Below are 55,961 nucleotides of genomic sequence, written 5' to 3' on the forward strand. Positions count from 1 at the left end.
CGTAATGCGGTGGAAAATAACTGGCTGAGCGAGACAGAAGCCCGTGCACTTGATAAAGAACTGACAGCCTGTAAAAACGTCAGGGGTGGAGACTGCGCGCCGGTGATAAAGAAATACATCGATATCAGTAATGAAAACAGTAAAAGAATGGCGGGTCGCTGTACGGGCGGGGGATGGACGTGTGTCCCGCGCGAAGAGGAAATCCAGGCAAGTACCAATGTTGCCAGAGATGCCGATCCATCACAGTTCCGCATGAGTGAAAAGTTGAAGAACCCCGAGGCCATTGCGCTGGTTAATTATCTGAATGGCGCGGACCTCAAGTTTCTGAAGGAAAACATTACCGACTCAGACCGCGTGATGTCGGTTGTCATCGATCCGTTCACGTGGCCTGCCATTTTGATGGGCGGTAAATCCATTCTCACCAATGCAGTGACCAAAGGGCGAGAACAGTTAGTCTCCGTGGGCGTTTCCGCCGGTGTTGGCGCCGGTATCCAATACGTGACGGATGGCAAGGTGACACTGGCGGACGTGATTGGCTCTGGGATAGTCGGGGCCATCACCCCCGGTAAAGGGTACAGCCCTACGGTCACGTGGAATGCAACAGGTAGTTATTATCAGGCTGAAATGAAGGGCGATGATCCGTTCATGGCGGCCTTGGTAGGTAAAGCGGGCGCAACCGTAGGGTTCGGCATTGGTAACATGGTCAAATTACCCTTGGAGAAGGGCCTTAACCCTTTGTCCAAGCAGTACGAGTGGGTACCGGCCGGAATATGGACTATTACAAAGCCCGCCCCGCCAAGCTCCATTCCTTCCATCGCGGGTAATTTGGGTGACTCCACGGCCTCCGGGCTTTTCAACAAAAGCGTTGAGTACTATATGAAGAAAAGAGACCTCAATGAGAAGAAATGAACCCTGGTGGGTCGCCATTTATCTGCCGTGTGCCTTTGCGTTGGCGCTGCTGTTCATGAGTGTGTTCTTCCAGGTGGCGGGGTACTGGTTGAGTGGTGGCGAGGATGTCATCGGACTGGTGAAGGAAAACAGCCTGCTGTACCTGAAAGTGGCCGGGGTTGGATTCATCGCGGGGTGGGTGCTTTGGTTCTTTAATGTGCGCTGATTATCCACGGGCAGCGGAGCGTATCAGGCGGACACTGCGTTAAACTCCGGCCCGTTGTTCGGCTAGGCGCCTTTACCTTTTCAAGGACGATGAATGAAACCCGTAAAACTTTCCCTGCAGGCCTTCCTGATGTCCTGCCTGGTGGCCGGCTGGGGCCTGGTGTATGTCGACCGCATCCAGTGGGGCATCCGCGTCGCGGCGTTGATGTATATCGGCATCGTGCTGCTGGGCCTGTGCGGGCTGATCTCGACGCCGCTCGGTTTGTATGTCCTGTTGGGCTTCATCATCAGCGTCAAGCTTGCCTCGGCGGTCACCGCTGCGGTGCTGGCGCGCCGCTACACCGGCCCGCTGAATGTGCCGCGCAAACGTGTCCACGTGCTCTATGTGGGCGTGCTGGTGGTGGTCACGCTGGTCTTGCTCTCGGTGCTGCGTGCACCGCTGCTGGGCTTCAACACCTACTTCGTACCGACAGCCTCGATGGCGCCCGCCGTGTCGATCGGCGACTACATCGTGTCCGACCTGCGCGCGGGACCACCCAAGGTCGGTGACATCGTGGTGTACCGCTGGAATGGCACCGAAGCGATCAAACGCGTGGCGGGCGTCGCCGGGGACACCTTGGAAATCGTCAACGGCGAGCTGATCCACAACGGCGAAAACCTCGGGCTGTTCCATGCCCAGGCCGACCGTGTGAAAGGCCCGGAATCGCTGACGCTCGCGCCGGTCAAGGTTGCGCCGGGGCACGTCTACCTGCTGGGCGATAACCGCCACAACAGCAATGACAGCCGCTTCATGGGCCAGGTCGCGGTTGAGGACGTGGTGGGCAAGGTGACCGGTATCTGGTCCTCCAAAGACCGGACGCGGATCGGCACGACATTCCCTTGATACCTTCTTGAAGCTGGAGCAACACCCTATGAATGTCCCGAACACCACCGGACGGGCGACCATCCTGGCCAGCATCGGCCGCCGCCTGGCCGCTCGTATCATTGATTGCGCCATCGCAGTGCTGATCTTTTTCATCGTCAAATCCGGCGCCGACGCGGTGTCTGCCTATGTGCCTGCGATGACGTCCCAGCGTGGCATTCTCTCGGGCTTTTTTGCCGGCTTCGCCTACGTCCTGTTGGCCGATGCATTGCCCAATGGCCAGAGTCTCGGCAAGCGCCTGTTGAGCATTGCCACCGTCGACCGCAAGACCCGCAAGGGCTGTACCCTTTCGCAGTCGCTCACCCGCAATGCCGGGGTGCTGGTGGTGATCGATTGGGTGTGGATCTTCATGGAGTCACGCACGCGCCTGGGGGATATGTTCGCCAAGACCATCGTGGTCCAGACCGGCAACCTGACCACGGTGCGCAGCCTGGCGGACATTTATGACAACGGCACTTCCCGTGGCTGATGGCTATTTAACGGACAAGGACACGTCAGATGATTTACCGAGCTTTTATCCTCCTGTGCCTGGCAGCCCTCGCCGGATGCCAGGGCCTTCCCTATCGCGGCGCCGAAGATCAGGCGCGGATCACGGCTGACCTGAAGCTTGCGGCGACGCCCGCCGAGTTCACCAGGTTGCGTTGGGCGTACACGAACTATGGCGTGATGAAGGGCGAGCAGACCGAGGATGCAATCGCCGTGGTGCAGCCGGGCCTGATCACGTTGGTGGGCTATGCGGGTGGGCACTATGTGCGTCAGGCCAGCTTTCGCGTGGCCACGGTGGACTGTGCGTACATTTTCGATGGCGAGACCAGTGATCGGCCGATCTGGCTGCTGCAGCAAGACCGTATCGTGTTCCTTACCGTCAGCGACTTCCGTGGCAATGGCGACGTGCTCAAGCGCACGCAATTGGTCAAGGCATTGGCCGCCAGCGGCTTCACGCTGCACACCGATGCCCAGGGTCCGGCCTACCGCCCCACCGGCAAGTCGGAACGCCTGTTGGTGCTCAACCCCATCGTCGGCAAGCACATGGAAGACATCGCCGAGAACCAGGCGCACAACGTGTGCCGCCCTCAACCCCTTAAGGATAAATGACTGATGAGCGACTCAGCGTCGGTGGCCGGCAGCGATAACCTGGCCAGCCCGGTCAAGCGGCTGCTGGGCTACCTCATCGATATGGGCGTGGCGTTTGGCTTGCTGTTGTTGAAGACGCCGCTCGGCTATGCCGCCCTGTATGCCCACACGGCGACGAGCCTGATGTTTTTTCAATACGCCAGCTCCGCGCTGACCTTATTGGCGATTGGGTACCTTCTCTTTTGCGATGCATTGCCCCAGGGCCAGAGCCTGGGCAAGCGCGTGTGCCGTACGGCGGTCGTGGGTTATCCGTACCCCACGAACTGCACCGTCGTGCAGTCGTTCCTGCGCAACCTACCGAAGCTGTTGCTCAGTGTGCTGGACGGTATGTTCGTATTGATGGGACTGCGTCGGCGCCTGGGCGACATGTTGGCCAAGACGGTGGTTATCAATACCTGACGCGGGCGCTCAAGGTGGGAGCGCGGCAGCTCCCATCCTGATCCCAGGCGTGTTACAGCAACTTGCGCTGCACCGCCTCGTCGAGCGTGCTGCGCGTCAATGCGTCGACCACTTCGCGTGTATCGCTCTGGAACGGCAGTCCCACGATCAGCACCAGATGCACCCAGGTGCGCACCGATTCACTCTTCTTGACCCGACCCAGTTCCTTGCCATCCTTGTCCTTGAACACCGTTTCAAGGGTGAAGATGTTCTTCGCGGTGGTCGGGATGACACAGAACGTGAAGCCGGTAATGAACGCCGACACCGGGCTGTATTCTTCATTGTTGTGCAGCGTGGCATCCACATAGATGTCCGAGTCGGCCTTGTCAGTGCTCACCCGCGCGAAGCGGTTGGACTGGCGAAACGTATCCGCCACAGTCTTTTCCCACAGCGCCGCCGGTGCACCCGCCGCCGCATTGCCCGGGCCGCCGTTGACGTGGTTCTGCGCGGTGGTGCGCACGTACACCGTAGGTTTTTGCTCCGGCGCATTGGCGGTCGGCGGCCAGGTCTGCACGGCTGGCAGTTCGTGTTGCGAGTACGACACGCAGCCCGTCAACAGGACGGCAGCGAGTACCAGGCAGTGTTTGATCAATCCTTTCATGCAGTGCTCCTTGAAGTTATGGCTTGGCCAGTTTGGCGGTGGCCGTGTCGAGCAGTTGCGCGACCAGTTTGCTCAGTTGCTGGGCGCCCATGGACGGTGCCCAATACTCGCCGCTGTAGAGGCCGACGTTGTGCTCGAACTTGATCGACTCCTTGGCCGCAGCCAATTCCTTGCCGTTGCGGTCGACGATCACCAGGTCGCCGGCGACGTCGAAGCTGTCGACATAGATCGGGCCGTTGACCCAGATCCAGATCGTCAGCGTCAGCAGCGCGCCGGGCACGTAGGCCGGGTGCGGGCTGCGATGGCCCTTGAGGGAGGTCATGTTGAACTTGAGCACGACGTCGTTTTCTTCCAGGCGCACGGGGTACTCGGTGACTTGCTTGAAGTAACCCGCCGTACGCACGTACTGGTTGAGCTGGGCCGTCAGGGAGCGGCTGATCGCCGTCTTGTTGGCCTCGTTGACGTCGGCGTCAGTTACCGCCACATCGGCGATTTGCGCGCTGCGCGGGCTGCTGGCCGCTGCCGGGTGGAGCGGGGCGCCGATAGGGCCGGTGACGGTGTAGGAGACGCAGCCGGTCATCGACAGCGTCGCGATCACGGCCGCGGCCCGGAGGAGAAGTTTAAGCACGCAATATCCCTATAAGTGAACGAACCAAGTCAGTGTCTCGACCCATCCGGGGATAACTTGAGCCTCCATTTTTTATTTCGCCAAAAGGCCTTCGGGCGGCTTTGCGAGCGGCGGGGCACAGGAGTAAAGTCGCGCCCGTTACCTGACATTCCCCTCGCATTCGTTGCATGGAAACCCGCTCAATGGACCTGAAACCTCTCGCCCTGTGCAGCACGCTGTTGCTGCTGTCTGCCTGCAACCACCAACCCTGGGTGCCCTACGTTGCACCGCCCGCCGGTACCGACACGGCCAAGTTGCGTGTGATCACCAATGGCGAAGTGCGGGGCGGCGCGTACACCGGCTGCGTCGGCAATGAGCAAGGCTTGGCCAAGGCCGGGCGTTTTTATGACGTGGTCAAGCCGAGCATCAATTACCCGCAATCACCCTTGGTGCCGCCAAAGTTGGGCATGGCCCCGCGCGTGCTGCCGAAGATGGCCGAATACCTCGGTGTGACCAGCATGGCCGAAGGGATGTACACCGAGATCGTGGCCGAATACCAGGTGCCGGCGGGTAAGCCGTTTCTGATGGTGCGCGAGGAGTTGGCGGTGGGCAGCTACGGCAGCACCTACAGCAAGTGCCCGGCGCTTTCGCGGGTGTACACCTTTGAAAAGGGCCGCCAGTACGAGGCTTACGTCGGCATGGTGTATGGCTCGGATACCGAGGGCAAGATGGGCGTCCGTTGTCCCTTCTTTGTCTACGAGTTGCTGGCGCCGAACCAGGGCATCCCGATGGCGATGGAGTCGACAGTGGCAGCCGATCGCCCGTGCCGTTGAGGTGCGGGTCGATTGAGTAGACACGGTTTAACCCGAACCACCTGAAGCTTGCGTCTGACCTTGTGAACGGATCATTCATTCACGAGGTTCAGACCCATGTCCTACTCCCCGCTCTTCCTGCGTCCTGCTGCCCAGGGCTTTGCCGTGACCTTGTTGGTGGCGCTGGCTGGCTGCGGGCTGTCTGCCTCGCATGATGTGGCCAAGCCGGCCAACCCTGCGCCGGTCGCCGAGTTGAAAAGTGCCGCCGTGCAAGGCGCTGTGAGCCAGCGCATGCCGTTACCCGCCCCCATGACCACGCGCCTGGTGATGCAGGATTCGGCAGCGATGGTCTACCGCAGTGAGCCCCGCGAGCAATACCAGAACCTTCCGGATAACCCGGTGCACCGCGTGGCCGAAACGCCGGTGTCCACCTTCAGCGTCGATGTCGACACGGGCAGCTATGCCAACGTAAGGCGTTTCCTCAACCAAGGCAGCCTGCCGCCCGAAGGCGCCGTGCGACTGGAGGAAATGGTCAACTACTTCCCCTACAACTACGCGTTGCCCACCGATGGCTCGCCCTTTGGTGTCACCACTGAAGTCGCCACCACGCCGTGGAACCCGCACACCCAATTGCTGCGCATCGGCATCAAGGCCTCCGACCGCGCCGTGGCGGACCTGGCCCCGGCCAACCTGGTGTTCCTGGTGGATGTGTCCGGCTCCATGGACCGCCGCGAGGGTCTGCCCCTGGTCAAAAGCACCCTGAAGTTGCTGGTGGATCAGTTGCGCGACCAGGACCGGGTGTCGCTGGTGGTCTATGCCGGTGAGTCCCGCGTAGTGCTCAAGCCCACCTCCGGGCGAGACAAGGCCAGGATCCGCAACGCCATCGACCAACTCACTGCCGGCGGTGCCACGGCGGGCGCGTCCGGCATCGAACTGGCTTACCAGATGGCCCGCGAAGGGTTTATCGACAAGGGCATCAATCGCATCCTGTTGGCCACCGACGGTGATTTCAACGTCGGCGTCAGCGACTTCGACAGCCTCAAGCAAATGGCCGCAGACCAGCGCAAAAGTGGCGTATCCCTCACCACCCTCGGCTTTGGCGTGGATAACTACAACGAACACCTGATGGAACAATTGGCCGATGCCGGCGACGGCAACTACGCCTACATCGACACCCTGCGCGAAGCGCGCAAGGTGCTGGTCGAGCAACTCAGCTCGACCCTGGCGGTGGTAGCGCGGGATGTGAAGCTGCAGGTCGAATTCAACCCGGCGCGCGTCAGCGAGTATCGCCTGCTGGGCTATGAAAACCGTGCGCTCAAGCGTGAGGATTTCAACAACGACAAAGTTGACGCCGGCGAAATCGGTGCAGGGCATACCGTCACCGCGCTGTATGAAATTGTGCCGAAGGGCGAGAAAGGCTGGTTGGAGCCGCTGCGCTACGCGTCAGCGCCTGAGGTGGCGCACAACACCGGCGAGCTGGCGCTGCTGCGGGTGCGCTACAAGCCGGCGGCAGGCGGGGACAGCCGGCTGATCGAACGCCCGATCGTCAACGCGTCCACTGCGGCCAGCGACGACCTGCGCTTCTCGGCGGCCGTGGCGGCCTTCGCCCAACAGCTCAAGGGCGATGGCCGCTACACTGGCAGCATGAGTTTGCAGGACACCGCTGCACTGGCCCGCTCGGCGCGTGGGGATGACCCGTTCGGGTTGCGCAACGAGTTTGTACAACTGGTGGAATTGGCCCAGAGCCTCAAAGCCCCGGCCAAACAGTGAATAAAGGGAGTTAGCCATCGATATGCCCGCTCCAAACGACCTGCCCAGCGACGAATCGCTGCTGGCCCGCTACCGAACCGGCGATGGTGCCGCGTTCGAAGCCCTGTACGCGCGGCACCGCCAGGGCCTGTATCGGTTTTTGGTGTCCCTGAGCAACAAGGCCGAACTGGCCGAGGAAATCTACCAGGAGACCTGGCTCAGCCTGATCCGCAGCAACACGCAGCCACAGGGGAGGGCGAGTTTTCGTACGTGGCTGTTCCAGATTGCCCGCAATCGCCTGATCGATTACTGGCGCAAGCACGGGATTCACAACCCCCTGCACGACAGCTACGACGAGCAACTGCACGCCCAGCCCGACGACAGCGCCGGGCCCGAGCAGCAACTGAGCCTGAGCCGCGACCAGGCGCGCCTCGACGCCGCGCTGCAGGCGTTGCCCGAAGACCAGCGCGAAGTCTTCCTGCTGCGCCTGCACGGCGACCTTGAGGTGCCGCAAATCGCCGCCCTCACCGGCGCCCCGCTGGAAACCGTAAAAAGCCGCCTGCGTTACGCCCAGCAGAAACTGCGCCGCCTGCTGGCCGAGGAGATACCCGCATGACCGACTCACGACAAATGCCTGACGACGAGCTGATCCAGCATTTTCGTCAACACAGCACGGGCGAACCGCCTGCGTCCCTCGACGCCTTCATCCTCGCCACCGCCCGCCGCGAAGCCCCGGCGCCGCAGCCAAACCTTTGGCAACGCTGGCTGCAAGCCTGCCAACGCCCGCGCTGGCAGATGGCATTCGCTACCGTCGCAGGCCTCGCGCTGATGATCGGCGTGGTGATGCGCTCGCCGGTGCCGCAGCCCGAGATATCCACCGCGACCTTCTCCGGTCTTCAACAGGACACTGCACGCCCGGCGCCACAAGCGTTCTCGGCGCCTGCGCCTGCCCCCATGGCCCGCCTGGCCGTCGCCCCACCGCCCCAAGCTGAAATCGCCGGCTCATTGGCAGATGCCCCCGCCGCCAAACAACTGAGCAAGCGTGCGCCGGTGGCGTTGCCATCGTTGGAACAAGGCTTACGCGAAATCCTGCGGTTGCGCGCGGCGGGAGAAAGCAGGGCGGCGGATGAGCAGTTGCTGGCGCTGCATGAGCGTTTCCCCGAGGAAGACCTGCCGGCGCGGTTGGAGGCGTTGCAGAAGCACTGAATCAACACCCACAAAAAAGCCCCAGCGCTTTCGGCGCTGGGGCTTTTTCATGTATATGGTGCCCCGGCGTCGTTTGAACTGGACAGTAAGAGGCCCGTATTCATTGGGTCTGCTTGGTGGTGCTTCGGTTAGGCATACACGTGGGCATACACGGCGCTTCCTTCTGGCCACTTTTTCGTAGCATCCCCGTGGGGCAAAGCAACACCAAATCGTTGATGCATTGATAGTCTGTATACGCGCTCAGCCGGCTAGGACTTTTCTCTTAAGCTAATCAGGCTCAACACCCAAACCCGAACGCATGATACAAGGATATCCCGATGACCCTAGCTGACTTGCAACGGCTATCAGTATCTCAAAGCGAACTGGTTCTTCCTTATCCTCACGCGATTACAGCTTTGCAACTCCTGGAGGCAACCGGCGCCATCCTGATGGGGTGGGAGGGATGGTTACTCTACCCAGACGGCAGGTTGGGACATTCAGACATGCACCAAGGCACCACTGACACGTCAGCGCTTTCTTCATCAGAGGCGTATAGCTGGGCAAAAGCCTCCATGACCCTGTCGCAAAATGAACACGAACTCCAAAACGAAACTACCGATATCAAGCTGCTTTTTTGCATCGTTGTGAATGCTTGAAAATGCCCCGCTGAACGATTCAGCCAATCTGTTGCGCCGACCGGTTGAATCCGGCCGGAGGCCAACAATGTGGTGTAGGGCCAATTTGGAAAGGCAGTATGAGAGCACATATCCAGCCCCCACCAAAACTGGTGTAACCGGTGTTACGAGTGTAACGCCCTTCACCAAACGCCCGGCTTCATTGGCCTTCAGGCCTGTTACACAGTTGAGCGACATAGCGTACCCCCGATGTAACGCTGCCCCTGCGTGTAACGCTAAAGTCAGCATCCGGGTGTTGTGGGCAGGCGCGTTGCGCTCAAGCCTACCAAGCGAAATTCGCGGGCTCCGCCTTTCGATGAGAGGAAATCACGCTGGGGACCCTGAGAGCTTCAGCTTCACACGGGGCATGAAACCCGCGGGATCAAGTTAGTGGGAGGCGTTGGAAGTTACTGAAATTTCAATCGTTGAAATTGAAAGGATTTTGAAGAAAAGAGGGCATTCTTACGGTACTGGTAACGGTTCTCTCAGATCGCTCAAACGGTAGGGCAAATGCACAGGAGAACTGGAGTTCACCAGGTTCATCTGGTCACTAAGCTGGGTGACTTTCCGCTAACACGATCTTGCGGGGACCCCACCCCGTACATGCTTCTTCTGCTCAGGGGGCCCTGGCTCCCGCAGGAATCTCTTCGCTGGTGGAATTCATTTCCAATGGGGGGCGGGGTAGACACGTAAGCACCAAGTGTAACAAGTGTTATATGAATTATTAAGCTCTTGAATTTATTGATTTTTATTTGTGTGCACCCCGCATAGTTATTCATATGCGTTTGGTGTCACAACCAAAAATGGTGTTACAGCGACGTTTTCAAATTTGAGCAGACCGTAGACCGGAATGATTATTTTCATCGTCGTAACAGACAGAAATCCAGCAATGACGGACGGTAGTCATACGTGAGCAAGCCGGTCGGTGTGTTTTATAGATTAAGACGAATGTAGGGAAAGGAGCGCTGCACCAGCCCTAAGGGGCCTCAGGCTTGGGGATCGACACACCGATTCAACACGATACGACACTTCTTTGGTACGCGCCGATATTGCGACCTACATATCAAAGCTCTGTGAAGCTGATAGGATGGCAAAAAATAATCACTGGGCATGACTACCCGAAGTGCGCGAGATCAGTCCAAGGAGCGGTGTTTTCAATGAAGGACTTACGCGAGTTACTGCTGAAGCCTAAGCAGGATGTGGCAGATCGGAAAAAAGCTTTGAAAAAGAGGCCCAATGCATTCGCATTTGATGCCGGGCAGCTTCCATTTGAGCGTCTCGGAGATGCTCAGTTCGAGCTTCTTTTGTCTGATATTTACAATGCGTTAGCAGGCTCCGATTCCCATAGCTGGTATGACAGCGCAAGACGGATGAATGACGGAGCGGATGGTGGGCGCGATGTCATATTAACGCATCAGGGAGTGTCGGTTGGCATCATCCAATGTAAAAGGTTGAAGTCCAATATAGGACTACCCCAGTTCATTCCGGAAATTTGCAAGTTTTTTCTAAACTCAGTTCTGGAACCAAAACTAATTTCAGCTGACGGAAAAGAGTTTTTTTATATATTGGCTGTTGCAGAAAGCACAACTGCTGCCCTCATGACGTTCCTGGATGGCACTGGAGTAGAAAGATTTGACGCGTTAAGGTCTACTTTTGAGGAAGAAGCCTTAAAGGTAAAAAATAAATATGTAAAGCTCAAGGAAAGTGATGAGCTTAAAGGAATTAGCTCGGGCGCTCAGCTGTGTGATTTGTTTTGGGCTAGGATGACTGCAACCAAAACAATACTCCATCGAAAAGAGGATTTGTCAAGGCTAGTTGCTGACAAAGATAAGATAAAGTCGACATATTTTAAGCTGGATACAGTTGGTGGTGCCACAACGCATGAAATTGAGATACTTCTTAATAACGTTTTGGGTACTAGGGGGTTAAGTCGGGGAGCGGGAGATGTAGAACTAGCTTCAAAAATTAGAACAGCATATATAGACTGTAATTTGAATCATAATGGTCGATTCAATGTGGCTGTTGTACAAGGTTCCGGCAACAGCGTAGAGGTTACTATTCGAGGTTTGCTTGAAGAGCCAGACTCTAAATTGAAGCATCACTTTGGTTCGCGTGTTTCCATCATTATTTGTGGGTCGTCGGCTCTCACAGCGGATAAATGGTCGTTTTGCAATAAATTGGTGGAGGATTACACTTCGCCAATTGTGCTGATGGTGGGGTGCGGATATGTAGACGGCTTGACGCTCCTTAAATGGAAAAATGAGGATCAAGAAAGCAAAGTTTGGATAGATCCCGAGTGGGAACCCGCTTCCGGCTGTAACTATCGCGCAGGCTGGTGCTGGGTTAAATTAAGTGATGAAGAAAAAAAGTGTTATATTTTAGTTGAAAACAACCCACTAGATGCAGAGCTTGATCATGGCAATGTTTCGCTGAGGTTGGCATTTGAAGATGTCGTTGTTTGGCCGATACTCGGTGATGATTTTGTAGCGCCTATATCTGAGTCAAAGTCCCAGTTGAGAAGAGTTTATCTTGGGCAAAGGGAGGATGCGTTATTACGCCCGAATGTTTTACTGGTGTCTCATAATACGAATGCGGCTGAGGCATCTTTTGAAAGTTCATTGTCTGATTATCATGCGTTGCGGCAGAATTCTAAGGTTGCATTGGTCGTTTCAAATAGCGGTCAAGTTAGAGATTATGGTGTTTGGAAGAATGTTACGGGTTTTTTCCCAACAGCTGAACTATCAAACATAACGACCAAAGCGCCAACGAACAGTCCTTGCGGAAATTTGATGCGCAGGATCTCGCCAGGTGCGTTGTTAGCTGAATTAGCCTGGGACAGCACCGGGCACACTATAGTTGTTTGTCGCGCCTTTCCCTATAGATTTAAGGATCATGGCATCTACTCTGATTTGAGCGCTGAAGAAGTAGAGCTTTCGCAGATCATAAGTAAATACCCTGCTACTGTAGACATGACGGTTCCCGTCCATTCTGAGCTGGAAATATTACAAGAGCTAGTAGAGTCGGGAGCTTTCCAAGCTAGCGGGGTTTTTACTTACTCTACTATTCATGGTGTAAAACCCGGAGCAGCTTTCCTACCCAACCATATATATGATCATGGCGAGTGTGTTATGGGTACGGTGCACGCACTTTGTTATCTCAAATCTCAATCTAACACCCATTGGCGGTACGAGAGGTACTGTAGTGGCCAACTAACGTACGTCTCGGACTCAGGATATACTGCTAATATTCTCGGCTGGAGTAACTATACTTACAGTGTTCGGTCGATGGAAGCTGATATAGTAGACTGGGCAAAGCAACCCGGCGAGCATCCCGAGCTGATTGTTTTTTGGAAAGGGAAAGGTCGTATACCTGATGTTGGAATAAAGCCCTCAGAGCGCGGGCGCTTCAATATAACGTATGCCGCAGATGAAGAGAATAATATTACATACCCTACGCTTGCCAGAAAAGCATTCGTCTTTGGAATAGATGAGGTTGAATCGTATTATTCCGAGTTGGATTCGAGCAAGTCGCCTTCTTCATTGATGGAAGATATAGTTGCGCGAAAGGAGAAGTTGGATGTTTGATCAGCTATTGGTGGATATAGATATTCGCGCCGTGGACGCTGGTTTCACTGCGAAAAATTTGCAAATGGCTGAATTTGATGAGCTGGAAGTCACCAGCTTTTATTGGGAGTCTAATTTTGCCTCTATTTTGCTCATCAATCTGATGGGTTTAGAATATGATGAGTCAATCAAAAAAATTATAATTTCTGAAGCTTTGCTTGATAAGTTTCTCGTTGGGAGAGAACGGTCGGGAGTAGTTATTGATGGTTATTTGGTTCTTGCAGTTGATTCAGAGATGCATGATTTAAAAAAATTTATCGCAGATACGGAAAAAAATACAAGATTCGTCAGAAAACATGTCGTTGTAAAATACCCTGATCAATGGCAAAGGGTAGAGAGAGTTACATCTCTGGGAATAGCAACAGTAGCAAGTGTTGCACAATTTGCGATTAACCCGATACTCGATCCCAAAGCCAAAAAGCTAATGGATGAAATTGAATTGAATGGAAGCTTGGCTACGGCTGAAGCTCATTCTAAGGAGTGGGATCTAAATGAATAGCAATTTGTCGATTCGTTTGCTCTCCATCACTGTCAGTAATTTTCGAGGAATCCCTGATACGATTACGATTCCTCTAGACACCCCCCTGATCGTTATTCACGCAGCAAATGGAACTGGGAAAAGTTCGATTTGCTACGCTATAGAATGGCTTCTTACTGGGGTTGTGAATGATGTTAGTACACACGAGCTTCCATGCCAGTGGGGAAAAGGTCGAATGGAGGTCTCAGCAGAGTGCTTAATTGGACAAGCTCGATACGAATTGCGAAGGTATGGGCGGACTTTGACTTTAAAGGTTGGTGATGAGGTTAATAAAATTACCGATGCCGACCTGTTAGAAATGCTTACGCCAGATTCTGTGGGAGGGAAAAACCAGAAGGTTTCGAAAAATGTAAAACGTAATTGGTTAAGGAGTAGTCGTTGGCTGTATTCAAATGCGTTAGCACTATTGGTTGATAATAGCCGAGCATCTGATAGGGAGCAAATATTTGCTGATATACTTGGTTTTGGGCATTTAACACACGCATTGCAAAAAATTACCGATTATCGTAATGCCCTACCAAGTATAAAGGGCGTAGAAGCAAAACTTTCTAATATTCGACAAGAAATAGCAGGGCTGACTGCAAAAGTCAATGAAACGCTTCTAACCAATCATGAGTTTGAAGCGATGATTCACAGCAGCCTTGAGCGTCTTGGTTTGCCGCCCGCTTCTGGATCCGCTGAAATAAAGGATAGATTGAAAGAAACTAAGAAACTCGTTGAGCAAGGTAGGATTCAGTTAGAAGCCAAAATAATATCTTTAAATAAAATTTATGCTGAGTGGGATAGCTATCACCAACATCAAAAGCATTTGGAAGTGTCGCGTAGTCAATTAGAAACTTTGCATGAGCGGAAAGCTGGCCTAGAAAAAACCGTCTCAACTAATGACCTCGAGATGTCAAATATTTTACCTGATTTTGATGCGGCAGCTAGAACCGTAAGGTGGGCAGATGAACAGCTTGCAAAGTTAGAGCCTTCTTCGGCATTGATTGGTGAAGGTGTAGCCAAAAAATATTTCGAGGCTAACCCAACGTCTGTGTTTGATGTTAAAAGTGTGTTTGCAGAGCTGAGTTGGTCCGATGGTCAGCGAGATGCTTGGAGGCAATCGCTCAATTACTTATTAAATAATGTTGCGGACATTAATGCGTTACTTGTTCAAAAGAATGAACTTGTTGCGAGGTCGCAGGAAATCAAGCCAGTTGAAGGTTTGAGTTTTCTTGAGGCGCAAGCTAGCCAGGCTAGTAAAAAAAGAGAAATATTAGAGTCTGATTTTAAGAAATTATCTTCTGCCGCGGAGCAATTGATATCATTAGGGCGTTCTTTAGTTCACTCTCACAATGATACTTTGTGTCCTTTGTGTAGTCATGATTGGATAACGCACCAAGAACTTATTGCGGCAGTAACTATTCAAAATGATTCAATTTCGCCACTAGTTGCTCATCTTCATCATCAGCTTATAGCTGAAAGAGCAAGTGAGGAGATTGCTCTTAAAGAGTTTAGGGCTGGAAAAGTTAAAGCTGAAATTTACCAAATGCATCTGCAGCGTCTTAATAGTGTTGAACAGCAATTGAGACAGCATGAAAAACTTTCTAATTATTTAGAAATAATGAAGTTGCCTGATCTTTCAGGTGTTACTGTCCAAAGCATCGAACTCTGGTCTGATCGCTTACGTGTTGCTACCTCGTTGAGCAAGTGTCTCGAAACCTTGGCGTATGTTGAAATTACATTCTCGCCCGAGGGTGAGTTATCGCTCCTTGGACGCTTTATGAGTTGTATTGATAGGGTGAAGCGCTATAGAGCCCATTATTTTGGCCAAGAGGGTGTGCTGACTAAAACTCGTAATGACTTGCAGAACGGGCGCGAGTTATTGACGGTTCAGCTAAATCAGGTAAATGTTGAAATTAGTAACTGGACAAAAAACCTTCAGTCTTCTGTGCAAAGTAGCAGTGTGTTAACTTCTGCTTGGAGTTCTCTGGCTCCGGGGCAGGCCGTTACACTGGATAATTATACTAAAATCCATCAGCGACTCGAAAGCGAGAAGGCGGTAACACAAAAGAGTCTAGAGGATTTGGCCCGTGCAGAGGCTTCTGTAAATATCAATGACGATATTAAAGCGCTTGAGATTCTGCAGAGTGAAGAAAAGTTGGTCAGTAATAAACTCAACAAGGGGGCTCATTATTTTAGCGAGGCTGAGAGGATAATATCTTTGTATCGAGCGCATATCAGGTCGCTTTCTATATCATGCTTGGGTCCCGTGTTGAAACCAGCCGCTGAACTTTTTTCACGTATGCATGCTAATGAAGTTTATAAGGGGCTTAGTATCTCTGAGGGTAGTGATGTCCTCCGCTGGACTGCAATTGCAGAGGGGCACGAAGATCAACCAATTGACGCTGAAGCCCGATTCAGTCAAGGGCAGCGTCAGGATCTTGCATTGTCTTTGTATTTGGCGCGGGCGAGGACCGTTGGTGGTACTTTCTTTTTGGATGAGCCGATTGCTCATTTAGATGATTTAAACAGAGTCGCCATGCTAGATATATTTCGGTTGCTCGCCACTACTATGCCTAATATGGGCCTGATCTTAACCACTTCAAGTGACGCGCTGGCTCGACATATCTCTCAGAAATTCTCGACTCCAGATACCCGCCACTTATTACGAACCATTCGATTGGATGGCAACCCAAGAAATGGTATTAAGATTGATATCGATTGACGGGCATAGGGGCCCACTGGTGGTTATGACGGACAACTACGAGGAAGTAAGAAGACTTGCGGCTAAATAATTGATAGATCGGAAGTCTTCTTGAACTGAATAAGTCGAACAATCAGCCCGGGAGACCGGGCTGATTCGGGGTTACGCAGCGAGTAGTTCCTCCAGGGAGATGTTACGGGCTAACGCTGCCAGATCTGAACGGTCAAGTTTCGAATGGAAGGGCCCGAAGCGAGGCACTTTCAGTCCGGACAAAGAATCGCCCATTCCCCCCTTTTTGTGGCTGACGGCTACTATGCGTGCGCCCAAAGCCATCAGCCGTTCGGTTGCAGCATTCCACTCCTCATTCAGCGCAAAACCTACTGCACTCAATGCTGTGGCCTTGGCTTCATCGCAACGTTGGTGGGCATTAGTAATTTGAGTTTCAAGAGTATCGAGCTCGACTTGCAGAGCACCGAGGATCAGGTCTTGCCTTCTGACCTGCTCGTCCGTTGTTGCCAGTTGCTTAGCGGCCTTTTGCATTTCGCCGCTTGCCGATTTTTCCCCTTCGGTATCCCCGCTGGCGAGGCTTTTGGCGTAGGACGTTGCAGCGTCGCGCTCGGCTTGTTGCGCCTTTTCCAGTGCTTGATCGGCTTCAGATTGAATCGCCTTAAACCGCTCACTCAAGTGCGCTCTTTTTCGCTCCAGCGCTTCAATTTCAGCTGTCGCATCGGTCATTGCTTGGATGGATTCGACTTTGATTTGATCGTTTTTATCCAGGCGTTCTAAGTGTTGAATCTTCCGATCAATTGCAGCCAAGTCGTGTGGTATCGCACGTATACGAGCTTCGGCACTTGATATTTTATCCGCAGCTTCGCTTGCTTCCGGGCTTCCAATTGGGTTGCCAACAGCACTGAAACCGCGCGGCGCGTTACGCCATTCGGTTTCCAGTTGTGGAAGGCTCTGTTCCAAGGTTTCCAGTTCTTGAATCAAGGCAGCTTGTTGCTGTTTTAGCTGGTTCATGTTGAGTTCCTAAAGGCGTGAGGTTGATTGATTTTTCCGCTGGCGGGCCAGGCCAAGGTGAGCCTGCATTCCTCTTGGCGGGGCCGTTGTTAGGCCGCCTGGGCGCTTTGATCACCTTGTTCTGGCACTGCCACAACCACATAGCAGCGCTGCAAGCCCAGTCCTGGTAGTCGCACCGCCGTCGAGGCTTTGCCATCCTTTCCCGGCTCTAAAACGCCCCGTCGCAGGAGCTCTTTGTTAACCGCACTGAGGTTCATGCCTCGGAAGATTTCGGAGCGCCATGCTTCCGGCAGCACGTAGTAGGTGTTAGTGGTGTGCAGGGCGTCGCCCATGCCGTGTTCCATGGTCTTGCGAAAACCCAGCCGATCAATTGTGCGTGGGCCGTGCTCATCGATCTTGGCGGCGGCAGATTCCCAGCGGGTGAAGCGGCTTTCTCCAAAGCGCTCGATGACCTGGCGCAACCGTGCCAAAATTGCATCGCCCTCGAAGTTACCGGCGCCGCCGCGTTCAGCTAGCCACGCATGCAGACACACCCGAGCGGCGGTCGTGGCTGTGCCATCCGGCCAGCCGGTAACACCAAAGGCGGTAGCCAACTCTCCGGCGGCTGCGGCGAGGCCGAAGCGAAGGGCGGCACGCTGCGCCTGACCACTGGCCGAGGCGGGCAGATTTTGGGTGATGAATTGCTCCACTGTGTGGCGAACAATCACCGACCACCTGAGCATTTCTCCAGGCGCGCACAGTGCATGCAGGAAGGCGGTGAGGGGCGTGCCGTAGTATTTGGCGACGCGGGCCTTGAGCGCATCGGAGAGCGCAGCAGCATCCTCAAAACCATTCAGCACATCGAACATGCCGAGGCCTTTGCTGGCATCAGCAGGCACGGCGAGCATGCGCACCTCCATGCCGGCTTTCAGCTCCTTGTTTGCATCCGCCATGTGCTGCGCCAATGTCTTTTCTCCAGTCGAGAGAAACAGCAAGCGCCACTCATGCACCTGTCGGCCTGCTTGTCCTCGATCGTTCGCCCGGGCCTTGCCGGTGCCGTTGCCGAGCATATACACCGTTTCCCCAATGATGCGTGGGTCACACATGCCGACTTCATCCAGCACCAGGAGGCCGTCTGAGTGTGCGGCGGCGATGGACTCCAGGGCGTTATCCGTGGAGCGCCACGAACGCACCAGACGCGGCCCGCCATAGACCGAGGCAGCTACCTGCAAGTGGGTCGTTTTGCCGCCGGAGCTGTCGCCGTAGAGGTGGAAGCCGCCCGACTCATGCCCCAGCAGGTTCAGCAGAGGGCCTGCAAAGGCCACAGAAACGACAAACGCCAAGCGATGGTTACCAACGCACAGTGCCCCGATTTGCTGCTGCCAATGCTCCAGAGAGCCCGCCTCGCTGATCGGTGGCAGCTGGGCACCGGCCTCATAAAAATGCAGATGCTCGGCGTGCGAGCCGATTTGCTGTTCTGGCAAAAGGAAGGCGTTGTCGTGCCAGCCCAGGCGCGTCACCAAACGTGCGCGCTGGGCGCTGTCGAAGCCGCCGAGGTAGCTTTGTAGGTCGTTGCGGGCATTGCGTCCTGATCGGCTCCCGGCGAGGCGCAGGCCCATGTCTACCAGCGGGCCAAGCACGTCTTTGCCGAAGTCGCCGGTCATGGTCCTGGCTGGAATGTTCCAGCGTTTTTTGGCGCCGTCTGGGTCGTCGAACTCGACCAATAAGCCCCAGTTGTGGCCCTTGTCGTCGCGAGTGCGTGCGATGATTTCGAGAGGCGAACACACGGGACGCGCCTCGCCATCATCGCCGGAATAGAACACCCCTTCAGGTGTCAGGCGAAAGCCGCCCGGCAACAGGTCATTTTTCGATTTCACAGGACGTTTGGCGGGTGCCTTGGCCTTCGGTTGTTGAGGCTCAGTGGTCTCAGTAACACTTTCGAAAAGCTCACCGCCGCGCACCAGCTCGGCGATGTGCCCAGCGGTCCAGCCTTTGGCTAACGCGTCCGCTGCATCGTCGCCTTCCGCCCATTTTCCACCCTTGATAAGCGTGGGCTTTCCGCCTTTGCTGCTGGGCTTGAGCTTGAACACGTCGAGCGAGATTCGTTGCACTGAAGCGGCGCCCTGCTCAATCAACTTGAGCTCGATGGCGTCCATGCAGGTATTGCCGCTGGCATCGTTATCCGGCCACAGCACTACTGTGCGCCCTTTGAGCGGCGTTAGATCGGCCTTGTGCCAGGAGTTCGAGCCGTTAGGCCAGCAAGTGGCTACATAGTCCGGCATCAGTTCAGCAGCGGCGTCCGCGGCCTTTTCGCCTTCACACAACACTACAGGCGCATCGGCGCGCTGTGCCAGATCATCCAAGCGCAGCAGGGGCCGAGGTTCCGGCAAACCTTGCCAGCGCCATTGTGTGATTTGTCCATCGGAGCGCTTGCACCAGGTCAACGGCGCAAATACCTTTCGCGGCTTGCCGTTTTCATCGGGGCCCAGGTCGAAGCGATACAGCGCCATGACCGGCAGGCCCTGCGCATCCAGATAGATCCATACCTTGGACGGAACACCGTGTTGCCGGTGTTTGGCTGGGCACTTGTTCATGGCCTCGGCCGGGATCGGTTGAATCGCGATCCACTCCGGCGTTGCGCTCTTGGCCGGTGCGCTTTTGGTTGTCGCGGAACCAGCGGAAACGCTGAGCAGATCCGCCAGCTTTTTGCAGGCCTCAACGTCCGTGTCACCGTCGATGTAGCGCACCAAGTCGATCAGGTCACCGCCCTTATCGCCAGTGGCAAAATCCGCCCAGGTGCCTTTGCTCAAATTTACCTTGAGTGACCCTGCGCGTTTGTCCGCGCGTGTCGGATTAGGTGCGGTGTATTCCTTGCCGCCGTCGACGCGTTTGCCGTTCGGCAGCCAGTGAGCAAGTACGCGGTCGATGTTCTTCAGCGCGGCACTTTTTACGTCGGCAAAGCTCGGACGTTTTGAGGTATTGCCGGTGCGCTGAGTCATGGTGCGGTCCTCGACTCAAGCAGCGCCTCGTTCACGTCGTCGATCAGCGCCTTGGCCATCTCGCCGAGGTAAAACGCAGGCCAACTAAAACGCTCGCCCGCATCGCTGATGGCGGCATCGAGGATTAGTTGATTGGTGTGGTGCAGAATCTGGGAAACGGCTTCAAGTGCGCCCTCCAGCGGGATACCGGCATTCACCCGAAACAGGTTTTGGCCGTTACCGTTGGCTGGGGAAAACTCGGAGCGCCCAAGCGTATTGGAGTGGTTCACAGCGCACCGCCTTTCTGGCCCATCGGCACAGAGGAGGCATCACCGTACATGGTGAGTGTTTTGATTAAGCCCAAGGTGCCGCGCACGTCCCAAATAACGGACGACAGCACGCGGTTGGAGAGCAGGGGTTTATCCCCGTCTAAATGGTCTTCCAGCAGCATAAGAACGGAGTCGGCACGGTCGAGCGCACAGGTGATGGCGTCGATAGGAAGACCGGCTTCGGCGTCTTGGCTGACGCAGAGTAGATCTTCGGGTAGTGCAAAGCCTGGGAGCATGCTCATTGGGCACCCCCTACGGCTTCCAGAGCTCGCGCTTTGGACATATGGGCGTTGTAACGGGCTAGGCGTGTAGCGAGGCTGGTGTTGGCGTGTAAAGCGGCGAGAGCCATTGCTCGATGAGCAGCGGCGCGAATTCTGGACGGATTGAGGGCGTATTTCATCTGTGTAGCTCCTTGATTTGAGGAGCTGCCACGTTCGTTACCAAGCGAATGGGTGGCAGCTGTGCGCAGGTTGGTAAACCGGGAATCAAGGAACCCGGCAGGCACGAATGCCTCCCACGCACAGCCGCCATAACACGTAACTGCGGGCACAAAAAAAGCGCCTGCAATAGTAATGGGGGCGCTGTTGCGCCTTGATTTCGTCGGGTTACCAAGCCCGGTCGCTGAATTTGCAGCGACGGCCAGAGAGTAACGTCCGTTTTTTGAAAGTGCAACTGTGGGGGATGCTTGCGGATTTTTTCGATGGGGCATAAATTCAATAGGCATGTAGGTTTACCTCAACGCCTCCGGTTGCCGCCGGGGGCGTTTTCGTTTCAGGCATTGGTTTCCCAGCGCAGGGAGAGCAGTGGGAGAAAATCGCCGTCGAGGCAAGATCGTGCATCTTCGTAAGCGTCGATTTGTTGCCCTTCATCCACGATCACCGCACGCGGGGCTTCGCTGGGTACTGACAGTGCACACCAGGTGCCGTCTGCCCATCGCATAACTACAACTACTCGATTAAGGCGTTTTTGTTGCGTTCTGTGATGCTCAAAACGTTGCATCCATCGTGACGAGAAACCGACTTTTCTGAGTACAGAGAAAGGCTGCAAAATGACCTTGGTGGCGATACGGTTCGTCATGCCGCCACCCTGTCACGAGCTGCGATTCGTGCACGCGTCCAATCTAAAACTTCAGCCAGCACCCATGCGACGGGAGCGCTGCGGGCGTTACTAGCGCTGAGTTTCACTGGAAGTGGGAAGCCGCTATCCGCTTGCTGCATTAGTTTGTAAATCGTTGGGCGCGCTAACCCAACTATGGCCATTACTTCCGGCATGCGGATCAGAATTGCTGAAGGGTCTGCGGCAAAATGACTGGTTCGTTTGGCGTTCAGATCGCTTGTTTCGTAAGGGCGGATTTCGGTGGGATTTGCGGACTTGCAGTTATGATCATTCATGGATAACCCCTGGTTATGGATACAGGGGTATCTATCTATACATTTATCTAGATGAAGAAAACTACTTTTCCCCTAGACCGGTCAATGTGTAGTCAATATGGGGGCAACGCAGGGTGAACGCGGCAGTTTAGTAATTGCGCAGCTAGCACTGTTCGATCAGGTGGCAGGCGTCAGCGACCTGACCACGGCAGAGATCATAGCGCGGTTGCGCTGAGAGAGATTTGAGCAGGCCGTTGCTTAGCGCCGAATGCAATACGGTTTGGCGATCAGTCATTGCCAAGTGTCTCAGGCGCTGTGTAACCGAAAGTCCCACGCCCTGCGCTTGAAGGGCGGAGCCAGCGAAGGTCGCTTGGTAGGATCAGGCGAAAAACGTCTGCCCGCAGCACCTGAGCGCTGACTTTTGCGTTACACGCAGGGGCAGCGTTACATCGGATGTACGCTATGTCGCTCAACTGTGTAACAGGCGTGGAGGCCAATGAAACCGGGCATTTGACTATGGGCGTTACACGAGTAACACCCGTTACACCTGTTTTGGAGGGGGCTGGGTATGTGCTCTCATACTGCCTTTCCAAATTGGCCCTGCACCACATTTCCACTCACTAGGGCATCAAGGTGATCGGCGTACCACTGCATCATCACTCTACGCTGAGGCAGGTACACCGCTTTGTTATAGACCCCGGCAATACCCTCCTTTGCATGAGAGAGCTGGGCCTCAATGTGATTCTCATCGAAACCCTGCTCATTGAGTATGGTGCTCGCGATGTGACGAAAACCGTGGCCTGTTTGCCGACCGGCATATCCCAGTCTGCGAAGCGCCATTAGAAAGACGGTGTTACTACGGGGGATTGTCCTGTCTTTCCTGCCTGGAAATAGTAGAGGGTACGCACCTGTCAGTGTTCGTAACTCAGTGAGCGCTTCGATTGCCTGTCGAGAGAGGGGCACCACATGTTCGCGACGACGTTTCATTCGCTCGGCTGGGATCGTCCAGAGCTTTTTGGAGAGATCGATTTCTGACCAGCGTGCTTCTCGGATCTCGCTAGGGCGCGATGCTAATAAGGAAAGCAAGCGAAGCCCTATACGAACGTCCTTTGCGTGAGGGTAGGAGTTGATAGCTCGAAGTAGCGCAGGCAGTTCTTCAATCGAAACGTGTGCATAGTTTTCAGCGCTACGTGATTGCAGGAATTTGCTGAGACCTTCAAGGGGGTTGTGGACGGCTCGTCCTGTTACGCGGGCCAAGTCATAGATCTCTTTGCAAAAGGCACGAACTCGGCCCATTTGTTCAATGATCCCCTTCTGCTCCATGCCGCGTAGAAACTCCATCCATTCCAGGGGCAGTATTTCCGTGTATACGCGTTTTCCGAACATGGGGAATACGTGAAGCTCCAGTGCGCCAAGCACTCGTCGAGACGTACCTGACTCCCAGCTTGTGCGTCTGGCCTCAAACCACTCCCGGCCTAATGCTTCAAAGGTGTTGTTGGCAGCAACCTGGTCTGCAACCTTGCGAGCTTGCTTGCTCACCAATGGATTTTTGCCGGTCGATGCGTCTTCCCGCAGTTGAGCTGCTTTCTGTCTCGCCAAAGAGCCACTGATTTCCGGGTAGCCGCCGAGACCCAGCCAAGACCATTTTCCGTCTGGCTTTTTGTAGCGCAGCTCCCACGATTTTTGACCGTTAGGTTTCACCCGGAAGTACAGGCCATTCCCGTCCTGCTCCCGATATGTAGCGTGCTCAGGCTCCAGGCCTGCAAGCGTGGTATCTGCTAAGGGGCGACGTTTGATTTCAGAGCGCTTCACTTCCTGTATGCCTCCAGTTATAGGAATCTCAAAGCATACACGTGGGCATACACGGCGGGAAGTTATAGGGATAGACAGGGAGGGATAGCCAGAAACAACAAAGCCCGCACAGGGCGGGCTTCTTGGGGTGTTTCGTAGACTGTCTGAGACAGCCCGAGACTGCTATATGGTGCACCCGGCGGGATTCGAACCCACGACCCCTGCCTTCGGAGGGCAGTACTCTATCCAGCTGAGCTACGGATGCTTGTGCGGGCGACATCATACCCATGTCGTCCTTGGGCGTCCATGCCGGTCTTTGGACGTTTAAGGGTGGGAATTTTCCGTACAGCGGCCCTGCGCCGGGCGCCAGCGGTCGGTGTGGCGGAACCGGTCCTGGTTACGCTGATCAGAAAGATTCGGCAAATGCGCGGTTTTCGTTCTTTTTTTCGAACAGACTATTGCCCTGTACCCCCATTGATCCTAGGATTCGTTTGAGATTTCAAACGCTCTGTCTCCCGTGCGCTCTTTCACTGATCCCGCGCGCTGGGGCTGATTTCCCTGACGGCAGCCCACAAGGCGCCTTTCAACAACTCTAATTCGCTCCGCGTGCGCGCGGTGCTGTTAAGGAAAGCCGACATGCAGCTCAAAGATACCCAGTTGTTCCGCCAGCAAGCCTTTATCGATGGCGCTTGGGTCGATGCGGACAACGGTCAGACCATCAAGGTCAACAACCCTGCCACGGGCGAAATCCTCGGTACCGTGCCGAAGATGGGCGCCGCTGAAACCCGCCGCGCCATCGAAGCCGCCGACAAGGCGCTGCCGGCCTGGCGCGCGCTGACTGCCAAGGAGCGCGCGAACAAGCTGCGCCGTTGGTTCGAACTGCTGATCGAAAACCAGGAAGACCTCGGTCGCCTGATGACCCTCGAACAAGGCAAGCCGCTGGCTGAAGCCAAGGGCGAAATCGTCTACGCCGCCTCCTTTATCGAGTGGTTCGCCGAAGAAGCCAAGCGCATCTACGGTGATGTGATCCCCGGCCACCAGCCCGACAAGCGCCTGATCGTGATCAAGCAGCCGATCGGCGTGACCGCTGCAATCACCCCGTGGAACTTCCCGGCCGCGATGATCACCCGTAAAGCCGGCCCGGCCCTGGCCGCCGGTTGCACCATGGTGATCAAGCCAGCTTCGCAAACCCCGTTCTCGGCCCTGGCCCTGGTTGAGCTGGCGCACCGTGCCGGTATCCCTAAAGGCGTGTTGAGCGTGGTCACCGGCAGCGCCGGCGACATCGGCGGCGAGCTGACCAGCAATCCGATCGTGCGTAAATTGTCCTTCACCGGCTCGACTGAAATCGGTCGCCAGTTGATGGCCGAATGCGCCAAGGACATCAAGAAAGTCTCCCTGGAGCTGGGCGGCAACGCGCCATTTATCGTGTTCGACGACGCGGACCTGGACAAGGCCGTCGAAGGCGCGATCATCTCCAAATACCGCAACAACGGCCAGACGTGCGTCTGCGCCAACCGCCTGTACATCCAGGATTCGGTCTACGACGCGTTCGCGGAAAAACTGAAGGTCGCAGTGGCCAAGTTGAAGATCGGCAACGGTCTGGAAGATGGCACCACCACCGGCCCGCTGATCGACGAAAAAGCCGTGGCCAAGGTTCAGGAGCATATTGCTGATGCCCTGAGCAAAGGCGCCAAGCTGCTGGCCGGTGGCAAGGTGATGGAAGGCAACTTCTTCGAGCCGACCATTCTGGTCGACGTGCCGAAAAACGCCGCTGTGGCGAAGGAAGAAACCTTCGGCCCACTGGCGCCGTTGTTCCGCTTCAAGGACGAAGCCGAAGTCATCGCGATGTCCAACGACACCGAGTTCGGCCTGGCTTCCTACTTCTACGCCCGCGACCTGGGCCGTGTGTTCCGTGTGGCTGAAGCCCTGGAATACGGCATGGTCGGCGTCAACACCGGGTTGATCTCCAACGAAGTGGCGCCGTTCGGCGGCATCAAGGCGTCGGGCCTGGGCCGTGAAGGCTCCAAGTACGGGATCGAGGATTACCTGGAAATCAAATACCTCTGCCTGGGCATCTAAGCCGGGAAGGGATCGCAGCAAACGCAAAGGGCACGAGAGCGCTGACCCTTTGCGTGTTTCAAAACGTTATTCGTAGTGGCCGGGAAAGCTGTGGCAGTCGATCATCGCATGCTGCCGTAGTTGCCTCCCCGCCACGTATTCCTTGAGCTACGCCACCCGATGAGTGGCGAATGAGGACTTTATGAGCAAGACCAACGCTTCTTTGATGAAACGCCGCGAAGCCGCTGTACCGCGCGGTGTTGGCCAGATTCACCCGATCTTCGCCGAATCCGCGAAGAACGCCACCGTGACCGACGTTGAAGGTCGCGAGTTCATCGACTTCGCCGGCGGTATCGCCGTGCTGAACACCGGTCACGTGCACCCGAAAATCATCGCCGCCGTGACCGAGCAGCTGAACAAGCTGACCCACACCTGCTTCCAGGTTCTGGCCTACGAGCCTTACGTGGAACTGTGCGAAAAAGTGAACGCCAAGGTCCCTGGTGATTTCGCCAAGAAAACCCTGCTGGTCACCACCGGTTCCGAAGCCGTAGAAAACGCTGTGAAAATCGCCCGTGCTGCCACTGGCCGTGCCGGCGTGATCGCGTTCACCGGCGCCTACCACGGTCGCACCATGATGACCCTGGGCCTGACCGGTAAAGTCGTGCCTTACTCCGCTGGCATGGGCCTGATGCCTGGCGGCGTGTTCCGCGCGCTGTACCCGAACGAGCTGCACGGCGTGAGCGTCGACGACTCCATCGCCAGCATCGAGCGCATCTTCAAGAACGATGCCGAGCCGCGTGATATCGCCGCAATCATCATCGAGCCGGTACAGGGCGAAGGCGGTTTCTACGTCGCGCCTAAAGCCTTCATGAAGCGCCTGCGCGAACTGTGCGACAAGCACGGCATCCTGCTGATCGCCGACGAAGTGCAAACCGGTGCCGGCCGTACCGGGACCTTCTTCGCCATGGAACAGATGGGCGTTGCTGCCGACCTGACCACCTTCGCCAAATCCATCGCTGGCGGCTTCCCGCTCGCCGGTGTGTGCGGCAAGGCCGAGTACATGGACGCCATCGCCCCAGGCGGCCTGGGCGGCACCTATGCCGGTAGCCCGATCGCTTGCGCCGCGGCCCTGGCCGTAATGGAAGTGTTTGAAGAAGAGCACCTGCTGGACCGCTGCAAGGCAGTCGGCGAGCGCTTGGTGACTGGCCTCAAAGCCATTCAAGCCAAGTACCCGGTGATCGGCGAAGTGCGTGCCCTGGGCGCGATGATCGCAGTCGAGCTGTTCGAAGACGGCGACAGCCACAAGCCAAACGCTGCCGCTGTTGCCTCGGTGGTTGCGAAGGCGCGTGACAAGGGCCTGATCCTGCTGTCCTGCGGCACCTACGGCAACGTATTGCGCGTACTGGTCCCGCTGACCTCGCCGGACGAGCAGTTGGACAAAGGCTTGGCGATTATCGAAGAGTGCTTCTCCGAGTTGTAATCACAAGCTGATCTGATCGACAGAAAAAACCCGCCTCGGCGGGTTTTTTTGTGCCCATTGCGGCACATTCAGGTGTTGTTCATTGTACGTAGGTGCCTGCATTGTCTAAGGTGCAAGCATTGCCGATGGAGCGTGCAGATGACTGCTGTTGATTTACCCGCTGTACCCCGAGTGTTGATCGCCGAGGCAGACCCCTGGTCACGGGATCTGCTCAAGCAAGTGTTACTGACTGTGCGCTGTGACGCACGGTTGGACGTGTGTGCCGATGGGCAGCAAGCGGCCACGCTGCTGCGCGAAAAGGCCTACGACCTGATCCTGGCGGATTGGGAGCTGCCCGGCATTGATGGCCTGAGCTTGTTGCGTAGCGTGCGCCAGAAGCGCCGTACGCCGGCCTTGCCGTTTATTTTGCTGAGCAGTCGCAATGACAGCGCCAGCGTGCGCGAAGCCTTGCCGCTGGCGCCCACCGCCTATCTGACCAAACCCTTGAACATGGAAGGCCTGACCCAGCGCCTGCAAGACCTGCTGCTCAACGAAGGCGAGAGCGTGTATTGCGAGATTCCGCCGCTGGCGCCCGGCATGACCTTGCCTGTCTTCCTTGAGCGCCGCCGTGATGCCTGCGATGGCGCGCCATTGCGCGTCGACGTCAAGGCGGCCGTGCAGCACAGCCTCGGCGCCGACGGCCTGGACCTCAAGCGCCTGGAAGACCAGGTGCGCATGGACCCGCAAATCACTGCCGTGCTGATCGCCGCTGCCAACAGCGCCGGCCACCACGGCACGCCGGTACAGACCCTGCCTGCGGCGTTGCACAAGCTGGTGGCCGGACAGAGCATGAACCTGATCCTGGGGTTGGCCCTCAAGCACAACGTGGTGCTGGGGGACCCGGCGCTGGTGGCCTATGCCGAGCGCCACTGGCAACTCTCGCAGGACACTGCCGACTACGCCCGGCGCCTGGCGCGCATGCTGGAGCTGGATCACGAGCGCTGCTACACCGCCGGCATCCTGCATCGGCTGGGCGATCTGGCCTTGTTGCGCTGCCTGGAAGACTGGCGACAGGGCGGTGGTGCGCTGGATGACGAAGCGATTGGTGAGTCGCTGTATGCCTTTGGCGCCGCCTATGGCTCGGCGCTGCGTGCACGCTGGCGTTTGCCGCTGGAGCTGCGTCAATTGATTGCGGCGATCTATTCCCTGGAAGGCGGGGTGTATGCGCGGGACGCGCTGGTGGTGAACCTGGCCGCGCAAATGGCGCGGTTGACCGAGCATGAAGGGCTGGAAGCTCTGGCCGCGAGCAAGACTGCGCGGTTGCTCAAAGTGGGCCTGTCCGAACTGACCCGAGTGCGCAAATCCTGAAGCCCGCGCCCCCTCTGTAGGAGCCGGCTTGCCGACGATAGCCGTGGTAACTGACACACCGAAATCGCCAGCCAAGCCGGCGCCTACAGTTGATCGGGGTTAGCCCGCGATCACGCGGTTCTTGCCCAGCCGCTTGGCCTCGTACATGGCGGCATCGGCGCGGGCGAACAGGCTGTCCAGGGTCGAGTCTTCTTCTTTGAGGCTGGCCAGGCCCTGGCTGATCGTCACGCTGAAGGCCTGGCCTTCATAGCTGAAGCTCAGCTCCTGAATCTCCCTGCCCAGGCGCTCGGCCACTTGCAGCGCCATTTCCGGTGCGCAGCCTGGCAGTACGGCGGCGAATTCCTCGCCGCCAATGCGCCCGAACAAGTCGCCACGGCGCAATACACCGCGACCGCTTTCGGCGATACGCCTGAGCACCTGATCGCCTTCCAGGTGGCCGTAGGTGTCGTTGACGTCCTTGAAATCATCGATGTCCAGCAGCAGGAAAGCCAGCGGCGCCCCCTGGGCGCAGGCGCTGTCGAAGGCTTGGTTGGCGCACTCGAAGAAGTGCCGGCGGTTGCTGCTCTGCGTCAACACGTCGGTGGTGGCGAGGCGATGCAGCTCCAGTTCCATCTGCTTCTTTTCAGTAATGTCCTCGGCCATGCCCACCACGATCACCGGTTCGCCGGGCTCGACCTGCTGGTTGATGTAGCACTTGTCGCTCAGCCAGCGGATCTGGCCGTCTGCGGTGATGATGCGGTACTCGCGGTCCTCCACGGCACCTTGCTCCAGCACGCGGGCCATGCTGTGCTCGGCGTAGTCAAGGTCTTCGGGATGGATGCTGTTGCGCCATTCCCGATGGTCGGCCAGCAGCAGGCCGGCGGAACGACCGAAAATACGTTCGTAGGCCGGGCTCACGTACAGCACGCGGCGCGTTTCCCAATCGATGGCCCACAGCACGGCGTTGACGCTGACCAGCAGCGAACTCAGCAACTGCTCGCGCTCACTCAGCCGCTCGACTTCACCCTGGGCATGCATCAGCGCCAGCAGGGTCGCCGCCGCTGCTGGGCGAGGATGCTCAGCAGTGGGGGCGTCGTGTAAGTAGGACTTTTCGTGAACCATCGGCACAACTCTCTCTGGGCGCGCCGCAGGATGGAGCAGCGGTCACTACAAGGGGCCACCATGATGGCGAAGTGTTCATTGAGAGAGGGGATTTGCAGTGAAGTTCCGTCAACTGGACCGATTGACGGTGACCGAGAAATGACGCCAAAAAGCTGATTGGCGGGAGGGAAGGCCCTCCCGCCGCACTCTCAGACGGCTGCAGGACGCAGCGAGTAGGTCTTCAATTGGTGGGCAAAATCGCGCAGGGATTGGATGCCGCTGGCCTCGGCTTCATGCACCCATTCCTTGATGGCTGCGAGCATATCGTGGCCATTGGAGCTGGTCTTGAGCCAGATCTGTTGCAGCGCCAGGCGCTTTTCGTAGATCACCTGCAGGGCATGGCTGTGCTCCAGCATGCTCTGGATGCGCACGTGGTGGCGGTCATCCAGCAAGCTGGTCTCGCGGGACAGCAGGCGCTTCGCGCGATGAAACTGGTGGCGCACCGAGTGATCGACCTTTTCCAGCTCCTGCTTGACCAGCGGGCCAATCACCAACTTGCGGTACTGGGCCATGATCTGGAAGCGGTTGTTGAGGATCGCCATGGCGGTGTCCATGTCCAGGTGGCCCTTGCCCTCGACGCGGTGCGCGATCGGCGCGACACGCTGCACCTTGGCCAGGCGCAGGAAGCTGAACACTTTGATCCACGCCCAGCCGAGGTCGAACTCCCACTTCTTCACCGACAACTTCGCCGAATTGGGGTAGGTGTGGTGGTTGTTGTGCAGTTCTTCGCCGCCGACGATGATGCCCCACGGCACCAGGTTGGTGGCGGCGTCACGGCATTCGAAGTTGCGATAGCCCACGGCATGCCCCAGGCCGTTGATCACGCCGGCGGCCCAGAACGGGATCCACATCATCTGGATCGCCCAGATGGTGATGCCGATGGTGCCGAACAGCAGCAGGTCGATCACGCCCATGATCGCCACGCCCAGCAGCGGGTAGGGCGTGTAGATCTTGCGTTCGATCCAGTCGTCCGGGCAGTTCTTGCCGTAGATGCGCAGGGTTTCAGGGTTTTCTGCCTCGGCGCGGTACAGCTCGGCGCCTTTGCGCAATACGGTGGACAGGCCCTTGATCACCGGGCTGTGCGGGTCATCGACGGTTTCGCACTTGGCGTGGTGCTTGCGGTGGATAGCGGTCCACTCGCGGGTGTTCTGCGCCGTGGTCAGCCACAGCCAGAAGCGGAAGAAGTGTTTCAGGCCAGCATTGAGTTCCAGGGAACGATGGGCTGAATAGCGGTGCAGATAGACGGTGACCGCGACGATGGTCACGTGGGTCATCAACAGAGTGACTGCCACCAGTTGCCAGGCTGACAAGTCAAGAAAACCGTTGTACCACATAGGCTGTATGGCCCTCAGAAAAAGAAAAGAACAGCTCACGCATTATCACTAAGCCTACAGAGAAAACCAGCAGCCCTTTCAGATAGGAGTGACTGGATGTTTCTTATTCTATAATCCGCAGCCTTTGTAGGGCGATTGTGTTTTTTGGGTAAGGATTACTGACCATATGCTGTTTTCATACCGAGGTGCCCTGCGTGCAGGGCTGGTATACCTGCTGGTTTCCATTGTGTGGCTCCAGCTCAGCAACCATTTATTGATCAACTTTCTCGATGAACCGCGGGAGTTGGGGCGCTGGCTGCAGGTGCGCGGGTACGTGTGGGTGGCCTTGAGCGCACTGGCCATCTACCTGATGTGCGCGCGATTTGCCCGCGCGCATCAGCTGCAGCAGCCACTCAAGGAAAACCGCGAACGCCTGCGCCAGGCCGCCGCAGTGTTTGATTGCACGCGTGAAGGCGTGCTGGTGACCGATGCCCAGGGGCTGATCGTGCACGTCAACCGGGCCTTCATGGAGATCACCGGCTATCGGCGCGAAGACGTCATGGGCCAGCAGCCCAGCCTGTTCAAGTCCGGACGCCATTCGTCGCATTTTTACCAGCAGATGTTCCAGAGCCTGGAACGCACCGGCGAATGGAGCGGTGAAATCTGGAACCGGCGCAAAAGCGGTGAAATTTATCCACAGTGGCAAACCATCCGTGTGATCCACGATGACCAGGGCCGCGTCAGCCATTACGTCGCGGTGTTTTCCGACATCAGTGCCATCAAGGATTCCGAGCACGAACTGGCCCACCTGGCCCATCACGACCCGCTGACCGACCTGCCCAACCGCCTGCTGTTCACCGACCGCGCCGAGCAGGCGCTGGCCTCGGCGCAACTGCACAAGCGCGGCTGCGCCCTGCTGCTGATGGACCTCGACCACTTCAAGATCATCAATGACAGCCTGGGCCACAACGTCGGCGACCAATTGCTCAAGCTGGTCGGCGAGCGGCTGCAGGGCCTGTTCGGGCCCGGCGTGACCCTGGCGCGGCTGGGCGGGGATGAGTTCGCCGTGCTCGCGGAAAGCTGTCCGCAGGTGGTCCAGGCGGCCGCATTGGCGCAGCGCATGCTGGAGGCGATGAAGCAGCCGTTCATTTTCGACGGTCACCAACTTTTTATCAGCGCGAGTATTGGCATCAGCTTGTTCCCCAACGACGCCCTGAGCGCCGAACAGCTGCTGCGCAACGCCGACTCCGCGTTGTTCAAGGCCAAGAGCGCCGGGCGTGAAGGCTACGCGCTGTACACCGAAGAACTCACCGCCCATGCGCAGAACCGTGTGGAAATCGCCAGTGAGCTGCGGCGTGCCCTCGACCAGCAGGAACTGCGCGTGTACTACCAGCCGGTCCACGATCTGCACACCAGCCGGCTGATCGGCGTCGAGGCGCTGGTGCGCTGGCAACACCCGGAACGCGGGTTGGTGCCGCCGGGCGAATTCATCCCCATCGCCGAGCGCACCGGGCTGATTGCCGACATCGATGGCTGGGTGATGCACCACGCCTGTCGGCAGATGTGCCAGTGGCTGGCCGAGGGTACGCCGTTGAGCTTTATCGCGATCAATGTGTCCAGCCGCTTGTTTGCCCGGCGCGAACTGTACGAGCAGGTCGCCCAGGTGCTGCATCAAACCGGCCTCGACCCGGCCTTCCTGGAGCTGGAAGTCACCGAAAGCGCGGTGATGGACGACCCTGAAGTGGCCCTGGAACAACTGCATCGCCTGCGTGAGCTGGGCTTGCGCCTGGCCATCGACGACTTCGGGACCGGCTATTCCTCGTTGCTGCGGCTCAAGCGCCTGCCGGTGCAGAAGCTCAAGATCGACCAGGGTTTTGTCGCCGGGCTGCCGGGGGACGAGGATGACGCGGCGATTGTGCGTGTGGTGATCGCCCTGGCGAAGAGCATGGGCATGCAAGTGCACGCCGAGGGGATCGAGCAGGTGGAGCAGGCACGGTTTCTGTTGGAGCAGGCGTGCGACCTGGGGCAGGGTTACTGGTTCGGGCGGCCGATGCCGGCGCAGGAGATTGATTGGGCAAGGGCCCCTGCCATTCGTTAGGCACACCGCGGTCAATGTCTGGGCCGAGCTTGCCCGCGACGAGGAACTGTCAGGCGAAATATTCGCCGCCTGACACACCGCCATCGCGGGCGAGCCCGGCTCCCACAGGGTTCAGCGACGCCTGTGCGTCAGTATTTTCATGGCCAAAGTCCTCGCAACCCCACGTCCCACCAGAAAATTCTTTCTGGTTATATAAACATTCTTAAATAGTATTTTTAAGAATATCCCTGCTTATCTACTATCGCCCTCACGCCGCAAGCAGTGCCGCCACTGCGAGGCACTATTCATTTCAGGAGCGAGACCATGAGCGCATCTCTACGTAGCGTCGACGGCCAGGACGAAGCAGCCATTTTGCGTGAGATCCAGAGCGCCCTGCGCGATCTGCGGTTTGGCGCGGTGGAAATTACTGTGCACAACGCCCAAGTGGTACAGATCGAACGCAAAGAAAAATTCCGTTTGCAGAACCCGGGTAACAAACCGAGCTAAGCAAAAACGGCGATTCGCATGCTAGACCCGCAACTATAAGAAAAAGCCAACACCCAAGAATTTCAGGAGCCTTCTATGTCGTCGATTCGCCGTTATGCCCTGGCCGCCCTGGCCAGTGCCGTGTTTGCCGGTTCCGCTGTTGCCAAGGACTACGAGTTGCTCAACGTCTCGTACGACCCGACCCGTGAGCTGTACCAGGACTACAACGCTGAGTTCACCAACTTCTGGAAACAGTCCCACCCAGGTGACAACGTCAAGATCCAGCAATCCCACGGTGGCTCGGGCAAGCAAGGTCGGGCAGTGATCGACGGCCTGCGCGCCGACGTAGTGACCCTGGCCCTGGCCGGCGACATCGACGAAATCGCCAAGTTGGGCAAGACCCTGCCGGAAAACTGGCAGACCCGCCTGCCGGACGCCAGCACCCCGTACACCTCGACCATCGTGTTCCTGGTGCGCAAGGGCAACCCTAAAGGCATCAAGGATTGGGGCGACCTGATCAAGAAAGACGTTTCGGTGATCACCCCGAACCCGAAAACCTCCGGCGGTGCGCGCTGGAACTTCCTCGCCGCCTGGGCCTACGGCCTGAAATCCGGTGGCAGCGAAGCCAAGGCGCAGGAATACGTGAAAGAGCTGTTCAAGCACGTGCCGATCCTCGACACCGGCGCCCGTGGCTCGACCATCACCTTCGTCAACAACGGTCAGGGTGACGTGTTGCTGGCCTGGGAAAACGAAGCGTTCCTGGCCCTGAAAGAAGACGGCGGCGCTGACAAGTTCGACATCGTCGTGCCTTCCCTGTCGATCCTCGCGGAGCCGCCAGTGGCCGTGGTCGACAAGAACGCCGAGAAAAAGGGCAATACCGAGATCGCGACCGAATACCTCAAGCACCTGTACAGCCCGGCTGGCCAGGAGATTGCGGCGAAGAACTTCTACCGCCCACGCGATGCAAAAGTTGCCGCCAAATACGCCCAGCAGTTCCCGAAACTGGACCTGGTGACTATCGACAAAGACTTCGGCGGCTGGAAAACTGCCCAACCGAAATTCTTCAATGACGGTGGCGTGTTCGACCAGATCTACACGGCGCAGTAAGCCAAACTACCGGTAGGAGCCCGCCTTTCGGCGGGAGCTGGGCTGGTGTGGGAGCCGGGCTTGCCTGCGATAGCATCACCTCGGTGCGACTGATACACCGAGGTGCCTGCATCGCGGGCAAGCCCGGCTCCCACAGAAGCGCCAGCTCCTGCAGGAAGCGCGCTCCTACAGTGGTATCTACCCGCTAACCAAGGACTCTTATGTCGCGTCGTATTTCCCCCGTCATACCCGGCTTCGGGCTGACGCTGGGCTACACCGTGGTGTACCTCAGCCTGATCGTACTCATCCCCCTCGCGGCGATGTTTGTACACGCCGCTCAACTCACTTGGGATCAGTTCTGGAACATCATTTCCGCACCGCGCGTGCTGGCGGCGTTGAAACTGAGCTTCAGCACCGCGCTGTATGCCGCGCTGATCAATGGCGTGATCGGCACGCTGCTGGCCTGGGTGCTGGTGCGCTACACCTTCCCCGGACGCAAGATCATCGATGCGATGATCGACCTGCCGTTCGCCCTGCCCACCGCCGTCGCCGGTATCGCGCTGACGGCGCTGTACACGCCGACCGGCCTGGTTGGCCAGTTCGCCACTGACCTGGGCTTCAAGATCGCCTACACCCCGCTGGGCATCACCCTGGCGCTGACGTTCGTCACCCTGCCGTTCGTGGTGCGCACCGTGCAGCCGGTACTCGCCGATATCCCCCGGGAAATCGAAGAAGCCGCCGCCTGCCTGGGCGCCAAGCCGCTGCAAGTATTCCGCTACATCCTCGTGCCCGCGCTGCTGCCTGCCTGGCTGACCGGTTTCGCCCTGGCTTTTGCCCGTGGCGTCGGCGAGTACGGCTCGGTGATTTTCATCGCCGGCAACATGCCGATGAAAACCGAGATCCTGCCGCTGCTGATCATGGTCAAGCTCGACCAGTACGACTACCACGGCGCCACGTCCATCGGTGTGCTGATGCTGGTGGTTTCCTTTATTTTGCTGCTGCTGATCAACTTGCTGCAGCGTCGCATCGAACACCCATAAGGAGGCGCGGAACATGTCCCAATCGTCTATTTCCGCCGCGTCCTCGGCCAACGCTGCCCGTCGTGGCAGCGCGGTGTCGCGACGCATCCTGATCAGTCTCGGCTGGCTGGTGTTCTTCCTGTTCCTGCTGCTGCCGCTGTTTATCGTGGTGTCCCAGGGGCTGAAGAATGGCCTCGGCGCGTTCTTCACCGCGATCCTCGAACCCGACGCGCTGTCGGCGCTGAAACTCACGGTCATCGCCGTGGTGATTTCGGTACCGCTCAACGTGGTGTTCGGGGTCAGCGCCGCGTGGTGCGTGAGCAAGTACTCGTTCCGTGGCAAAAGCATCCTGGTCACGCTGATCGACCTGCCGTTCTCGGTCTCGCCGGTGATCGCGGGCCTGGTCTATGTGCTGATGTTCGGCGCCCAGGGCTTCTTCGGCCCATGGCTGCAAGACCATGACATCCAGATCGTGTTCGCCTTGCCCGGCATCGTGCTCGCGACCATTTTTGTCACCGTGCCCTTCGTTGCGCGTGAACTGATCCCGCTGATGCAGGAGCAGGGCACCCAGGAAGAAGAGGCCGCGCGCCTGCTCGGTGCCAACGGCTGGCAGATGTTCTGGCATGTCACCGTGCCGAACATCAAATGGGGCCTGATCTACGGCGTGGTGCTGTGTACCGCACGGGCCATGGGTGAGTTCGGCGCAGTGTCGGTGGTGTCCGGCCACATTCGCGGCGTGACCAACACCCTGCCGCTGCACGTCGAGATTCTCTACAACGAATACAACCACGTCGCTGCGTTTGCGGTGGCGAGTCTGTTGCTGATCCTGGCGCTCTTCATCCTGCTGCTCAAGCAGTGGAGCGAGAACCGTATTAATCGCCTGCGTGCCAGTGCGGCTGAGGAATAAGTCATGTCGATCGAAGTCCGTAATGTCAGCAAGAATTTCAACGCCTTCAAGGCCCTGAACAGCATCAATCTGGACATCCAGAGTGGCGAGCTGGTGGCGTTGCTTGGCCCGTCCGGCTGCGGCAAGACCACCTTGCTGCGTATCATTGCAGGCCTGGAAACCCCGGATGACGGCAGCATCGTGTTCCACGGTGAAGACGTCTCCGGCCACGATGTGCGTGATCGCAACGTCGGTTTTGTGTTCCAGCACTACGCGCTGTTCCGCCACATGACGGTGTTCGACAACGTCGCCTTCGGCCTGCGCATGAAGCCGAAAAACCAGCGCCCGAGCGAAAGCCAGATCGCGGTCAAGGTGCATGAGCTGTTGAACATGGTGCAGCTGGACTGGCTGTCGGATCGCTACCCGGAGCAACTCTCCGGTGGCCAGCGCCAGCGTATCGCCCTGGCCCGCGCCCTGGCGGTGGAACCGAAAGTGCTGCTGCTGGACGAACCTTTCGGCGCTCTCGACGCCAAGGTGCGTAAAGAGCTGCGCCGCTGGCTGGCGCGCCTGCACGAAGACATCAACCTGACCTCGGTGTTCGTGACCCACGACCAGGAAGAGGCGATGGAAGTCGCCGACCGTATCGTGGTGATGAACAAGGGTGTGATCGAGCAGATCGGCTCACCGGGCGAAGTGTATGAAAACCCGGCCAGCGATTTCGTTTACCACTTCCTCGGCGACTCCAACCGCCTGCACCTGGGGGAAGACAAGCACGTGTTGTTCCGCCCGCATGAAGTATCGCTGTCGCGGCATGAACTCGAAGATCACCATGCGGCTGAAGTGCGCGACATTCGCCCACTTGGCGCTACCACGCGGGTGACCTTGAAGGTGGAAGGCCAGAGCGAGCTGATCGAAGCTGAAGTGGTCAAGGATCACGACAGCCTGACCGGCTTGGCGCGCGGTGAGACGTTGTTCTTCAAGCCCAAGGTCTGGCAAAAAGCCTGAGGGCACCGCAACACCCACTGTGGGAGCGGGCTTGCTCGCGAATGCGGTCTATCAGTACCCCATGTACTGACTGACACACTGCATTCGCGAGCAAGCCCGCTCCCACATTCAGGCCTCGCCAGGCTTTAGATCCCGGCGTACCACCGGCCCCGACCGCTCTTCAATCTCCTGCTTGAGCCCCTGGCGCAGCCCCAGCAAAAACGCCAGCTCCGCGACCACAAACAGCGGCCCCACAATCAGCCCCGACACGTCATCCACAAACGCCGGCTTCCTGCCCTCGTAATAGTGCCCGACAAACTGAATCACCCAGCCCACCACGAACATCCCAATACCGCTGCTGAGCCACACCAGCGTGCTTTGCGCCGCCAGCACATGCCCGGCCCACACGGATAAACCCATCAGTACCGTCATCAGCACACCCAGTGCCAGTTCCAGGCGCAGGTAAAACCACGCCGAAAACAGCGCGACAAGCACCGCCGGCGACAGCCACAAGCTGCCCACCGGCCATTCGGGACGTGACAGCAGCACGGCCACGGCCACCACGATCAACGGGATGCCGATAAAGTGGCTGGCAATATTGCGCGGGTCGCGGTGGTAGGCAGCGTATTGACTGAGGTGGTCGACGAGGCTTTTCATTGTTGTTCCTCCTGTAGGATGTTTGATCATGCCCTGTCCGCCTGTGACTAACTGTCAGCTGGGCGACAATCTTCGGAGTTCGCATGGACGTAGAGCAATGGCGCTCCCGGTTGGCCACCGGTCACTGGTTCAGCCACCTGCCCGCACCGTTTCAGCATAGCCTGCTGGCGCATGCCCGGTTGCGCCAGCTGGCGCCGGGGCAGTACCTGTTCAAGCGCGGTGATCCGCCCTGTGGCCTGTATGCGGTGCTTGAGGGCACGCTGCGCGTCAGTGCGGTGAATGAGCACGGCAAGGAGGCAGTGTTGAGCCTGGTGGAGCTGCCCTACTGGTTCGGCGAAATCTGCCTGTTCGACGGTTTGCCGCGCACCCACGACGCCTGCGCTGTCGGGCCGTGCACGCTGTTGCAGGTGCCGCAGCAGGCGCTGTTGAAAATTCTCGATGAACACCCCCGTTACTGGCGCGACCTCGCATTGCTGATGAGCCAGAAGCTGCGCCTGAGCTTTATCGGCCTGGAGCAACTGAGCCTGATGCCGGCCTCGGTGCGCCTGGCTCATCGTTTGTTGATGATCGTCGAGGGTTATGGCGATATCGAGCACTCCAGACGCGTGCTGCAATTGCCCCAGGAAGACCTCGCGGCGATGTTGAGCCTGTCGCGCCAGACCACCAACGCCTTGCTCAAGGACCTGCAAGCCCAGGGCGTCGTGCGCCTGGGGTACGGCGAGATCGAAATCCTCGACGCCCGGCGGCTCCGGGAGGCGGCGCAGACCTGAGGGTGGTAGCCTGCACACCTGATCAATCGAGGTGTGTTATGCGCGTGCTGTTAGTGGAACATGAATCCGAAGAGGCACAGCGGATGGCCCAGGGCTTGAACGAGGCGGGCTACAGCGTGGAAGTCGCCGCCAACGGCATGGCGGCGCAGCGTTTTGTCGAAAGCACCGAGTACGACCTGGTAATCCTGGACGTGATGCTGCCCGGCCTGAATGCCTGGAAATTGCAGCAGGCGATCCGGCAGAAGGGCGCCACGCCGCTGCTGTTCCTGACCACGCCAGGCGGGATTGAAGACCGTCTGCGCGGCCTGGAGCTGCATGAAGATGATTACCTGCTCAAGCCGTTCGAGAGCAAGGCGTTGGTGGCGCGGGTGAAAAAGCTGCTTCGGCGGGACCGGAGCCGGCAACTCTAGTGCCTGAGCCATTGCTATCGCAGGCAAGCCAGCTCCCACATTGGCAGGTGTTCACAGATCAAAATGTGGGAGCCGGGCTTGCCCGCGATGAGGTGTTGAAGGATCAGGGTAAGGGGTGTCTGGTCCATCGCTTTCGCGAGCAAGCCCGCTCCCACATTGGCAGGTGTTAACAAATCAAAATGTGGGAGCCGGCTGGCCCGCGATGCGGCGTTGAAGGATCAGGGTAGGGGGCGTCTGATCCATCGCTTTCGCGAGCAAGCCTGCTCCCACATTGGCAGGTGTTCACCGATCAAAAAGTGGGAGCCGGGCTTGCCCGCGATGCGGCGTTGAAGGATCAGGGTAGGGGGCGTCTGGTCCATCGCATTCGCGAGCAAGCCTGCTCCCACATTTGGAATGCAATCCCCTGTGGGAGCGGGCTTGCTCGCGAAGGGGCCATCACACACACCACAGATTTACTTAGCGCAAGCCATCCCGAAACTGCCCCGGCGTCATCCCCGTCCAACGCTTGAAGGCGCGGTTGAAGCTGCTGGTATCGGCAAAGCCGAGCAAATGACTGATCTCGGCCAGTGAGCACTGCAGGTCGCGCAGGTGCAGCAAGGCCAGGTTCTGCCGGCATTCATTGAGCAACGCATCAAAGCGACAACCCTCATCCGCCAGGTGCCGCTGCAGGCTGCGCAGGCTCAAGTGCAAGGCCTGGGCAACGCGCTCGGCACTCGGTTCGCCGTCGGGCAATTGCGCCTCGATGGTCGCACGGACCTTGCGCTCCCAGGTCAGCGGTTGCAGCTGCGCGAGGGTGCGCTTGAGTACGGTTTCGTTGTGCTCAGCCAGTTCCGGGTTGGCGTCGTCCAGGTGGCTGTCGAAATCGTGCGCGGCGAATTCAATACGGTCTTCCTCGGCGGCAAAGAACACCGGCGCGCGAAAGACCGTGTGCCACGGCGTGGGATCGGCCGGTGGTGGTCGGCGCAGGTACACCGCCAACGGTGCATAGTCGCGGCCCAGGCGGTTGCGGCAGGTGCGCACGTAGATCGCGGCAAACGCGTCGATGGCTTCCAGCGCCGGCGCCGGGCTGCCGGGCGGTTGCAGCAGGCGAAAACGGTAACGCTCACCGTCGCCGCTCAGCTCAAGCGCGAGGGCATCGCTGACCACCTGGTGATAGCGCACGATGCGCTCGAACACCTCGCGCAGGCTGCCGCTGGCCACCAGGGCATACCCCAACGCATGAAACGTGGTGGGGCTGACGAACCGCGACACCCGCAGCCCAATCGCCGGATCGCCGCTGGCCTGCACCGCCAGTTCCCACAACCGCGTGGTGGCTGACAGCGGGTAGCGCGCATTCGGGTCGTCCATCTGCTGCGGGTCGAGTCCGGCCTCAGTGCACAGTGCGGCGCTGTCGAGGCCCAGGGCGTCGAGCTGCTTGCGCAGGGCGCGGGTCCAGCTGACGAGGGACGTGGGTTCGGTCATGACGATTGGCGCTTGCGGTCAACAGGTTGGCGTGTGCGGCTAGCGTCCGGCAAGAGGGCTTGGTGCAGGATGTAGCCATCAATGAACAAGAGGATGGAAGCATGGACGGTACTTCTGCAAGTCCCCAGCAGATGAACGCGCAACAGCGCTCGGCGCATATCCGTGAAGTGGTGCTCGCCGAAGGCGTCCGGTTGCGCCGGCAGCACCCCTGGCTGCTGCATCAGGACGCGTTGGGCGCGGGCATCCTGGCCTTCGCGCTGCTCGGCATGGTCGGTTCGGCGGCGCTGTACATCACCGGGCACATGGCCTGGTGGGTGTGCCTGCTGCTCAATGCCTTCCTGGCCTCACTGACCCATGAGTTGGAACACGACCTGATCCACAGCATGTACTTTCGCAAGCAGCGCCTGCCCCACAACCTGATGATGGGCCTGGTGTGGCTGGCGCGGCCGAGCACGATCAACCCGTGGATCCGCCGGCATCTGCACCTCAACCATCACAAGGTGTCGGGCACCGAGACCGATATGGAAGAACGCGCGATCACCAACGGCGAGCCCTGGGGCATCGCGCGGCTGCTGATGGTCGGGGACAACATCATGTCGGCGTTCATCCGCATGCTGCGCGCCAAGACCTGGAAGCACAAACTCAGCATCCTCAAGCGCTCATTGCTGGTGTACGCGCCGTTGGCGCTGCTGCATTGGGGTGCCTGGTACGTCTTCCTCGGCTTTCATGCCGCCAACGGCATCGCCAGCGTGATGGGCACGCCCATCGACTGGTCGGCCAGCACTGTGCAGATGATGCAGGTCATCGATATCGCCGCCGTGGTGATCATCGGCCCCAACGTGCTGCGCACCTTTTGCCTGCACTTTGTCAGCTCCAACATGCACTACTACGGCGATGTGGAGCTGGGCAACGTGATCGAGCAAACCCAGGTGTTGAACCCTTGGTGGCTGTGGCCGTTGCAGGCGTTCTGCTTCAACTTCGGCAGCACCCACGGCATCCACCACTTTGTGGTGAAGGAGCCGTTCTACATCCGCCAGATGACGGCCAAGGTGGCGCATAAAGTCATGGCCGAGATGGGCGTGCGATTCAATGATTTCGGGACGTTTGCGCGGGCCAATCGGCTTGGCTTTCCACCGCCAGCAGCGTCTCGATCAGCGCCTTCGCCGCAGGCGACAAGCGCACCCCAGCGCGGCTGATCACGCCGCAGCGGTTGCTCAGGCTGTCTAGGGCGTGGGGCAGGTTGCGCCAGTGCAACACGCGCAATTCACCGCGGGCAAAGGCGTCGACGAAGGCTTCTTCGGCGCCCAGGCCAATGGCGTCCGACTGGCGCACGATGCTGGCCAGCGCGGCAAACTGCTCGAGTTCGATGGCAGGCGCAAAGTCGACGCGCCCGCTCAGATTGGCTAACAGCTTGCGAATGCCGGGCGCGATCAGCGGCGTGGCCAGCGGGTAGCCGAACAGGTCGTTGGTGGACAGGCTGTCCTTGGCCAGCAGCGGGTGCCCGTCGCGGCAGAAAAACGCACTGCGGCGCGGCGTCAGGGCCTGGGTCTGGAAATTCGGGTCGGCTTCGAAATGGCGCACATCGGCAATAAAGAATTCGATCTCTTCGCGGTTCAGGCTGCGCCCGAGTTTTTCCCAGTTATCCACCTGCAACGCGGTGCGCACCTTGGGGTAGGTGGTGATAAAGCGCGCCATGGCCTGGGGCACCAGGTTCACCGCTGCCACGGCGTCACTGCCCAGGCGCACTTCACCGGCGTCGAGCTTGGTCATGCGCGTGACCTCATGGCTGAGCAGCGCTGCGCCTTGCACCAGGCTCAACGCGTGTTGCAGCACCACCTGGCCTTCCGGGGTCGGGCGCAAGTCTTTGTTGGCGCGATCCACCAGCACGCAGCCGAACTCCTGCTCCAGGCCCTGGATGCTGCGGCTGAAGGCCGGCTGGGTGATACCCATGGCATCCGCCGCGCGCACGAAACTGCGGTGCTCGTTGAGCGCGATGAAGTAGCGCAGTTGGCGAAGATCCATGGTGTGCCCGGCATCCTGTAGGAGAACCGGGATTTTAAGGCGGCTGCTTATTCCGTCAACGAAGCTTGATTGTTTTATCTAGATCTTAAATGCATATCTATAGAGCGGGGGCCGTGCGGTAGGTCGCCGGACTGAACACCCGCGTCACCACCAGCATCGTCACCACGGTCACGGTCAGCACGACCCAGGCACTGACGAAGCTGCCGGTCAGCTCACGCAGCCAGCCGGTCAGCCAGGGCGAGAGGGCATTGATCAAGAACCCCACGCCCTGCACAAAGGCCGCCAGTTGCCCGGCCTGGCGCGGGTCGCGATGGTGATCGAGGGTCAGCAGCAGGCTCAGGGCAAAACACGCACCGAGGCCGAAACCGCACAAGGCCACCCACAGGTGCGGATAGTCCTGCGGCGCGAGGCTCAGGCCGAGGTAACCCACGGTCTGCGCCAGCAGGCTGATGCCAAGCAGGGGCCGGCGGTCGATCCCGCGTTGCGCCAGCACCGGCATCAACAGCGCGGCGATCACCTGGAAGATCGTCATGAACGCCAGCAACGAACCGCTGGGCAACACGCCCCAGCCCAGTTGCTGGTAGTAGGCCGGCAGCCACGCCACCATGCTCATGTAGCCGCAATTGACCAGGCCGAAATACAGCGCCAGCAGCCAGGCGCGGCGATTGCGCAGGCCCTGGAACGCCGGCGCCACCTGAGGATTTCGCGCCGCGCCGAGGGGCAACCAGGCCCACAACAGCAACGCCCCCAGCGCCGGCAGCAGCCACACGCCGAGCCCCGCCTGCCATTGCTGGAAGTGCGTGGCCACCACCGGGCTGAGCAGTGCCGCCAGCCCGCCACCGGCCATCAGCGAGGCCGAATACACGCCCATCGCCACCGGCACACGGTGATGAAACTCGCGCTTGATCATCGCCGGCACCAATGCCTGGATCAACGCCACACCGGCACCTCCCAGCAGTGCCGTGACCAGCAGTGCCGAACCCTGGCCCATCAGCCAGCGCGCGAGGCACGCCAGCAGGATCATCATCAGGCCCAGGGCGATGCCACGCCGCTCACCCAGGCGTGCCTCCACGCGCACCCCCACCAGCGCCACCAGGCCCATGCACACCACCGGCAGGCTGGTCAGCAGGGCGCTGCTCTGGAAACTCAAGCCGGTGGCCTGGCGAATCTCGCCGAGCAACGGGCTGATGGAACTGAGGATCGGCCGCAGGTTCAGGCCGAGCACCACCAGCAGGCCCCAGCCGGCGAGGGATTTATTCAGGCTCATGCAAGGTTTTCCACTGGTGGTACAACTGGGTCATCGCCGCGTCCGGCAGGTGCTGAATCGGCAGGCGTTGCTCGCTCAAGGGCAAGCCCACCTGCTGCCCGATCGCCGCCGTCGACAGGCCGAACGGCTCGGCCATTTCATTGCTGGCGGCAAACACTACGCGCTGGACACCGCACAAATACATGGCACTCAGGCACATCGGGCAGGGTTGGCCGCTGGCGTAGATCACGCAACCGTCCAGGCGCGCGCCGAGCTGCCGGCTTGCGGCGCGGATCGCCAGTAGCTCGGCGTGGGCAGTGGGGTCCTGGGTCAGGTGGATTTCATTCACGGCCTCCACCAGCACTTCGCCATTGCGCGTCAACACCGCCCCAAAGGGCCGGCCACCTTGGGCGACGTTCGCTTGTGCAAGTCGGATGGCGCGTTGCAGGTGCTGATGATCGTCGGTCATGGAGGCCTCTGGGCAGAATGCAGGGGTGAAGTATGGCCAGCCGCTGAGGTATTCTGAAATTAAATATAACCATGCCAATCAGTGGCAAACGCAATGGTGACAGCGATGTTTGATCCCGTGTTGTTGCGCAGCTTTGTCGCCGTGGTGGACTGCGGCAATTTCACCCGCGCTGCCGAGCGCCTGCACTTGACCCAGTCGACTGTCAGCCAGCAGATCCGCCGCCTGGAAGAAGCAGTGGCGTGCCAGTTGCTGGACCGTGACCAGCGCCATGTGGTGGCCACGGCGGAGGGCGAGCGCCTGCTGGCCTATGCGCGGCGCATCCTCGCGCTGCACGAAGAAGCCGCCGATGTGTTGATCAACCAGCAAAGCGACGGCGTGCTGCGCCTGGGCGTTCCGGAAGACTTTGCCGCCGAACGCCTGATGCCATTGCTTTCGGCGTTTGTGCAGGCATTTCCGCGGGTGCGCCTGGAGGTCACCAGCGGCCTTGGTCCGGAATTGCAGCGCCAGTACCGCAGCGGTGAGTTCGATGTGTTGTTGGTCAAGCAGATGGGCGACAGCGCCGACTGCCTGGCCTCGTGGCCCGAGCCGTTGTGTTGGGTCGACAGCCGCAGCACGCCGTCTCTGGGCCGCGATCCGTTGCCGTTGGTGGCCTTCCCAGTGGGCGGGCTGTACCGCAATGAGATGCTCCAACACCTGGAAGTCGGCGGCTGGCGCTGGCGCATCGGGTATTCCAGCGCAAGCCTGGCCAGTGTGTGTTCAGCCGTGGCGGCAGGATTGGGCATCAGCCTGTTGCCCCGCCGCGTGGTGCAGGCCGGGCATGTGATAGTGGCTGCAGACAGCGGCTTGCCGCCGGTGGAAGGTGTGCGACTGGCGCTGTACGGCCGCACGGGCCTGGGGGCGGCGGGACAGAGTTTGCAGCGTCAATTGCTCGATTTGTGTGCAAACAGCCCCGCTTGAGCCATGCCTTTTCTGAATATTTTTTATGCCTGTAAAGCATCAGAAAATCGCGCGGTGGCGCCAAGCCCCGCAGGACGGGGCTTCGGCGTTTTCGAATGTTTCGTTTATTCAGTTTGGATCTATGTATAACTTTAAAGATTACTTTAAGAGATAAGCGTCTGGCCCCGATGATTCAGCCCTCGACGGCCTCAGGCAGGCCTGTCGGTTTTTTTGTTTCAAAACCGTAGGGAGTGAATCAATGGGCAATGTCCAGACCGCCGCCAGTGCACAAGAGGCGCAATGGCGCCAGGCACCGAGTGGTGAGTTGGTCGACCTTGGCCGGCCGCACCGCGCGCCGTTGGGGCAATTGCGTCTGCAGAAAACCCCGAAGCGCTTTTCGAGCCGTCGCGAAGGGATCCTGCTCGGGTTGCTGGTACTGGCCCTGCACGGTGCGGTGATTTATTGGATGAGCCAGAAGCCCACCCCGGTGCTGCCGATTGTGCCGCCGGAAATTCCGCCGATGACCATCGAATTTTCCCAGCCGGCACCGCCGGTGGTCGAGCCGCCACCGCCTGTTCCGCCGCCACCGCCGCCGCCCGTGGTCGAGCCACCGCCACCGGTGGTGGACGAGTTGGCTGCCAAGCCGGCGCCGCCCAAACCGATTCCAAAGCCCAAGCCGAAGCCTGTGCCCAAGCCTGAGCCGAAACCTGCACCCAAGGCGGTCGAGCAACCGCCTGCGCCGCCCACGCCGCCCACGCCGGCACCACCGGCCCCGGCGCCAGTGGCTCCGCCTGCACCGGCTCCGGTAACGCCCGCTTCAGCGAACGCGGCGTACTTGAAGAACCCGGCGCCGGAGTATCCGTCACTGGCCCAGCGTCGCGGTTGGGAAGGCACCGTGCTGCTGCGGGTGCATGTACTGGCCAGCGGCAAGCCGGGCGAGATCCAGATCCAGAAGAGCAGCGGTCGCCAGCAACTCGACGACGCCGCACTGGCCGCGGTGAAACGTTGGAGTTTCGTGCCGGCCAAGCAGGGCGATGTCGCCCAGGACGGCTGGGTCAGCGTACCGATCGATTTCAAGATTCACTAACTATTCGGCTGCGGTGTGTTGCACACGCCGCGACCTGCACAGAGGGAAAACATCATGGCATTAGCATCTCCACTTGAATCCATCGAAAGCGCGGTGATCTGGCTGCTGGTGGTCTTTTCGGTCGCCACCTGGGGCCTGGCCCTGCTCAAGGGCGTGCAGTTCGGTCGCCTCAAGGCGCAGGATCGCAAGTTCCATAAGCAGTTCTGGGCGGCATCCAGCCTGGACTCGGCGGCAGAACTGGCTGAAACCCAGCCCGGCGCTGCTGCCCGCGTAGCCCAGGCCGGCTATGCCGCGATCCAGGTTGGCGATGCGCCGCATGCTGCCGACCTGAGCCAGGCGATCAACCATCAGGACCGTCTTGAACGCGCCCTGCGCCAGCAGATCGTGCGTGAGCGCCGCTCTCTGGAAACCGGCCTGGCCGTGGTCGCCAGTATCGGCAGCACCTCGCCGTTTATCGGTCTGTTCGGCACCGTGTGGGGCATCATGGAAGCGCTCAAGGGCATCAGCGCGGCCGGTTCCGCCAGCCTCGAAACCGTGGCCGGCCCGATTGGTGCCGCCCTCGTCGCCACCGGTGTGGGGATCGCCGTCGCCGTACCGGCGGTGCTGGTCTACAACTATTTCCTGCGTCGCCTGAAGCTCACGGCTGCCGACCTGGACGACTTTGCCCACGACTTCTACAGCCTGGCGCAGAAGAACTCCTTCCGCGTGCTGCTGCACCCGGCCCTGACCAAAAACGCCGCCGGCAACCCGCAAAAAGTGAAGGAGGCGTCCTGAGATGGCCTTCTCCACGCAAGACAGTGATGAGGTGCTGAGCGAGATCAACGTCACGCCGCTGGTGGACGTGATGCTGGTACTGCTGGTGGTGTTTATCGTCACCGCGCCATTGTTGACCAACGCGATCCCGATCAACCTGCCCAAGACCGAGGCCGTGGCCCCGGTGGAGCAGAAGGACCCGCTGGTGGTGAGCATCGACGGCGCCGGTAAGCTGTTTATCAACAAGGACGAAATCCAGCCGGACCTGCTGGAATTCAACCTGCAGGCGGCCAAGGCCAAGGACCCCGATGTGCGGGTGCAACTGCAGGCCGATGATGGTGTGAACTACGGCGAAGTGGCGCGAGCCATGGCGTCTATCGAGCGCGCGGGCATTACCAAGTTGTCGGTGATTACCGCACGTTAGCTTCAAATGCCTCGACAATTTTTTGGCCGTCTCCTTGGCAGGGTGCGGCCTTTTTTTTGCTCTTCAACTTGTTGCTTTCAGCGTGCAACTTGCATCTGTCTTTTGGTTATTAATAAATAGCTTCTTATTCCTTAACGAATATAAACCGCGTCCCTATACTGATCAGCAACGTTAAACGCTGCAGGAGGGCACACCCATGCACAGCGAGTCGATTCGTTATCTGATCGTGCCGGGCTGGCAAGGATCGCCAGAAGATCATTGGCAAACCCATTGGCAAAACAGCCTGCCCAACAGCGCGCGCGTGGAGCAGGCCGACTGGCTGACGCCACGCCGCGAAGACTGGGTGGCCGCGCTGGCCGAGGCCATCGCCGCCGACAGCACGCCGGTGATCCTGATCGCCCATAGCCTGGGCTGCATCACAGTGGCTCATTGGGCCGCCACCGCACCCGTGCAGTTTTTGCGGCAGGTGCGCGGCGCCTTGCTGGTGGCCCCGGCCGATGTCGAACGCCCGGCCTGCTCGCCCGCCTTGCGCAACTTCGCCCCGATCCCGACCGACCTGCTGCCGTTTCCCAGCCAGGTGGTCAGTTCCGACAACGACAGCGCCGTCAGTGCCCCTCGGGCGCTGGAGCTGGCGCGCAATTGGGGCGCCGAAGCCGGAATCCTCTCGGGGGCCGGGCATATCAATGTGAAGTCCGGTCACCAGCGCTGGGAGCAGGGCTTCGCTTACCTCTATCGCCTGCAAAGCCGCCTCGAGCATCACGCCCGGCGCACTGCCTGACCTTTTTTCAACGCCCCGTCCCTGAGTGGATTTGGGGCGGGAGCCTGCCATGAGTCTGCATGAAACCTACGGTCAGCCCCTGCTGACCTTCCCCGACGCCGAAAAAAGCCCGCTGAGCATCCGCGCCAAGGCCCTGGTGTTTGTCGATCCGCGCTCGCGCCAGCTGCGCGAAGATCTGGAAAACCTCGCGCCGCGCGCCTTGCCCGTGTTGATTCGCGGCGAGACCGGCAGCGGTAAAGAGCTGTTGGCGCGGCATATCCATCGGGGCAGCGACCGTACTGGCTTGTTTGTCTCGGTCAACTGCGGCGCCATCAGCCCGACTTACGCCGACGCCGAGTTGTTCGGCTACGCCGCCGGTGCCCACAGCGGGGCGGCCAGCAGCCGGGCCGGCTGGTTCGGCTCGGCCAATGGCGGCACCTTGTACCTGGACGAGATTGGCGACTTGCCACTGCCGATCCAGGTCAAGCTGCTCGCGGCCCTGGAGAATCACGAAGTCACTCGCGTCGGCGCCCACCAGCCAAGCCCGGTGGATGTGCGGCTGGTGGCGGCCACCAGCATCGACCTCGCCCAGGCCGTAGCGGCCGGCAAGTTTCATGAGCGCCTGTTCCATTACCTGAGCGAAGGCCAGCTGGACTTGCCCGCATTGCGCGAGCGCGTCGGCGACATCCTGTCCCTGGCCGAATACTTCCTGGGCATCTACAGCCAGCGCCTGGACCTGCCGGTGCCGCTGATCAGCGATGCGGCGCAAAAGGTGCTGGAACACCACAGCTGGCCGGGCAATACCCGCGAGCTGGAAAACGTCATTCACTTTGCCTTGCTCGTCAGCAGCGGCGACGAGATTCTGCCCGAGCATTTGAACCTGCCGGTAGCGGGCTCGCCGCTGGAACAGGTGCAGCGCATCTTTGCCGCCGCCAGCCCTGCCGAGCAGGAAGCCTTGCGCGCCTTTCTACGTGAGCAAGCCGCTACATGAACAAAATGGAATATCAACGTGAATAAAAGATATTGTTCGGGAATAAAAAATCTAGGTATTGTCCATTCCACGCCGCGATAGCACTTCGCTGGCACACCACATAAAAAACGGTCGTCAGAGACGCCCCGGAATTTCGATAAGGACACTGCATGAAAAAGGTTCTGTTGTTTACCGCACTGGCGGCTGCCCTGACTGCAAGTTTCGCCCAGGCCAACGAGAAACTGGTGGTTGCCGCCACCCCGATCCCGCACGCCGAGATCCTCGAACTGGTCAAGCCAACCCTCGCCAAAGAAGGCGTGGACCTGGAAATCAAAGTCTTCACCGACTACGTACAGCCAAACGTGCAGGTTGCCGAGAAGCGCCTGGACGCCAACTACTTCCAGACCCTGCCGTACCTGGAAAACTTCAACAAGGGCAAGGGCACCAACCTGGTCACCGTGGTCGGTGTGCACGTTGAACCCTTCGGCGGTTACTCGAAAAAGATCAAGAACATTTCTGAGCTCAAAGATGGCGCCACCGTGGCCATCCCGAACGAAGGCTCCAACAGCGGCCGCGCCCTGTTGCTGCTGCAGAAAGCCGGCGTGATCACCCTGAAAGACCCGACCAACGCCCTGGCCACGCCGAAAGACATCGCCAGCAACCCGAAAAACCTGAAATTCAAAGAGCTGGAATCGGCGCTGCTGCCGCGCGTGCTGGACCAGGTTGACCTGGACCTGATCAACACCAACTACGCCCTGGAAGCTGGCCTGAACCCAGCCAAGGACGCGCTGATCATCGAAGACGCCAAGTCGCCGTACGTGAACTTCCTGGTTGCCCGCCCGGACAACAAGGACAGCGACGCCATCCAGAAACTGGCCAAGGCCCTGACCAGCCCGGAAGTCAAAGCCTTCATCGAGAAGAAGTACAACGGCGCCGTAGTGCCTGCGTTCTGATGTAACCCAAAACCCCCTTCAAGGTTTGAACGCCGACGGCTACTACAGCGTCGGCGTTTTTTTATGGGCTTCAAAGGCAATCAAGACGGTAGGCGCTGGCTTGCCGGCGATGGCGGTGGGTCAGCCGGCCTATCGGCGACTGAAAGACCGCTATCGCAGGCAAGCCAGCTCCCACAGTTGGGCGCTGGGGGGGCTGGAATCCCTGCCACACAGCGACACTCTGGAGAAACTGCAACCAGCGAACGCCGGCTCTTGCTCAAATCCCAGCCACACAGCAGACCCCCTGTGGGAGCCGTCGAGCCCCAGCGAGGCCGCGAAGGCGGTGTGTCAGCCACAGAAGGACTGTCAGTGCCGCCGCCTTCGCCGCCTCGCTACAGCTCGACATCTCCCACAATCAGGCCGCGCGGCTATTGATCGCCCTGCGCAACGCCACCAACCATTTCACCAGCTCCTGCGGATCAATCGGTTTCGTGTTGTTCATTGTTCATTCCCTCGAATCACAGACCCCCCAACCATAGCTGCCACCCATCAAACCCGCGAATCCGGCGGTTATCTTTTTGGGTGATATCAATATGCTATTTGGGTATTTAAATTTTGCTTTTTATACCTTTAGAGTTCGCGCTACCCGGCGTTACCCACGCCGGACTGGATTGCGCCCGCTGCATTACCCTTGCGGCGTCATGGACTCAAGATGACCTTCGATTTCGCTTTTATCCTCAGCACCCTGCCGGCGTTTCTCAAGGCCGTGGGGGTGACGCTGCAAGTGGGCCTGATCGCCATTGCCACCTCGTTGCTGGTGGCGCTCATCAACGCCGCGCTGCTGGTGTTTCGCACACCCTACCTGTCGCGCCTGGTGGCGCTGTACGTCGAGCTGGCGCGTAACACACCGCTGCTGATCCAGCTGTTCTTCGTGTACTTCGCCTTGCCGGCGCTGGGTTTGAATATCTCCGGCTTCTGGGCGGCGATCATCACCATGACGTTCCTCGGCGGTGCCTACCTCACCGAAGTGCTGCGCGCCGGTGTGGAAGCGGTGCCGCTGGCGCAGATCGAATCCGGCAAGTCCATCGGCCTCTCCGACTGGCAACTGCTGCGCCATGTGATCCTGCCCCAGGCCGGCATCCTCAGCCTGCCGGCGCTGTTCGCCAATTTCATCTTCCTGCTCAAGGAAACCACGGTGGTTTCCGCCGTGGCGGTGCCGGAGATTCTCTACACCACCAAGAGCTACATCGCCCTTTACTACAAGACTTACGAAATGCTCGCCGTGCTGACGCTGATTTGCGTACTGCTGTTTTTGCCGTTATCGCTGCTGCTCAGCCGCCTGGAAAGGAGGCTCCAGCATGGCCAGTTCGGGTCTTGAGTTGTTGTGGGTGTCGTTGCCGCAACTGGGCAAGGGCGCCGCACAAACCCTGTCGATTTCGTTTCTGAGCATTGCCTTCAGCACCGTCGGTGGCGTGTTGTATGGCGTGCTGCGGACCTTGAACAACACACTGATCAATGCGGTCCTGCGGGTGTACCTGGAGCTGTTTCGCGCGATCCCGGTGCTGGTGTGGTTGTACCTGCTGTTTTTCGGACTGCCGATTTTCTTCGGCCTGAGCATTCCGAGCTTCTGGTGCGCCGTGCTGGTGCTGTCGCTGTGGGGCGCCAGTGAGGTGGGCGAGGTGGTGCGTGGCGCATTGCATTCGCTGCCCCGTGGCCAGCGTGAAGCCGGCTTGTCGATTGGCCTGTCCGACCCGCAGCTGTACGGCTATGTGCTGCTGCCTCAGGCCCTCAAGCGCATGACGCCGCCGACCATCAACGTGTACACGCGCATCATCAAGACCAGCTCGCTGGCGGTGCTGATCGGCGTGGTGGACGTGATCAAGGTCGGCCAGCAAATCATCGAACGCACCTACGAGTCGGTATTGATCTATGGCGTGCTGTTCCTGTTTTTCTTCTTTATCTGCTACCCGTTGTCGGCCGCCTCCAAGGTGCTGGAACGGCGCTGGGCCCAAGCATGAGCGCATTGATCGAGTTTAAGGGTTTCAACAAATTCTTCGGCGAGCAGCAGGTGCTCAAGGGCATCGACTTGAGCGTGCAAAGCGGCGAAGTGGTGGTGATCCTCGGCCCCAGCGGCTGCGGCAAAAGCACCTTGCTGCGCTGCCTCAACGGCCTGGAAGTGGCGCACAGCGGCAGCCTGCGATTCGCCGGCAACGAACTGTTGGACAAAGCCACCGACTGGCGCCAGGTGCGCCAGGACGTGGGCATGGTGTTCCAGAGCTACCACCTGTTCCCGCACATGAGCGTGCTCGACAACATCCTGCTCGGCCCGCTGAAAGTGCAAAAACGCGACCCTCGCGAAGCCCGCGAACAGGCGGAAAAACTGCTCGAGCGCGTCGGCCTGGCCGACAAGCGCGACGCCTTCCCGCGTCAGTTGTCCGGCGGCCAGCAGCAACGTATCGCGATCGTCCGCTCGTTGTGCATGAACCCGCAGGTCATGCTGTTTGACGAAGTCACCGCCGCCCTTGACCCGGAAATGGTCAAGGAAGTGCTGGAAGTAATCCAGGGCCTGGCCCGCGATGGCATGACCCTGCTGATCGTCACCCATGAAATGGCCTTCGCCCGCGCCGTCGCCGACCGCGTCGTCTTCATGGAGGCCGGGCGCATCCTCGAACACAACACCCCCGAAGAATTCTTTACGAACCCGCAAACCGCACGCGCGCAGCAGTTCCTGGAGAAGTTTTCCTTTGTTTCAACACTGCCCAAGAAGAACCAGGAACTGGAGCTGATATGAAAAAGTTACTACTGCCCCTGATTGCCGTCGCATTACTCGCCGGCTGCGACAAAAAGGCCGAAGAGCCTGCAAAACCAGCGGCTGCCGCCGTGAGTTCGCTGGACAAGATCAAGGCGCGCGACAAGCTGATTGTCGGCGTATTCACTGACAAACCGCCGTTCGGCTTCGTCAACGAAGCCGGGCGCTATGTGGGCTTCGATACCGACATCGGCCGCCAATTCGCCAAGGACCTGCTGGGCGATGAAAACAAGGTTGAGTTCGTCGCCGTCGAGCCGGCCAGCCGTATTCCGTTCCTGCAAAGCGACAAGGTCGATCTGATCCTCGCCAACATGACCGTGACCCCGGAACGCAAGGAAGCGGTGGACTTCACCAACCCCAACCTGAAAGTCGCGGTGCAGGCCCTGGTGCCTAACGACAGCGCGGTGAAAAGCCTGGATGACCTGGCCACCCGCACCACCATCGTTACCACCGGCACCACCGCCGATATCTGGCTGACCAAGAACCACCCGGACTGGAAACTGCTCAAGTTCGAGAAAAACTCCGAGTCGCTGCAAGCACTGTCGGCCGGCCGTGGTGATGCGTACGCGCAGGACAACCTGGTGCTGTTCAGCTGGGCCAAGCAGAACCCGGGCTACCGCGTGCTGGAAGAAAAACTCGGTGACGAAGCGCCGATTGCGCCGGCGGTGAAGAAAGGCAACATCGAGCTGCGCGACTGGGTGAATGCCGAGCTGGCGAAGTTGGGTGAGGAGAAATTCCTGCTCAAGCTGTACGACCAGTACGTGCGTAAAGAGCTGAGCGATGACACCAAGCCGGAAAGCGTGATTGTTGAAGGCGGCAAGTGGCAGGGTTGATCATTCAGCTGTTGGGTGACTGATCTACCGTCTTCGCGAGCAAGCCCGCTCCCACATCGACCGAGTTCCACCTTTGGAATGCGGGCAAATGTGGGAGCGGGCTTGCTCGCGAAGAGGCCTTTCCAGGCCCCTCTTATTCCGGCCAATGCCAAGCCGGTGCATCCAGAATTCCCTGTCCCACAATCCGCGTCTCCCCCAGCACTTTCTCCAGCACAATCGAATTGCACCCTTCATCCTGTTGCAACGCCGCAATCAGCCGGCTGGCATGCGACACCACCCACACCTGGCACTGCTGTGACGCCTGGATAATCAGGCGCGCCAACGCCGGCAGCAGGTCCGGATGCAAACTGGTTTCCGGCTCGTTCAGCACCATCATGGTCGGCGGCCGAGGCGTCAGCAGCGCTGCGATCAGCAGCAGGTATCGCAAGGTGCCGTCCGACAACTCCGCCGCCGAGAGCGGCCGCAGCAACCCCTCCTGATAAAACTCAAGGGCGAAGCGCCCACCCTGCAACGGCTGGATATTCAAGCGTGCACCGGGAAACGCATCGCTGACCGCGCGCTGCAAGGCTTCGGGGTCGCCAATCTCGCGAATGGTCTGCAACGCCGCCGCCAGGTCGCGACCGTCGTGGTGCAGCACCGGTGTGCGCGTGCCCAGTTGCGGTTGGCGCACGGGGGCATCGGCATCGCTGCGAAAGTGATCATAAAAACGCCAGCCACGAATGCTTTCGCGCAACAGCAACACTTCCGGTGAGCCGCGCAGGCTGCCGACCTGGTCGAACAGGCTGTGGTAGTTCGGCGTGTGCTGGGCCAGCACATCCCAGGCGCGGCCTTCGCGAGCGCGCACCATCGGCCCGGAGCGCTGCACCATCGGCCCGGAGCGCTGCACCAGCAGGCTGGCCGGGCGGTAGACGTGGCCGGCCCAGATGCATTCCTTCTTCACCTCCGGGTCCAGGGAAAAATACGACAGGGTCTTCTCCGGTAAACCGAGGGAAATCGCGTAGCTGAAATCCTCGGCGGCAAACCCCAGGCGCAGACGCTTCACACCCTGGCGCACGACCGCTTCCACCGGCACCTCGCCGTTGTGCATGCGTCGGCTGATGGTCTCTGGGCCGGCCCAGAAGGTCGAGTCCAGCCCGCCCTCACGGGCCAGTGCATTGATCACTCCGCCCTGGGCGGTTTCGGCCAGCAGGCGCAAGGCGCGGTACAGGTTGGACTTGCCGCTGCCGTTGGGCCCGGTGATCAGGTTCAGCCGGTCCAGCGGCACCACCAATTTGTTGATCGAGCGGTAATTGGCCACCGCGAGGGTCTTGAGCATGGGCATTCAGTCGGCTTGGGAACCATTGGAGTATGGGAGCCTCCATGCAGATAAGGAACCCTGATCTAAGCTCACAGTCGCATACACACTGGCAAGTCGGCATCACGCAAAAGGAGCCTGCATGGGCGGTCGTACTGCAAACATTATTCTGAGCCTTGGACTCCTGGCGCTGCTGAGCGGCTGTGGCCAGGACAAAGCCGAGCCCAAGCAGCATTCCCGGGTGTTTGTACAGACCGTACAGCCGGCGGATTTCGCCGCGGCGGTCACGCTCACCGGGGACATCCAGGCGCGCGTGCAGACCGATTTGTCGTTCCGCGTCGGCGGCAAGATCATCCAGCGTACGGTGGATGTCGGTGACCGCGTCAGCGCCAGGCAAGTGCTGGCCAAGCTCGACCCCAAGGACTTGCAGACCAACGTCGATTCCGCCCAGGCCCAGGTCGTGGCCGAGCAGGCGCGGGTCAAGCAGACCGCCGCCGCGTTCGTGCGCCAGGAAAAGCTGTTGCCCAAGGGCTACACCAGCCGCAGTGAATACGACTCTGCCCAGGCCGCGTTGCGCAGCAGCCAAAGCGCCCTGGCCGCCGCACAGGCCCAACTGGCCAACGCCCGCGAGCAGCTCGGCTACACCGCGCTGATTGCCGATGCGCCGGGGATCATCACCGCGCGCCAGGCTGAAGTCGGCCAGGTG

The 55,961-nt window shown here is 59.1% G+C and carries 55 protein-coding genes and 1 tRNA gene (2 of these 56 running past the window's edge); 38 read left to right on the forward strand and 18 right to left on the reverse strand.

Going from position 1 to position 55,961, the window contains the following annotated elements; translation table 11 throughout:
- From JFU04_RS00225 to JFU04_RS00250, 6 genes are all read left to right on the forward strand, one after another.
- Window positions 1-909: the 3' end of a two-partner secretion domain-containing protein gene (locus tag JFU04_RS00225; protein ID WP_201143291.1), read on the forward strand. Its footprint begins 7,311 nt before the window's first position; the window shows 909 of its 8,220 coding nt (coding positions 7,312-8,220); its start codon lies off the left edge, out of view; its stop codon occupies window positions 907-909.
- Complete coding sequence (locus JFU04_RS00230; protein ID WP_065899526.1) at window positions 896-1,114, forward strand: hypothetical protein; 219 nt, start codon at window positions 896-898, stop codon at window positions 1,112-1,114. Before JFU04_RS00225 ends, JFU04_RS00230 begins: the two co-directional genes overlap by 14 nt.
- Window positions 1,115-1,207: 93 nt before the next feature.
- Window positions 1,208-1,996 carry a signal peptidase I gene (gene lepB / locus JFU04_RS00235; RefSeq protein ID WP_201143292.1) on the forward strand — a complete coding sequence of 263 codons (789 nt, stop codon included), beginning with the start codon at window positions 1,208-1,210 and terminating at the stop codon, window positions 1,994-1,996.
- 28 nt (window positions 1,997-2,024) lie between these two features.
- Window positions 2,025-2,504, forward strand: a complete 480-nt coding sequence (locus JFU04_RS00240; RefSeq protein ID WP_065899528.1) for an RDD family protein — start codon at window positions 2,025-2,027, stop codon at window positions 2,502-2,504.
- A gap of 29 nt (window positions 2,505-2,533) precedes the next feature.
- A complete protein-coding gene (locus JFU04_RS00245; RefSeq protein WP_065899529.1) occupies window positions 2,534-3,130 on the forward strand; it encodes a hypothetical protein in 597 nt (198 codons plus the stop codon).
- 3 nt (window positions 3,131-3,133) lie between these two features.
- Window positions 3,134-3,568, forward strand: a complete 435-nt coding sequence (locus JFU04_RS00250; protein ID WP_120447363.1) for an RDD family protein — start codon at window positions 3,134-3,136, stop codon at window positions 3,566-3,568.
- A gap of 52 nt (window positions 3,569-3,620) precedes the next feature.
- On the opposite strand, the gene JFU04_RS00255 is transcribed toward JFU04_RS00250, so the two are convergent.
- The gene (locus JFU04_RS00255; RefSeq protein ID WP_201143293.1) at window positions 3,621-4,208 is read right to left on the reverse strand and encodes a hypothetical protein; all 588 of its coding nucleotides are present in this window, start codon (window positions 4,206-4,208) and stop codon (window positions 3,621-3,623) included.
- 16 nt (window positions 4,209-4,224) lie between these two features.
- Window positions 4,225-4,836, reverse strand: a complete 612-nt coding sequence (locus JFU04_RS00260; protein ID WP_201143294.1) for a hypothetical protein — start codon at window positions 4,834-4,836, stop codon at window positions 4,225-4,227.
- Window positions 4,837-5,018: 182 nt separating this feature from the next.
- Here JFU04_RS00260 and JFU04_RS00265 point away from each other — a divergent pair, with 182 nt between their 5' ends.
- The 8 genes from JFU04_RS00265 to JFU04_RS00300 all read left to right on the forward strand — a co-directional run bounded on the left by JFU04_RS00265 (window position 5,019) and on the right by JFU04_RS00300 (window position 16,103).
- On the forward strand, window positions 5,019-5,648 hold the full coding sequence (locus JFU04_RS00265; protein WP_201143295.1) for an amidase: 630 nt from the start codon (window positions 5,019-5,021) through the stop codon (window positions 5,646-5,648).
- Window positions 5,649-5,744: 96 nt separating this feature from the next.
- Window positions 5,745-7,397: a vWA domain-containing protein gene (locus tag JFU04_RS00270; RefSeq protein WP_201143296.1), complete on the forward strand. Its 1,653-nt coding sequence runs from the start codon at window positions 5,745-5,747 to the stop codon at window positions 7,395-7,397.
- A 22-nt stretch (window positions 7,398-7,419) separates the two neighbouring features.
- Window positions 7,420-7,992, forward strand: coding sequence for an RNA polymerase sigma factor (locus tag JFU04_RS00275; protein WP_065899535.1), 573 nt, complete (start codon window positions 7,420-7,422; stop codon window positions 7,990-7,992).
- A complete protein-coding gene (locus tag JFU04_RS00280; RefSeq protein ID WP_065899536.1) occupies window positions 7,989-8,582 on the forward strand; it encodes a hypothetical protein in 594 nt (197 codons plus the stop codon). Before JFU04_RS00275 ends, JFU04_RS00280 begins: the two co-directional genes overlap by 4 nt.
- 317 nt (window positions 8,583-8,899) lie before the next feature.
- Entirely contained in the window at window positions 8,900-9,217 is a 318-nt protein-coding gene (locus JFU04_RS00285; protein ID WP_101265332.1) for a hypothetical protein, read from the forward strand.
- Between the two features lie 1,175 nt (window positions 9,218-10,392).
- Window positions 10,393-12,819 carry an ABC-three component system protein gene (locus JFU04_RS00290; protein WP_201143297.1) on the forward strand — a complete coding sequence of 809 codons (2,427 nt, stop codon included), beginning with the start codon at window positions 10,393-10,395 and terminating at the stop codon, window positions 12,817-12,819.
- Window positions 12,812-13,357, forward strand: a complete 546-nt coding sequence (locus tag JFU04_RS00295; RefSeq protein ID WP_201143298.1) for a hypothetical protein — start codon at window positions 12,812-12,814, stop codon at window positions 13,355-13,357. The genes JFU04_RS00290 and JFU04_RS00295 overlap by 8 nt, the downstream gene beginning before the upstream one ends.
- Window positions 13,350-16,103: an AAA family ATPase gene (locus JFU04_RS00300; protein ID WP_201143299.1), complete on the forward strand. Its 2,754-nt coding sequence runs from the start codon at window positions 13,350-13,352 to the stop codon at window positions 16,101-16,103. Before JFU04_RS00295 ends, JFU04_RS00300 begins: the two co-directional genes overlap by 8 nt.
- A 141-nt stretch (window positions 16,104-16,244) precedes the next feature.
- On the opposite strand, the gene JFU04_RS00305 is transcribed toward JFU04_RS00300, so the two are convergent.
- From JFU04_RS00305 to JFU04_RS00340, 8 genes are all read right to left on the reverse strand, one after another.
- Complete coding sequence (locus JFU04_RS00305) at window positions 16,245-17,102, reverse strand: hypothetical protein (RefSeq protein ID WP_201143300.1); 858 nt, start codon at window positions 17,100-17,102, stop codon at window positions 16,245-16,247.
- Between the two features lie 89 nt (window positions 17,103-17,191).
- A complete protein-coding gene (locus tag JFU04_RS00310; protein ID WP_201143301.1) occupies window positions 17,192-20,080 on the reverse strand; it encodes a DUF927 domain-containing protein in 2,889 nt (962 codons plus the stop codon).
- Complete coding sequence (locus tag JFU04_RS00315; protein WP_201143302.1) at window positions 20,077-20,349, reverse strand: DUF3077 domain-containing protein; 273 nt, start codon at window positions 20,347-20,349, stop codon at window positions 20,077-20,079. Before JFU04_RS00315 ends, JFU04_RS00310 begins: the two co-directional genes overlap by 4 nt.
- Window positions 20,346-20,630 carry a hypothetical protein gene (locus JFU04_RS00320; protein WP_017846196.1) on the reverse strand — a complete coding sequence of 95 codons (285 nt, stop codon included), beginning with the start codon at window positions 20,628-20,630 and terminating at the stop codon, window positions 20,346-20,348. Before JFU04_RS00320 ends, JFU04_RS00315 begins: the two co-directional genes overlap by 4 nt.
- 529 nt (window positions 20,631-21,159) lie before the next feature.
- Window positions 21,160-21,465 (reverse strand): hypothetical protein, encoded by a 306-nt coding sequence (locus JFU04_RS00325; protein ID WP_201143303.1) that lies wholly within the window; start codon window positions 21,463-21,465, stop codon window positions 21,160-21,162.
- Complete coding sequence (locus JFU04_RS00330) at window positions 21,462-21,779, reverse strand: helix-turn-helix transcriptional regulator (protein ID WP_201143304.1); 318 nt, start codon at window positions 21,777-21,779, stop codon at window positions 21,462-21,464. Before JFU04_RS00330 ends, JFU04_RS00325 begins: the two co-directional genes overlap by 4 nt.
- A 555-nt stretch (window positions 21,780-22,334) precedes the next feature.
- Entirely contained in the window at window positions 22,335-23,570 is a 1,236-nt protein-coding gene (locus JFU04_RS00335; RefSeq protein WP_201143305.1) for a tyrosine-type recombinase/integrase, read from the reverse strand.
- Window positions 23,571-23,737: 167 nt separating this feature from the next.
- Window positions 23,738-23,814 (reverse strand) — tRNA-Arg (locus JFU04_RS00340).
- Window positions 23,815-24,185: 371 nt separating this feature from the next.
- Here JFU04_RS00340 and gabD point away from each other — a divergent pair.
- From gabD to JFU04_RS00355, 3 genes are all read left to right on the forward strand, one after another.
- The gene (gene gabD / locus JFU04_RS00345; protein WP_058426343.1) at window positions 24,186-25,628 is read left to right on the forward strand and encodes an NADP-dependent succinate-semialdehyde dehydrogenase; all 1,443 of its coding nucleotides are present in this window, start codon (window positions 24,186-24,188) and stop codon (window positions 25,626-25,628) included.
- 181 nt (window positions 25,629-25,809) lie between these two features.
- Window positions 25,810-27,087, forward strand: coding sequence for a 4-aminobutyrate--2-oxoglutarate transaminase (gene gabT, locus JFU04_RS00350; RefSeq protein ID WP_025855478.1), 1,278 nt, complete (start codon window positions 25,810-25,812; stop codon window positions 27,085-27,087).
- A 138-nt stretch (window positions 27,088-27,225) separates the two neighbouring features.
- Window positions 27,226-28,434: an HDOD domain-containing protein gene (locus tag JFU04_RS00355; protein ID WP_065899544.1), complete on the forward strand. Its 1,209-nt coding sequence runs from the start codon at window positions 27,226-27,228 to the stop codon at window positions 28,432-28,434.
- A gap of 99 nt (window positions 28,435-28,533) precedes the next feature.
- Here JFU04_RS00355 and JFU04_RS00360 read toward each other — a convergent pair whose 3' ends face one another.
- Window positions 28,534-29,535: a sensor domain-containing diguanylate cyclase gene (locus JFU04_RS00360; protein ID WP_065899545.1), complete on the reverse strand. Its 1,002-nt coding sequence runs from the start codon at window positions 29,533-29,535 to the stop codon at window positions 28,534-28,536.
- 188 nt (window positions 29,536-29,723) lie between these two features.
- The gene (gene desA / locus JFU04_RS00365) at window positions 29,724-30,908 is read right to left on the reverse strand and encodes a delta-9 fatty acid desaturase DesA (protein WP_065899546.1); all 1,185 of its coding nucleotides are present in this window, start codon (window positions 30,906-30,908) and stop codon (window positions 29,724-29,726) included.
- 166 nt (window positions 30,909-31,074) lie between these two features.
- Here desA and dibA point away from each other — a divergent pair, with 166 nt between their 5' ends.
- From dibA to JFU04_RS00395, 6 genes are all read left to right on the forward strand, one after another.
- Window positions 31,075-32,985 carry a phosphodiesterase DibA gene (gene dibA, locus JFU04_RS00370; protein WP_201143306.1) on the forward strand — a complete coding sequence of 637 codons (1,911 nt, stop codon included), beginning with the start codon at window positions 31,075-31,077 and terminating at the stop codon, window positions 32,983-32,985.
- 303 nt (window positions 32,986-33,288) lie between these two features.
- The gene (oscA, locus tag JFU04_RS00375) at window positions 33,289-33,471 is read left to right on the forward strand and encodes a sulfur starvation response protein OscA (RefSeq protein WP_003170956.1); all 183 of its coding nucleotides are present in this window, start codon (window positions 33,289-33,291) and stop codon (window positions 33,469-33,471) included.
- Window positions 33,472-33,546: 75 nt separating this feature from the next.
- The gene (locus JFU04_RS00380) at window positions 33,547-34,557 is read left to right on the forward strand and encodes a sulfate ABC transporter substrate-binding protein (RefSeq protein ID WP_053137687.1); all 1,011 of its coding nucleotides are present in this window, start codon (window positions 33,547-33,549) and stop codon (window positions 34,555-34,557) included.
- A 200-nt stretch (window positions 34,558-34,757) separates the two neighbouring features.
- Window positions 34,758-35,576 (forward strand): sulfate ABC transporter permease subunit CysT, encoded by an 819-nt coding sequence (gene cysT / locus JFU04_RS00385; protein WP_065899548.1) that lies wholly within the window; start codon window positions 34,758-34,760, stop codon window positions 35,574-35,576.
- 13 nt (window positions 35,577-35,589) lie between these two features.
- Window positions 35,590-36,462: a sulfate ABC transporter permease subunit CysW gene (cysW, locus tag JFU04_RS00390; protein ID WP_065899549.1), complete on the forward strand. Its 873-nt coding sequence runs from the start codon at window positions 35,590-35,592 to the stop codon at window positions 36,460-36,462.
- A 3-nt stretch (window positions 36,463-36,465) separates the two neighbouring features.
- Window positions 36,466-37,446: a sulfate/molybdate ABC transporter ATP-binding protein gene (locus tag JFU04_RS00395; protein WP_065899550.1), complete on the forward strand. Its 981-nt coding sequence runs from the start codon at window positions 36,466-36,468 to the stop codon at window positions 37,444-37,446.
- Window positions 37,447-37,554: 108 nt separating this feature from the next.
- Here the strand turns inward: JFU04_RS00395 and JFU04_RS00400 are convergent, their stop codons facing one another.
- Window positions 37,555-38,082 (reverse strand): Mpo1 family 2-hydroxy fatty acid dioxygenase, encoded by a 528-nt coding sequence (locus JFU04_RS00400; protein ID WP_106805469.1) that lies wholly within the window; start codon window positions 38,080-38,082, stop codon window positions 37,555-37,557.
- A gap of 83 nt (window positions 38,083-38,165) precedes the next feature.
- On the opposite strand from JFU04_RS00400, the gene JFU04_RS00405 reads away from it, so the two are divergent.
- On the forward strand, window positions 38,166-38,852 hold the full coding sequence (locus JFU04_RS00405; RefSeq protein ID WP_201143307.1) for a Crp/Fnr family transcriptional regulator: 687 nt from the start codon (window positions 38,166-38,168) through the stop codon (window positions 38,850-38,852).
- 38 nt (window positions 38,853-38,890) lie between these two features.
- Complete coding sequence (locus tag JFU04_RS00410) at window positions 38,891-39,262, forward strand: response regulator (RefSeq protein ID WP_065899553.1); 372 nt, start codon at window positions 38,891-38,893, stop codon at window positions 39,260-39,262.
- A gap of 456 nt (window positions 39,263-39,718) precedes the next feature.
- Here JFU04_RS00410 and JFU04_RS00415 read toward each other — a convergent pair whose 3' ends face one another.
- On the reverse strand, window positions 39,719-40,723 hold the full coding sequence (locus JFU04_RS00415) for an AraC family transcriptional regulator (RefSeq protein WP_201143308.1): 1,005 nt from the start codon (window positions 40,721-40,723) through the stop codon (window positions 39,719-39,721).
- Window positions 40,724-40,824: 101 nt separating this feature from the next.
- Between JFU04_RS00415 and JFU04_RS00420 the strand changes: the two genes are divergently transcribed.
- Window positions 40,825-41,919 (forward strand): fatty acid desaturase, encoded by a 1,095-nt coding sequence (locus JFU04_RS00420; protein WP_065899555.1) that lies wholly within the window; start codon window positions 40,825-40,827, stop codon window positions 41,917-41,919.
- Here the strand turns inward: JFU04_RS00420 and JFU04_RS00425 are convergent.
- The 3 genes from JFU04_RS00425 to JFU04_RS00435 all read right to left on the reverse strand — a co-directional run bounded on the left by JFU04_RS00425 (window position 41,810) and on the right by JFU04_RS00435 (window position 44,460).
- Window positions 41,810-42,745 (reverse strand): LysR family transcriptional regulator, encoded by a 936-nt coding sequence (locus JFU04_RS00425; RefSeq protein ID WP_083221306.1) that lies wholly within the window; start codon window positions 42,743-42,745, stop codon window positions 41,810-41,812. The genes JFU04_RS00420 and JFU04_RS00425 overlap by 110 nt on opposite strands.
- Before the next feature lie 97 nt (window positions 42,746-42,842).
- Window positions 42,843-44,012 (reverse strand): CynX/NimT family MFS transporter, encoded by a 1,170-nt coding sequence (locus JFU04_RS00430; RefSeq protein WP_201143309.1) that lies wholly within the window; start codon window positions 44,010-44,012, stop codon window positions 42,843-42,845.
- Window positions 43,999-44,460 (reverse strand): nucleoside deaminase, encoded by a 462-nt coding sequence (locus tag JFU04_RS00435; RefSeq protein WP_201143310.1) that lies wholly within the window; start codon window positions 44,458-44,460, stop codon window positions 43,999-44,001. The genes JFU04_RS00430 and JFU04_RS00435 overlap by 14 nt, the downstream gene beginning before the upstream one ends.
- A 105-nt stretch (window positions 44,461-44,565) precedes the next feature.
- Here JFU04_RS00435 and JFU04_RS00440 point away from each other — a divergent pair, with 105 nt between their 5' ends.
- From JFU04_RS00440 to JFU04_RS00490, 11 genes are all read left to right on the forward strand, one after another.
- Window positions 44,566-45,417, forward strand: coding sequence for a LysR family transcriptional regulator (locus tag JFU04_RS00440; protein WP_201143311.1), 852 nt, complete (start codon window positions 44,566-44,568; stop codon window positions 45,415-45,417).
- Window positions 45,418-45,655: 238 nt separating this feature from the next.
- A complete protein-coding gene (locus tag JFU04_RS00445; protein WP_201143312.1) occupies window positions 45,656-46,483 on the forward strand; it encodes an energy transducer TonB in 828 nt (275 codons plus the stop codon).
- Between the two features lie 51 nt (window positions 46,484-46,534).
- Window positions 46,535-47,257, forward strand: a complete 723-nt coding sequence (locus JFU04_RS00450) for a MotA/TolQ/ExbB proton channel family protein (RefSeq protein ID WP_106805733.1) — start codon at window positions 46,535-46,537, stop codon at window positions 47,255-47,257.
- 1 nt (window position 47,258) lies between these two features.
- On the forward strand, window positions 47,259-47,660 hold the full coding sequence (locus JFU04_RS00455) for an ExbD/TolR family protein (protein ID WP_010565408.1): 402 nt from the start codon (window positions 47,259-47,261) through the stop codon (window positions 47,658-47,660).
- Window positions 47,661-47,856: 196 nt separating this feature from the next.
- Window positions 47,857-48,438: an alpha/beta hydrolase gene (locus JFU04_RS00460; RefSeq protein WP_065899566.1), complete on the forward strand. Its 582-nt coding sequence runs from the start codon at window positions 47,857-47,859 to the stop codon at window positions 48,436-48,438.
- Between the two features lie 49 nt (window positions 48,439-48,487).
- Window positions 48,488-49,408 (forward strand): sigma 54-interacting transcriptional regulator, encoded by a 921-nt coding sequence (locus JFU04_RS00465; protein WP_106805461.1) that lies wholly within the window; start codon window positions 48,488-48,490, stop codon window positions 49,406-49,408.
- Window positions 49,409-49,557: 149 nt separating this feature from the next.
- Window positions 49,558-50,340, forward strand: coding sequence for a MetQ/NlpA family ABC transporter substrate-binding protein (locus JFU04_RS00470; RefSeq protein WP_063033612.1), 783 nt, complete (start codon window positions 49,558-49,560; stop codon window positions 50,338-50,340).
- A 691-nt stretch (window positions 50,341-51,031) separates the two neighbouring features.
- Complete coding sequence (locus tag JFU04_RS00475) at window positions 51,032-51,697, forward strand: amino acid ABC transporter permease (RefSeq protein ID WP_057725386.1); 666 nt, start codon at window positions 51,032-51,034, stop codon at window positions 51,695-51,697.
- The gene (locus tag JFU04_RS00480) at window positions 51,678-52,337 is read left to right on the forward strand and encodes an amino acid ABC transporter permease (RefSeq protein WP_032884905.1); all 660 of its coding nucleotides are present in this window, start codon (window positions 51,678-51,680) and stop codon (window positions 52,335-52,337) included. Before JFU04_RS00475 ends, JFU04_RS00480 begins: the two co-directional genes overlap by 20 nt.
- Window positions 52,334-53,110 carry an amino acid ABC transporter ATP-binding protein gene (locus JFU04_RS00485; protein ID WP_065899568.1) on the forward strand — a complete coding sequence of 259 codons (777 nt, stop codon included), beginning with the start codon at window positions 52,334-52,336 and terminating at the stop codon, window positions 53,108-53,110. Before JFU04_RS00480 ends, JFU04_RS00485 begins: the two co-directional genes overlap by 4 nt.
- Window positions 53,107-53,961 carry a transporter substrate-binding domain-containing protein gene (locus JFU04_RS00490; RefSeq protein WP_106805458.1) on the forward strand — a complete coding sequence of 285 codons (855 nt, stop codon included), beginning with the start codon at window positions 53,107-53,109 and terminating at the stop codon, window positions 53,959-53,961. The genes JFU04_RS00485 and JFU04_RS00490 overlap by 4 nt, the downstream gene beginning before the upstream one ends.
- A 133-nt stretch (window positions 53,962-54,094) precedes the next feature.
- On the opposite strand, the gene JFU04_RS00495 is transcribed toward JFU04_RS00490, so the two are convergent.
- Window positions 54,095-55,276, reverse strand: a complete 1,182-nt coding sequence (locus JFU04_RS00495) for an AAA family ATPase (RefSeq protein ID WP_201143313.1) — start codon at window positions 55,274-55,276, stop codon at window positions 54,095-54,097.
- Between the two features lie 121 nt (window positions 55,277-55,397).
- Between JFU04_RS00495 and JFU04_RS00500 the strand changes: the two genes are divergently transcribed.
- Window positions 55,398-55,961 carry the 5' portion of an efflux RND transporter periplasmic adaptor subunit gene (locus JFU04_RS00500; RefSeq protein WP_201143314.1) on the forward strand. It continues 540 nt past the right edge of the window, so 564 of the gene's 1,104 nt are visible here — the first part of the coding sequence; its start codon is at window positions 55,398-55,400; its stop codon lies beyond the right edge, outside the window.

It is taken from the genome of Pseudomonas sp. TH21, assembly GCF_016651025.1.
GTDB classification, from domain to species: domain Bacteria; phylum Pseudomonadota; class Gammaproteobacteria; order Pseudomonadales; family Pseudomonadaceae; genus Aquipseudomonas; species Aquipseudomonas aylmerensis.

What these genes read in the sequence shown, in the direction of transcription:
- JFU04_RS00230 (WP_065899526.1), top strand. Translation starts at nt 896, where the DNA reads ATGAGAAGAAATGAACCCTGGTGGGTCGCCATTTATCTGCCGTGTGCC.
- lepB (WP_201143292.1), top strand. Translation starts at nt 1,208, where the DNA reads ATGAAACCCGTAAAACTTTCCCTGCAGGCCTTCCTGATGTCCTGCCTG.
- JFU04_RS00240 (WP_065899528.1), top strand. Translation starts at nt 2,025, where the DNA reads ATGAATGTCCCGAACACCACCGGACGGGCGACCATCCTGGCCAGCATC.
- JFU04_RS00245 (WP_065899529.1), top strand. Translation starts at nt 2,534, where the DNA reads ATGATTTACCGAGCTTTTATCCTCCTGTGCCTGGCAGCCCTCGCCGGA.
- JFU04_RS00250 (WP_120447363.1), top strand. Translation starts at nt 3,134, where the DNA reads ATGAGCGACTCAGCGTCGGTGGCCGGCAGCGATAACCTGGCCAGCCCG.
- JFU04_RS00255 (WP_201143293.1), bottom strand. Translation starts at nt 4,208, where the DNA reads ATGAAAGGATTGATCAAACACTGCCTGGTACTCGCTGCCGTCCTGTTG.
- JFU04_RS00265 (WP_201143295.1), top strand. Translation starts at nt 5,019, where the DNA reads ATGGACCTGAAACCTCTCGCCCTGTGCAGCACGCTGTTGCTGCTGTCT.
- JFU04_RS00270 (WP_201143296.1), top strand. Translation starts at nt 5,745, where the DNA reads ATGTCCTACTCCCCGCTCTTCCTGCGTCCTGCTGCCCAGGGCTTTGCC.
- JFU04_RS00275 (WP_065899535.1), top strand. Translation starts at nt 7,420, where the DNA reads ATGCCCGCTCCAAACGACCTGCCCAGCGACGAATCGCTGCTGGCCCGC.
- JFU04_RS00280 (WP_065899536.1), top strand. Translation starts at nt 7,989, where the DNA reads ATGACCGACTCACGACAAATGCCTGACGACGAGCTGATCCAGCATTTT.
- JFU04_RS00285 (WP_101265332.1), top strand. Translation starts at nt 8,900, where the DNA reads ATGACCCTAGCTGACTTGCAACGGCTATCAGTATCTCAAAGCGAACTG.
- JFU04_RS00290 (WP_201143297.1), top strand. Translation starts at nt 10,393, where the DNA reads ATGAAGGACTTACGCGAGTTACTGCTGAAGCCTAAGCAGGATGTGGCA.
- JFU04_RS00295 (WP_201143298.1), top strand. Translation starts at nt 12,812, where the DNA reads ATGTTTGATCAGCTATTGGTGGATATAGATATTCGCGCCGTGGACGCT.
- JFU04_RS00300 (WP_201143299.1), top strand. Translation starts at nt 13,350, where the DNA reads ATGAATAGCAATTTGTCGATTCGTTTGCTCTCCATCACTGTCAGTAAT.
- JFU04_RS00305 (WP_201143300.1), bottom strand. Translation starts at nt 17,102, where the DNA reads ATGAACCAGCTAAAACAGCAACAAGCTGCCTTGATTCAAGAACTGGAA.
- JFU04_RS00310 (WP_201143301.1), bottom strand. Translation starts at nt 20,080, where the DNA reads ATGACTCAGCGCACCGGCAATACCTCAAAACGTCCGAGCTTTGCCGAC.
- JFU04_RS00320 (WP_017846196.1), bottom strand. Translation starts at nt 20,630, where the DNA reads ATGAGCATGCTCCCAGGCTTTGCACTACCCGAAGATCTACTCTGCGTC.
- JFU04_RS00325 (WP_201143303.1), bottom strand. Translation starts at nt 21,465, where the DNA reads ATGACGAACCGTATCGCCACCAAGGTCATTTTGCAGCCTTTCTCTGTA.
- JFU04_RS00330 (WP_201143304.1), bottom strand. Translation starts at nt 21,779, where the DNA reads ATGAATGATCATAACTGCAAGTCCGCAAATCCCACCGAAATCCGCCCT.
- gabD (WP_058426343.1), top strand. Translation starts at nt 24,186, where the DNA reads ATGCAGCTCAAAGATACCCAGTTGTTCCGCCAGCAAGCCTTTATCGAT.
- gabT (WP_025855478.1), top strand. Translation starts at nt 25,810, where the DNA reads ATGAGCAAGACCAACGCTTCTTTGATGAAACGCCGCGAAGCCGCTGTA.
- JFU04_RS00355 (WP_065899544.1), top strand. Translation starts at nt 27,226, where the DNA reads ATGACTGCTGTTGATTTACCCGCTGTACCCCGAGTGTTGATCGCCGAG.
- JFU04_RS00360 (WP_065899545.1), bottom strand. Translation starts at nt 29,535, where the DNA reads ATGGTTCACGAAAAGTCCTACTTACACGACGCCCCCACTGCTGAGCAT.
- desA (WP_065899546.1), bottom strand. Translation starts at nt 30,908, where the DNA reads ATGTGGTACAACGGTTTTCTTGACTTGTCAGCCTGGCAACTGGTGGCA.
- dibA (WP_201143306.1), top strand. Translation starts at nt 31,075, where the DNA reads ATGCTGTTTTCATACCGAGGTGCCCTGCGTGCAGGGCTGGTATACCTG.
- oscA (WP_003170956.1), top strand. Translation starts at nt 33,289, where the DNA reads ATGAGCGCATCTCTACGTAGCGTCGACGGCCAGGACGAAGCAGCCATT.
- JFU04_RS00380 (WP_053137687.1), top strand. Translation starts at nt 33,547, where the DNA reads ATGTCGTCGATTCGCCGTTATGCCCTGGCCGCCCTGGCCAGTGCCGTG.
- cysT (WP_065899548.1), top strand. Translation starts at nt 34,758, where the DNA reads ATGTCGCGTCGTATTTCCCCCGTCATACCCGGCTTCGGGCTGACGCTG.
- cysW (WP_065899549.1), top strand. Translation starts at nt 35,590, where the DNA reads ATGTCCCAATCGTCTATTTCCGCCGCGTCCTCGGCCAACGCTGCCCGT.
- JFU04_RS00395 (WP_065899550.1), top strand. Translation starts at nt 36,466, where the DNA reads ATGTCGATCGAAGTCCGTAATGTCAGCAAGAATTTCAACGCCTTCAAG.
- JFU04_RS00400 (WP_106805469.1), bottom strand. Translation starts at nt 38,082, where the DNA reads ATGAAAAGCCTCGTCGACCACCTCAGTCAATACGCTGCCTACCACCGC.
- JFU04_RS00405 (WP_201143307.1), top strand. Translation starts at nt 38,166, where the DNA reads ATGGACGTAGAGCAATGGCGCTCCCGGTTGGCCACCGGTCACTGGTTC.
- JFU04_RS00410 (WP_065899553.1), top strand. Translation starts at nt 38,891, where the DNA reads ATGCGCGTGCTGTTAGTGGAACATGAATCCGAAGAGGCACAGCGGATG.
- JFU04_RS00415 (WP_201143308.1), bottom strand. Translation starts at nt 40,723, where the DNA reads ATGACCGAACCCACGTCCCTCGTCAGCTGGACCCGCGCCCTGCGCAAG.
- JFU04_RS00420 (WP_065899555.1), top strand. Translation starts at nt 40,825, where the DNA reads ATGGACGGTACTTCTGCAAGTCCCCAGCAGATGAACGCGCAACAGCGC.
- JFU04_RS00425 (WP_083221306.1), bottom strand. Translation starts at nt 42,745, where the DNA reads ATGGATCTTCGCCAACTGCGCTACTTCATCGCGCTCAACGAGCACCGC.
- JFU04_RS00430 (WP_201143309.1), bottom strand. Translation starts at nt 44,012, where the DNA reads ATGAGCCTGAATAAATCCCTCGCCGGCTGGGGCCTGCTGGTGGTGCTC.
- JFU04_RS00435 (WP_201143310.1), bottom strand. Translation starts at nt 44,460, where the DNA reads ATGACCGACGATCATCAGCACCTGCAACGCGCCATCCGACTTGCACAA.
- JFU04_RS00440 (WP_201143311.1), top strand. Translation starts at nt 44,566, where the DNA reads ATGTTTGATCCCGTGTTGTTGCGCAGCTTTGTCGCCGTGGTGGACTGC.
- JFU04_RS00445 (WP_201143312.1), top strand. Translation starts at nt 45,656, where the DNA reads ATGGGCAATGTCCAGACCGCCGCCAGTGCACAAGAGGCGCAATGGCGC.
- JFU04_RS00455 (WP_010565408.1), top strand. Translation starts at nt 47,259, where the DNA reads ATGGCCTTCTCCACGCAAGACAGTGATGAGGTGCTGAGCGAGATCAAC.
- JFU04_RS00460 (WP_065899566.1), top strand. Translation starts at nt 47,857, where the DNA reads ATGCACAGCGAGTCGATTCGTTATCTGATCGTGCCGGGCTGGCAAGGA.
- JFU04_RS00465 (WP_106805461.1), top strand. Translation starts at nt 48,488, where the DNA reads ATGAGTCTGCATGAAACCTACGGTCAGCCCCTGCTGACCTTCCCCGAC.
- JFU04_RS00470 (WP_063033612.1), top strand. Translation starts at nt 49,558, where the DNA reads ATGAAAAAGGTTCTGTTGTTTACCGCACTGGCGGCTGCCCTGACTGCA.
- JFU04_RS00475 (WP_057725386.1), top strand. Translation starts at nt 51,032, where the DNA reads ATGACCTTCGATTTCGCTTTTATCCTCAGCACCCTGCCGGCGTTTCTC.
- JFU04_RS00480 (WP_032884905.1), top strand. Translation starts at nt 51,678, where the DNA reads ATGGCCAGTTCGGGTCTTGAGTTGTTGTGGGTGTCGTTGCCGCAACTG.
- JFU04_RS00485 (WP_065899568.1), top strand. Translation starts at nt 52,334, where the DNA reads ATGAGCGCATTGATCGAGTTTAAGGGTTTCAACAAATTCTTCGGCGAG.
- JFU04_RS00490 (WP_106805458.1), top strand. Translation starts at nt 53,107, where the DNA reads ATGAAAAAGTTACTACTGCCCCTGATTGCCGTCGCATTACTCGCCGGC.
- JFU04_RS00495 (WP_201143313.1), bottom strand. Translation starts at nt 55,276, where the DNA reads ATGCTCAAGACCCTCGCGGTGGCCAATTACCGCTCGATCAACAAATTG.